Here is a 57,671-nt window from a genome sequence, read left to right as displayed (position 1 = left end):
TACAAACAGATTTAAAACGATTGAAAGAAAAAATAGATGCAGGTGCTGATTATGTGGTAACTCAAATGTTTTTTAATAACCAAAAATATTTTGAATTTGTAGATGCAGCAAGAAAAATAGGAATCACAGTACCTATTATTCCAGGAATTAAGCCAATCTCGGTTAAACGTCATTTACAATTATTACCACAAGTTTTTAAAATAGATTTACCAGAAGCATTAATAAAGTCAATAGATGGTTGTAAAAACAATAAAGAGGTAAGACAAGTTGGTGTAGAATGGTGTATACAACAATCTCAAGAATTGTTAGCAGCAGGAGTACCGCTATTACATTATTACTCTATGGGAAAAAGTGATAATGTTAAAGCGATTGCAAAAGCATTATTCTAAAATTATCTTTTATTTTGAATAAGCTTTTGCTTTATAATTACTGCAACCGGTTTATTTTCTATTTTAGATTCTAACCAAGAAAGGATGTCTAAATATAAAAAAGCTCTTTTCTCATAAGGATGATTTTCATAAATTTTTAAACGATCATATATTTTTTTAAACTCTTTTTTAATTTGATGAGGAAAAACATCACCTAGCGCTTTTATTGATGAAATGAATTCTTTTTGAACTTCCTGAAGATTTTCCATTTTTAATAAAAAGCGATAGGTGTCCTTAAATTGTCTTTCAAAATCATAATCTAAACCACATTCATAATGTGCAATTAAGCTTAAAATTCTAGCGAAACATTGTAAATCTTCAGCAACATGAATTTTTTTAGATTTAATAATTTTATTTAAATAAAAAATACATTCTTTGTTTTTATTCATACCAAAGTATAAACTAGCTATTTTATAAAACAAAACAACAATATGATGATTATCAAGCCTGTTTTTATAGGTTTCGATTTTTGTGTTTATTGTTTCTACTAAATATTCACCTTCAGAAAAACTACCTTCTAAAAAATGTAAATGTAATTTATTAGCATAATAATATTGAAAAATTAAAATTTCGGTATTACTATTTATTGGTATTAAGTTATTTTCAATTTCTTTTTCAAAAAAAGTTAGCTCTTCTTTAAATTTAGAATAGTGTTTTATAAAAAATAAACTTTCTAGTAAGTAATTTTTTCCTTTTAGATAAAAAACGGGGTGAATAGCAATGTTTTTAGAATTGTTTTTAAATAAATCTACCCATTTATTAGCATATTTATAACTTTGAAGAAAATCTTGTGTTAAAAAACTATGCCATAAATTAGCTTTATATAGCCATAACCTTTCTCTAAAACCTAAGTTGTCATATTCATAATTAGGTAATTTAGATTCAAAATAAAAATTAACTTTTTTAAGCTCGGCATCATTTCTTACATATCCAGTTTTTAATAAAGTACCGTATAACTGTAGCGATAAATTAGAAAGCTTACTAGCAATTACATTTTGCTGACTTAATTTTTTAGCCTGAATAGTTAGTTCATCAGCCCTAGTACTAATACTTCTGGTTATATACTGACTTTCAATAACTTTTTCTAATTCAACAATTTCATAGGCAATATTTTTTTCCTCATTATCAATAGCAGTATTCTTAGCTTTGTCTAATAATTTTAAACTTTGCTTATATAGTCCTTTTTGGTATAAAATAGTTGCAAAATCTAATAACTCTCTTATTTGAATTCTTATATTTTTATGAGCAGGGTTCATTCGCAAACTAATTAATATTTGCTTATACAAATGAGCTTTTAAATTAGAAAGTTGTTGTTTACTTACAATACCACTTTTTATAATTATTTTTTCATCATACTTTTTTTGTTTGTCTAAAAATTTAAAAAGAGAAAAAAATTTAGCGTCATTATTTCCATCTAAACGACCAACATAAAGATTAAATTGACGTTTTTCAGACTTAGATAAAGATTTTATTAAAACAAAAAGAGCATCGTTTTGTTGGTTGGATAGTGTAATGAGTTTCTTCATAACGTGTTTATTTTCAGTCTTTTGTGTTTTAATTTTTTAACTTTAATGTCGTAAGTAATAAGTATGTAAGTGACTTGTTGAAGAATCTAATATATACATTTGGATTAATAAAAGGTAAATAAATTAATAGAGATGCAAAACGATAAAGTCCAAATTTTTGACACCACTTTACGAGACGGAGAGCAAGTCCCTGGATGTAAATTAGATACTAAACAGAAGTTAGTTATTGCTGAAAGACTTGATTTCTTAGGAGTTGATGTTATTGAAGCGGGTTTTCCTGTTTCTAGTCCTGGAGATTTTGCATCAGTAAGTGAAATAGCTAAGATTGTAAAAAATGCTACAGTTTGTGGGTTAACAAGAGCCATTGAAAATGATATTAAAGTTGCAGCAGAAGCTTTAAAATATGCTAAATTACCTAGAATTCACACAGGAATTGGAACTAGTGACTCTCATATAAAATTTAAATTTAACTCAACAAGAGAAAAAGTAATTGAACGTGCAATTGGTGCAGTCTCTTATGCAAAATCATTTGTAGAAGATGTAGAGTTTTATGCAGAGGATGCTGGTAGAACAGATAATGCTTTTTTAGCTAAAATATGTGAGGAAGCAATTAAAGCGGGTGCAACTGTTTTAAATATTCCTGATACTACAGGATATTGTTTGCCAGAAGAATATGGTGCTAAAATGAAATATTTACGAGAAAATGTAAAAGGTATTGAAAATGTAATTTTATCTTGTCATTGCCATAATGATTTAGGAATGGCTACAGCAAATTCTATAGCAGGAGTTATGAATGGAGCACGCCAAATAGAATGTACAATTAATGGTATAGGAGAACGTGCAGGAAATACTGCTTTAGAAGAAGTAGTTATGGTTTTAAAACAACATCCGTATTTGAATTTACAGACAGATATTAATACTCAGTTATTGTATGATACAAGTATAATGGTTCGTGAAAGTATGGGAATGCCAGTACAACCAAACAAAGCAATTGTAGGAGCAAACGCATTTGCACATAGTTCAGGAATTCATCAAGATGGTGTGATTAAAAATCGGGAAACTTATGAAATAATGGATCCTGCTGATGTAGGTGTTACAGAAAGTGCTATTATATTAACAGCAAGAAGTGGTAGAGCAGCATTAGCATATAGAGCTAAAAAAATAGGATACGAATTAACTAAATTACAATTAGATTCAGCTTATAAAACTTTTTTAAATTTTGCTGATAAACAAAAAGAAGTAATTGATGATGATCTTCATTTAATTATGCAAAAAGTAAATAAAATATCTAAAATAGTAATGGCATAATGGGAAAAACATTATTTGATAAAGTATGGGATGCCCATGTAGTAGATTCAATAGAAAATGGACCACAGGTTTTATATATAGACAAACATTTAATTCATGAAGTTACAAGTCCTCAAGCTTTTAATGAATTAAAGGAGCGTAACATACCAGTTGCACGTCCAAATAAAATTGTTGCAACGGCAGATCATAATACACCAACAGAAAACCAACATTTACCAGTTAAAGACGAATTGTCTAGAAATCAGTTAGAACAATTAACGAAAAATTGTAATGAAAATAATATAACTTTATATGCCTTAGGTCATGAAAATAATGGAATTGTACATGTTATAGCTCCAGAGTTAGGAATCACACAACCAGGAATGACGATGGTTTGTGGAGATAGTCATACCTCTACACATGGTGCTTTTGGTACAATTGCTTTTGGTATTGGTACAAGTCAAGTAGCTCAAGTATTTGCAAGTCAATGTTTATTATTACAAAAACCTAAGAGTTTACGAGTTTCTGTTAATGGGAAATTAAAAAAAGGGGTATCACCTAAAGATGTTATACTTTATATTATTGCTCAATTAGGAACCAATTCAGGTACAGGTTATTTTTGTGAATATGCAGGAAATGTATTTGAAGAAATGTCTATGGAAGGTCGTATGACCGTTTGTAACATGAGTATTGAAATGGGAGCAAGAGGAGGAATGATTGCTCCAGATCAAACTACTTTTGATTATGTAAAAGGTCGAGAATTTGCACCAGAAGAAAGTGACTTTGAAAAGAAAGTAGCTTATTGGAAAACATTACCATCAGATATTGATGCTAAGTTTGATAAAGAATATAGTTTCGATGCAGAAGAGATTGAACCAATGCTTACTTATGGTACAAATCCTGGTATGGGAATAAAAATTTCAGAAACCATACCAAATGAAACAGATGCATCTTTTGAGAAGTCATTGGCATATATGAACTTTAAAAAAGGTGAAAGCCTTATTAATAAAAAAGTTAACTATGTGTTTATAGGTAGTTGTACGAATTCTAGAATTGAGGATTTTAGAGAAGTCGCTAATTATGTAAAAGGAAAACAAAAAGCACAAAATGTAAATGCCTGGCTAGTTCCTGGTTCACAGAAAGTAGCGCAACAAATTCAAAAAGAAGGTTTACAAACTATTTTTGAAGCGGCAGGCTTTGAATTACGCCAACCAGGATGTTCAGCTTGTTTAGCAATGAATGATGATAAAATTCCTGAAGGAGAATATTGTGTTTCTACTTCTAATAGAAATTTTGAAGGAAGACAGGGGCAAGGAGCAAGAACAATTTTAGCAAGTCCTTTAATGGCTGCTGCAACTGCTGTAGAAGGAAAGATTATTGATATAACGAAACACTTAAATTAAGATGGAAAAATTTGTAAAATTAATTGATACAGCTGTTCCATTAACAACTGAAAATGTAGATACAGATCAGATTATTCCTGCTCGTTTTTTAAAAGCTACAGATAAAAAAGGGTTTGGAGACAATGTATTTAGAGATTGGCGTTTTCATAAGGATGGAAGCATAAATAACGAATTCATTTTAAATAATAAAAACTATAACGGAAGCATATTAATTGCGGGTGATAATTTTGGATGTGGATCGAGTAGAGAACATGCAGCATGGGCTTTAGCAGGTTATGGCTTTAAAGTAGTTATAAGTAGTTTTTTTGCAGATATTTTTAAAGGAAATGCATTAAATAATGGTATTTTACCAGTGCAAGTTTCTAAAGAGTATTTAGAAAAATTACTTAAAAAAGTAATTGAAAAACCACAAACAGTTATAATTATCAATTTAGAAGAGCAAGTAATTAAAACAGATATTGGTACTAGTAAATTTGAAATTAATCCATATAAAAAATTATGTATGATTAATGGATATGATGATATTGATTTTCTAATAAGTAAAAAAGATAAAATAGAAGCTTTTGAAGCATCATTATAAAAAAATATAAAAATGAAATTTAATATAGCTGTAATCCCAGGAGACGGTATTGGACCAGAAGTAACGATACAAGCTCAAAAAGTTTTAGAAGCAGTAGCCAATGTATACGATCATACATTTATTTTTAAAGAAGCGTTAATGGGCGCTTGTGCTATTGATAAAACAGGTAATCCGTTACCAGATGAAACGATTACTTTGTGTAAAAAAAGTGACGCTATTTTGTTTGGAGCTATTGGAGACCCTAAATATGATAATGATCCAACGGCAAAAGTTCGTCCAGAACAAGGTTTATTAAAACTAAGAAAAGAGTTGGGCTTATTTTGTAACGAACGTCCTGTAAAAGCATATCAGCAATTGATAGATAACTCTCCATTAAAAAGAGAAATTATTGAAGGAACTGATATTACTATTTATAGAGAATTAACTGGCGGAATTTACTTTGGAATTAAAGAGCTTAGTGATGATAAACAAATAGCTTTCGATGGTTGCTCTTATTCTGTAGAAGAAATAGAACGTATAGCACACCTAGCTTTTAAAGCAGCACAAAACAGAAGGAAAAAACTAACATTAGTTGATAAAGCAAACGTTTTAGAAACTTCAAGACTATGGAGAAAAACAGTTACTGCTTTGGCTAGTAATTATCCAGATGTAGCGTTAAATTTTATATTTGTAGATAATGCAGCAATGCAGTTGATTTTAAACCCAAAACAGTTTGACGTAATTCTTACTGAAAATTTATTTGGAGATATATTATCTGATGAAGCTAGTGTTATTGGAGGATCTATAGGTTTATTAGCATCGTCATCTATTGGTAAAGAGAATGCGTTGTTTGAGCCAATTCATGGTTCTTTCCCACAAGCAAAAGGAAAAAATATTGCAAATCCGTTAGCATCTATTTTGTCGGCTGCAATGTTATTAAAGCACCTAGGTTTAAATGAAGAAGCTTTAACGATTGAGAATGCTGTTGAAAAATCATTAGAGTTAGGAATAACTACAGAAGATATTAGTTCAGATAAGAATTTTGGAACAAGTAAGGTTGGAGACTTTATTGCAGATTATATTTACAATCAAGAAGATAGTAATCTAAACTTTCAAAACATTCATGCAGGTCAGAGTACAATTATCTAGACCTTTGTAAAATAGCACATTTTAAAACACTACTATAATTTTTCATTTAGAGAAATTATAGTAGTGTTTTTTTATAATCTACTGAGTAATTAATTAGTGTATGTGTAGTTTTATTTAATGAAATTAAGTTTCTTGTGCGTTTAATTACGTGTTTAGTCTATTTTGTTGAATTATTTTCATTAAATTTTGTATTTTGGTAAATATAATTTAATTTAAAATGAAAAAACAAGGTTTATATCTACCAGAATTTGAACACGAAAATTGTGGTGCAGGTTTTATATGTAATTTGAATGGAGAAAGGACGAATCAAATTATACATGATGCACTAGAGATTTTAGTGAAATTAGAGCATAGAGGGGGAGTTAGTTCAGATGGGAAAACAGGTGATGGAGCAGGTTTGTTAATCGATATTCCTCATGCTTACTTTAAAAGAGTCTGTAGTTTTTCTCTACCAGCACAAAGAGAGTACGCTGTTGGAATGGTTTTTCTTCCCAAAAACTTAAATCAATACAATTTTTGTAAAACAACTTTTGAAAAAGAGCTAGTATCTCAAGGGCTTTCTATTTTGGGTTGGAGACAGGTTCCTGTCGATTCTTCTCAGTTAGGAGAAATAGCATTAGCATCTGAACCAAGTATAGAGCAACTTTTTATTGATAAATCAAAAAACATAAGTGAAGCTACTTTTAAAGCAAAACTATATGCAGCACGTAAAATAGCAGAACATATAATTAGAAAATCTAAAATTTCTGAAAGTGAATACTTTTACGTTGCAAGTTTATCTATAACAACCATTATCTATAAGGGTATTATAATGCCAGAAGATATTGGTCCTTATTATAAAGATTTACAAGAATTAGATTTAGTTACCCGTTTAGCATTAGTGCATCAACGTTTTTCTACCAACACAATGCCAACTTGGGAGTTAGCACAGCCTTTTAGGCATATGTGTCAAAACGGAGAGATAAATACATTACGAGGTAATGTAAGTAGAATGAGAGTTCGAGAAGAGATCATGAAAAGTGATGTTTTTGGCCCTCAAATAGATAAATTATTTCCAATAATTTTACCAGGTAAATCTGATTCAGCATCTATGGATATGGTTGTTGAATTGTTAACACATACTGAACGGTCATTGCCAGAAATTATGATGATGATGATTCCTGAGGCTTGGGAAAAACATGAAACCATGTCTGAATCTCGAAAAGCCTTTTATGAATACAATGGTTGTATTATGGAGCCTTGGGATGGGCCTGCATCTGTTCCTTTTACAGATGGAGATTATATTGGTGCTTTATTAGATAGAAATGGTTTAAGACCATCAAGATATACTGTAACTAAGAGTGGTAAATTAATTATGTCTTCAGAAATAGGAGTTGTTGATGTAACTCCAGAAGATGTAAAAAAACATGGAAGATTAGAGCCAGGAAAAATGTTTTTGGTTGATATGAATGAAGGTAGAATAATTGAGGATGAGGAGATAAAAAGTAAAATTGTTTCAGAACGACCTTATCAACAATGGTTAGATAAAACACGATTGCATTTAAAAGATGTTCCTTATACAAGTGAAACTTGCCCTATAGAATCTATTGATATAAAAACCCGTCAACGCTTATTTAATTATACTTTTGAAGATATTCAAGAGGTAATTACGCCAATGGCTCAAGTGGGTAAAGAAGCTTTAGGATCAATGGGAATTGATACTCCTTTAGCTGTTTTATCAGATAGGCCTCAATTAATATCAAATTATTTTAAACAATTATTCGCACAAGTAACAAATCCACCTTTAGATGGAATTCGTGAAAAAATTGTAACAGATATAAGTTTAAACTTAGGGAAAGATAGAAATATCTTCAGCATTACAGAAAGACAATGTAGAAAATTAGAAATTCAAAACCCTGTTATCTCTAATGATGATTTAGAAAAAATTAGAAACATTTCTGTAGAAAGTTTTAAAGCAGAAACGCTTCAAATTTTATATCCAAAAGCACAAGGTCTTAACGGGTTAGAAGATGCTCTAGATAATATTATCATTCAAATTGAAAAAGCATTAGAAAGAAAGACAAATATTATTATTCTCTCAGATAGAGGTGTAAACCAAGAATTTGCTCCAATTCCGGCGTTATTAGCCTGTTCATTTGTTAATCACCAATTAAACCGATTACGTAAACGTTCTTTTTTCGATATCATTATTGAATCGGCAGAACCACGAGAACCTCATCATTTTGCAACTTTATTTGGTTATGGAGCAAGTGCAATTAATCCGTATATGGTAAATGAAATTATTCGTTCTCAAGTAAACGAAGGTTTTATTGTAGGAATGGATGAGCAAAAAGCTGTGGATAATTTTAATACAGCAATAGGAAAAGGAATTTTAAAAGTGATGAATAAAATCGGAATCTCAACATTACATTCGTATAGAGGTTCTCAAATTTTTGAAATAGTTGGATTTAACTCTCAATTTGTAGAAAAATATTTTCCATATACCGCCTCAAGAATAGAAGGTATTGGTTTATATGAAATAGAAAAAGAAATAGACCAACGTTATAAACAAGCATATCCTAATAATCAAATAGATAAAAATTTAAGTTTAAATATTGGTGGAGATTATAGATGGAGAAGAAATGGTGAACGTCATTTATTTAATCCAACAACTGTAGCAAAATTGCAACAAGCTGTTAGGTTAAGTGATCAAGATAGTTATGATATATATGCCAAAGCAATTAATGAGCAGTCAGAAAGTTTAATGACTATTCGAGGACTGTTTCAGTTCGATAACTTAGATCCAATTCCTATAGAAGAAGTAGAGCCTTGGACAGAGATTGTGAAACGTTTTAAAACGGGAGCAATGTCGTATGGATCTATTTCTCGTGAAGCCCATGAAAATTTAGCCATTGCAATGAATAGAATTGGAGGGAAATCTAATTCAGGTGAAGGAGGTGAAGATAGAAAACGTTTTCAAAAAGATGTAAATGGTGATAGTAGAAATTCTGCAATTAAGCAAGTCGCATCAGGTAGGTTTGGGGTAACTTCTCATTATTTATCAAGTGCAAAAGAAATTCAAATAAAAATGGCGCAAGGTGCTAAGCCTGGTGAAGGAGGACAATTACCTGGTGAAAAAGTATTGCCATGGATTGCTGCCGCAAGAAACTCAACTCCTTTTGTAGGTTTAATTTCTCCACCACCACATCACGATATTTACTCAATAGAAGATTTAGCACAATTAATTTACGATTTGAAAAATGCAAATCGTGAAGCAAGAATTAATGTAAAACTAGTTTCTGAAGTTGGTGTTGGTACTATTGCTGCTGGTGTTGCAAAAGCAAAAGCAGATGTTGTTTTAATTTCTGGTTATGATGGAGGTACGGGAGCTTCTCCACTTACTTCTTTAAAACATGCAGGTTTACCGTGGGAACTTGGTTTAGCAGAAGCACAACAAACGCTTGTTTTAAATAATTTAAGAAGTAGAATAGTTGTAGAATGTGATGGTCAATTAAAAACGGGTAGAGATGTTGCAATAGCGGCACTATTAGGTGCTGAAGAATTTGGTTTTGCTACAGCTCCTTTAGTAGCTTCTGGGTGTATTATGATGCGTAAATGTCATTTAAATACTTGTCCTGTAGGTATTGCAACTCAAGATAAAGAATTACGTAAAAACTTTAAAGGAACTCCAGAACATGTAATAAACTTCTTTTATTATATCGCTGAAGAATTAAGGCAAATTATGTCGCAATTAGGTTTTAGAACGTTGGACGAAATGGTTGGGCAAACTCATAAAATAAATGCAAATAAAGCAATCAAGCATTATAAAGCAAAAGGGCTAGATTTATCGAGTATTTTACATAGACCTACTAGTTATAAGAGTATGATTATTAAAAATACAGAAGGTCAAGACCATAACTTGAAAAATGTTTTAGACTTTACGATACTAAAAGATTCTCATAGAGCTTTGTATAGAAAGGAAAAAATGAATCTTACATATCCAATAAAAAACACAAATCGTACCGTTGGAGCAATTGTTAGTAATGAAATTTCAAAAATTTATGGACATTTAGGTTTACCTGAAGATACCTTAAATATTAATTTTACTGGCTCAGCAGGACAAAGTTTTGGTGCTTTTGGAGCGTATGGATTAACATTTACAGTAGAAGGTAATACCAATGATTATTTAGGAAAAGGATTGTCAGGGGCAAAATTGATTGTAAAAAAACCTGATAAGGCAGATTTTATCGCGGAACAGAATATTATTATAGGTAACGTTTGTTTGTTCGGAGCAGTAGCAGGTCAGGCATATATTAATGGAATTGCAGGGGAGCGTTTTGCTGTTCGTAATTCTGGAGCTACGACTGTTGTAGAAGGTGTTGGAGATCATTGTTGTGAATATATGACTGGAGGTAAAGTTGTTGTTTTAGGAAAAACAGGGAGGAATTTTGCAGCAGGTATGAGTGGAGGAATAGCCTACGTTTATGATATAGAAGATAAATTTATAAATGGTCTTTGTAATACAGAAACAATAGAGTTTGAAGATATTTCAAATGAAGATGCTGTAGAACTAAAGTTAATAATAGAAAAGCATGTTTTATATACGGGAAGTAAAAAAGCAACAAGATTGTTAGCTGATTGGGATACCAGTTTAAAAAACTTCGTAAGAGTAATGCCAATTGAATATAAACGAGCTTTAAAACGTTTAGAAACAGAAGAACCAATGTTTGAAGAATTAACAATAGCATAATGTCATGGGAAAAGTAACAGGATTTAAAGAATTTGAAAGACAAGATGAAACATATACTTATGTAAAAGATCGTGTAAAAAATTATAAAGAATTTACAGTTTCTCTTTCAGAAAAAAATTTAGAAAAACAAGGTTCTCGTTGTATGGATTGTGGGATTCCTTTTTGTCATAGTAGTTGTCCGTTAGGTAATCTAATTCCAGATTTCAATCATATGATACATCAAGGAGAGTGGAAAAAAGCCTCATGGTTATTACATTCTACAAATAATTTTCCGGAATTTACGGGACGTTTATGTCCCGCTCCATGTGAAAAATCATGTGTATTAGGTATTATTGAAGATCCAATTTCTATAGAAAATATTGAAAAAAACATTGTAGAGCGTGCTTTTAAAGAAGGGTGGATTAAGCCGCAACCTCCAAAAGCAAGAACAGGGAAAATAATTGCTGTTATTGGTTCTGGACCTGCTGGTTTAGCAACTGCTCAACAATTAAATAGAACGGGTCATATAGTCACTGTTTTTGAAAGAGACGATGAGGTAGGTGGTTTATTACGTTATGGAATTCCTAATTTCAAATTAGAAAAAGGTATCATTAATCGTCGTGTAGCAATTTTAGAAGCTGAAGGAATTATATTTAAAACCAATGTAAACGTTGGTGTAAATTATGAAGTAAAAGAGTTGAAAGCTTTTGATGCTATTGTTTTATGTGGAGGTGCTACAGAAAGACGTAGTTTACCTACGCCAGGTATAAATGCCAATGGTGTTGTACAGGCAATGGATTTTTTAACACAACAAACAAAAGTATTGTTTGGTAAAGAGGTGAAAAATCAAATAATGGCTACAGATAAAGATGTAATAGTTATTGGAGGGGGAGATACAGGTTCAGATTGTATTGGAACATCAAATAGACAGGGAGCAAAATCGGTAATAAATTTTGAGATTATGCCTAAACCTCCAGGTCTTCGTTCACCAACTACTCCATGGCCATATTGGCCTTTACAATTAAAAACGTCATCTTCTCACGAAGAAGGTGTGAAAAGAAATTGGTTAATTAATACAAAAGAGTTTGTAACTGATAAAAACGGTAAACTAATAGCTTTAAAAACGGTTAATGTTAAATGGGAAACTGTTCCAGGAGAACGACCTCAACTTATTGAAATTGAAGGTACAGAAAAAACATGGCCTTGCGACTTAGCTTTACTAGCTTTAGGTTTTACAGGTCCTGAGAGTATGTTGGCTGATAAGTTGGGTATTGAAAAAGATGCACGTTCTAATTACAAAGCAGAATATGGAAAATACCAAACTAACATTCCAAATATATTTGCTGCAGGAGATATGCGCCGTGGACAATCATTAATTGTTTGGGCAATTTCTGAAGGTAGGGAAGCAGCAAGACAGGTTGATCTTTATTTAATGGGAAAATCTGAATTGCCTTCTAAAGATATTACTGGTGATTTGATAAGTATTTAGTAAATGATAACATCCTGTTTTTTGAAGAATCATTTTCTAATAAAATAAAAATCTCAAGTTGATTATTAACTTGAGATTTTATAATTCATACAGATTGTAGAGAAGTCTTATTAGTAACTCTACTTTAAAAGTAACACTTTATTTAAAGCTAATTTAGCATGTGTACTATTAGGGTACCATTTCACATTCATTTTTAAAAGTTTTATCGCATTTTCTTTCAATTTCCTTTTAATGCAATAATTAGCTATCCAATCTACTCTCGCTTCAGAAGGTTTTATGTGGGTTCCTATTTTTTCTGATAGTGTTTTAAATTGAGAGGCTAGAATTTCTGGATTCTGAGCTACTGATTTAACAGGAGCTTGGTAATTTTCGAAAATAAAGCGTAAACCTTTAAATTCAGCAGGTAAAGAAACAGTACCATGATCTTCATTTTTGAAAAAATTAAATCCCCATCGTAACTTTAAATTTGAAGCTTCTTTTAATAAAGAATGAAACTTCTCAATTTTTTCTAAATGTTTAGCTATATTTTTTTTGTACAACTTTGTATAGTCGTTTTTTGGTTGTAGTAAATTATCTGCTCTAGCTAAATAAAGAGACTTTTTGTTAAACAGCTCTTTAGTAAATTTTTCTTTAGCTTTTTTTAAAAAATAAGCATTATCCCACCATATACTTGGGTCTATTGAGATGTAAGCATCAAATAATTCAGGTTTTTCTAGTAAAGCATTTAAAACTGCGATTCCTCCAAAAGAGTGACCTATAAAAATAGAAAACTCACTAGTTCTATATTTTTTATTAATAGTTGGTTTTAACTCACTTTCTATAAAGTTTAAAAACTTACTATTATCTCCACTTGTAGGAAACTTTTTTAAACCACTATTCACTTTTGTAGGCGTATAATCTTTGGCTCTATCTTTACTTATAATTCCTACCATAATCATTTCAGGTAATGAACCATATGGCCCTTTAATTAAAAAATCATGTATACCTGTTATCGAATGAAAATGTCTACTTCCATCTAAAAAATAAACTACAGGATATTTTTGAGGAGCATAAATCGTATCATTATAGCTAGGAGGTAGATATACCCAGTAATCTTTTTCTTCATTCATTTTTTTTGAAAAAAGACGATGTTTTGTTCCTATTTCTATCTTTTCTTGCGCTATTGTAGTTTGTGAAAAGAAACAAATAGTAAGTAATATTATAAAGGCTGATAAGTGTTTCATTTATTGTGGTTTAAGAAACAAATTCTCTTAAGTTAACTTTAAGAGAGTTTGTTTTTTGTGAAAAAAGATTAAAATTTATAACTAAAAGTAATAACAGTATTCTTTGTTCTTTGTGGTTGTATATTGGCTCCCATATTTGCCCAATATTTTTCATTAGTTATATTGTTAAACTTAAGTCCTATTCTAAAGTCATTATGATCATAGAATAATGAAGAGTTTATAACTGTGTTTCCGGGAATGGTTAACTTATTTCGATCACTTAAAAAAGAATCACTTGTATGGTTAAGACCAAAACCAAAACCAAGACCTTTTAAAACAGTTCTAGGTAATTTATAGCTTGTCCAAAAATTTAAAGTAGTTTCAGGTGAAGCATAAGGAGTATTTCCTATAATTGATTCTTTTCCTTCTAGATATTCACTATCATTATAACCATATCCAGCGATTAAATTCCATCCTTTAAAAGGGTTCGCTATTAATTCTGCTTCAAATCCTTTACTAGCTCTTTTACCATCCTGAATTCTAGACCAATCACCTTTATTATTTTCCCATCTTACGGCATTGTCTATTATAATATCGTAGTAGCTTAAAGTAAAGCTCAATTTGTCATTAAACAATTCACTTTTTATACCAGCTTCAATTTGTGTTGCATATTCTGGGTTAAATTTAGTCGTTTCTTCTGCTGTAATTTCTGGAGCAACGTTTTTAAACCCATCCATATAATTAGCAAAAACAGATACTTTATCTTTTACAATTTGGTATACAGCTCCAAACTTTGGAGATAAAACAGTTTGTTTGTATTCATCTTCTTTATTATTAAACCAATCTACACGTAAACTCGCCATTATTGATAGTTTTTGAGTAACTTCGGTAACGTTTGAGGCATATACACCAAAACTAGATTGATCTCTTTGACCAATTCTAAAGGCATCATTTTGTGCTAGAAGCGCTTCATACTTTTTAGAGTTGAAATCTAGTTGAGGAGTATTTACTCCAATACTATCATATATTAATTGTGTTCTTCTGTAGGGAGTTTTTATCTGATAATTATCAATACCTACTAATAGTTTATTATTTACATTTCCAACTTTAAATTGACCTTTAATATTTTGTTGTATTTGTGTTATGTAAAATTGACTTGTAATATTCATAATCCTTCTTTTAGCTTCACTATTATTAAAGAAGTCTAAAAACAGGTAATTAGCGTTATTATCAACATTAGAAGAAGATATTATTGTTTGTGATTCCCAATTGTCAGATATTTTATAATTTGCTTCAGCAAAAATACTGTAAGAGTCAGATGTACTGCTTAAATAATCACTACCGTATGAATTATCAAAGTTGTAGTTTAAATCTTCAATATTAGTGATTTTAGAACGACTTATATTAAAGTAAGTACTAGGTGAATTATTTTTATAAAACTCTCCTTCTATTGTTAATTGAAGTCTTTCATATGGTTTATAAGTTAATGTTGGCGATACAAAAAGATTTCTTGTTAAGCCATAATCTTGAAAGCTATGTTCGTTATGTTTTGCTGCATTAACTCTAAAAAGAACTGTTTTTTCTTTGTTAAGAGGCGTGTTAATATCTGCAGAAATACGAGATAAACTATTACTACCTGTATTGTAGGTAATAGTTCCTTTAAACTTATCATGTGCTTTTTTAGTAACACGATTAACAACACCACCATATGAGTTTGTTAAATGATTTCCAAATAAAGTACCAGACGGCCCTTTTATAACCTCTAAACGTTCAAGATTCGCAGGGTCAGTACCAGTAACAAATGCTGTTGAAACACCATTTCTCATAGCAATATCAGCACTAAAACCACGCATGTTAAACCTAATTCCAGTTCCTCCAGAACCAACACCTTTCATTACATTATTAATACCTGGGGCATTTAGCAAAGCAGCTTCTACATCAACAGCTTGTATTTCTTCTAACAAGGCAGAAGTTATTACTGAATAAACCTGAGGGTTTTCTATATTTTTTAAAGGAAGTCGTGCTACATATTTTGTTTCTTTTCTATTGAATTTGTTTTTTCGTTTTGATGTAATTGTTATTTCATTTAATACTTCTTGACTTACATTTAATACTATATTATCAATAGTAATTGTTTTATTCTCAATTATTGTAACTTCTATTGACTTGTTATTTAGTCCAATAATAGAAAAATTAATTTTTTTAAGACCAACTGGTATGTTTGTTATTTCATAATTCCCGTTCTCATTTGATACTGTACCTTTATTTGAGTTTTTGATGTAAATAGCTACATTTTTTGCAGGTTGATTATCGTTTGTTAATAATCGTCCTTTTATGTTACCTGTTTGTGATACAGCTAGTGCAGACCATAAACAAGTTATAATGAAGGTTAAAATAAATTGCCTTTTATTCATTTTTATTTAGATTAAATATTAATTGTTTTTTCAGGCAAAAGTAAAATCTTATTTTTGTTCGTTGACAACGTAAAAAGTCATAAATAATACGCAAAAAGTAAGTTTTAAAAGCAATAGATTATGAAGTCGGTATTAAGAGGAGAGATGTATGGAAAAGGAAAATTGATAAAAGAATACCCTATTGATTTTAAGGTTGATAAATTTTTTGAAAAAGATCTAGAAATAAATAACATTAATGAAAAAGGAACAATAAAAACAATTAAACTAAAAGGGGTAAGAATTATATTAAGAGATATTAAAACAACCCCTTTTTCTATTGAAGTTTCTCATGATTTTCCTTTTTTTAAACTTCAGTTTGAAATTGAAGGATCGAGTTTGTACACACCTAAAAATACTAATAACAATCAGGTTTATATTTCTAATGGTAGCTATAATTTATTTTATATACCAAAAGTAGATGGAATTTTAACATATAATACAACGTATAGAAAAACAGTTGAAATTGTTTTTACAGAATGGTATCTAAAAACATTAATAGGAAATGATTTTAAAGATGATCTTATTGAATTTGGTAAAGCAATTTCAAATAAGAAAATGTTTAAAATGTGGGAAAATAGTATGCCTATATCTGTAGAAATGCAAAAACATTTAGAAGAAATAATAGATTGTAAGTATACAAAGGGTTTAAAAGAAGCTTATCTAAGAACAAAAATTAATGAGCTTTTATTAATGTTATTGGCTAAGACCAATGAAAAGGATTATAAAAATAAGACATTAAAAGTTAGTGATAGTAGACAGATTATTGAAATTGAAAATTATATTCGAACTAATATAAAAAAAGAACTAACAATAAAAGAACTGTCTTTGAAATTTGGAATAAGTGTAACTAAATTAAAAAATAATTTTAAAACAGTTTATTCTAGAACTATTTTTAAACACTTAACATTTTTGCGGATGGATAAGGCTAAAAAGATGTTAGAAAAAGGAATTCCTGTTTCTGAAGTTTCATATGATGTTGGTTATCGAAATCCGCAGCATTTTACAGTTGCATTTAAAAAAACGTATAAAGTGCTACCTAGTATTGTATTTGAGAAAAAATAAAATAGAAGTTCTCTTAATTTATTTAAGAAACTTCTTTTTAATTCTATTCTGATTTTAAACTGTAGATATTTTTAATATACGAGTGTTTCTTTGAATTTTCTGAAAATAATGCTTAAATGTTTAAGTATGAGTAGGAAAAATAAGCCCTCTTTTCCTACTCAATAAAATAGTATTTTTCTCTCAATTTGTTTTAAAACTGGATGATAGTTGCTATTTGTTCATTTTACCTAGTTTTTCAATCTTTTTTAACCACTTTTCTCTATACTTTTCTTTAGAGAGTCTTATAGGTCCTATGGTTGTAATTCGTACTTTTTTTACTCCAATAAAGTTTAAAGTTCCTTTTTTAATAGCGTTATGACTTGGGTTTCCATATATCCATTTATAATACCGTGCTGGTTGGTCTAGTGTACAAATTATTCTTGCTGTTTTCCCAATAAAACAAGCATCGCTAAATAATGAGTTATCTCTTTTGGTAAAAGCAAATCCAGGAAGTAAAACTCGATCTAAAAAACCTTTCATTATTGCAGGAACAGAACTCCACCAGATAGGATATACCCAAACTAAATGATCAGCCCATTTTAATTTAACTTGTGCTTTTAATAAATCTGGTTCTAATTCTGTACGCCTTCTATATCCAAACTCTAGGTTTGGGTTAAAGTTTAAATCTCGGATATTAATTTCTTTTATCTTAGCATTTGAAAATTTAGCCCCTTTTTTATAAGAGTCTGAAAGTGCAAAGCTGAAGCTTTCTTTATCGGGGTGCCCGTTTATAATTAATATTTTTTTCATCTGCTTTAGAAGTATTTTTTTATTTTATTTTCAAATTGAGTGTTTGTTAAGTTCTCTATTTTGAAAAATTTATAAAGAATAAAGCAAGCAGGAAGGGTTAAAAAGAAATTACAAATAATAAAGGAGGCAACACTACAAAAAATAGCTAAGATCTGTAAGCCTTGTTCGCTGATATAGTTTTGCGCTATAAAATAATAATAAGTGGTTTCAGAATAATTATAAAACTTAATTGATAGCTCATAGAGTAACCAAATTGGGTAAAACCATTTTCTAATAGATTCCCACCACTTTCCCCATACTGATTTGAGTTGTTTATTTTTTTCTTCCATTTTTTATTGTTTTCACAAAAGTCAAACTAATGGAAGAATTATCATTTGATATAAATCAAATTCGGTTTTTGGGGTTTCTAATTCTGCTTAGGGTTTCGAGTGTCATTCCTAAATAGGATGCAATATGAGTAAGTGGAATTCTATTTGTAATTTTAGGATAAATACTTAATAAGTGCTTGTATCTTTCAGCTGCTTTGTTAAATTGAATAGTATATAATCTTTCACATAAACCTAACATGGTTAGTGTTACAACTTTGCTAATAAAACGCTCAAAATCATGGTGTTTGTTAGAGAGGTTATCAACGGTGTCTTTTGAAAATTCAATAACGATAGAATCTTCAATGAATTCAATATAATGTGGGCTTGGTTCTTCACTAAAAAAGCTAACTATCGAAGCCATTATTTCGTTTTCAAAAGTAAACCAATCAGAAATATCTTTACCATCTTTTAAATAATATGCTCTTGAACAACCTTTTACAATTAAGTAGCCTTTTTTAGAAAACTGTCCTTCTCTAACAATTATTTCTCCTTTTTTAAAAGTGCAAATTTTAGAGTTAGCAATGAGTTCTTGCTTACATTTATTTGATAAAGGAGAGTAAATTTCTCCAATTTTATTTAATGTTTTTTCAATATCCATTTTTATATATCTATCTCAAGTAATTTACCAAAAGGTAGGTTGTTTATCTCTTGAAATAATTTTCGCTTTTGTGGTTTTAAAAATATTTCAACTATAGGGTAGAATATTGAAAATCGATTATAGAATTTATCAGTGTTCGAGCTCATTTTTTTCTTTGTGTGTAACAGATTATTCTTATGAATAGCGTATTTGTTTCATAAAACTAAAATAGTTAAAAAAGTAATGTTTTGTAGTGTGTAAGAAAAAAATAAACAATAGTTGGGTTTATTTTGTGGTAGATTAAGGTTTAGATAGTATTTTAGACTAAATTTATTCTTTTTTAAACACGGAATAATAAGTTTTAAAAAATCATATCTAGATAAACTACTAATAATATGAATAAAATTCTGATACCATTTATAATTCTTTCTTTTTTCTTGAGTAATCAAAAAGATAAAAACTTGAATTTTGTAGAAATTAATGAGAAAGTAAAAGAAAAGGAAGAAGTTGTTTCTTTGATTGATACAGTTTCAAACGGAAAGTTTTTGAAAATTTATTCAATTGAAAAGGGTAGGGGAAGTTTGATCGCTGAGTATGGGAATAAAAAGATAAAACATAAGGTTAGTTTACGTGGAGAAAAATATCGATTGCTTAGAGCATCTTCAAGTGTTGAATGGATTACAGAAAAAAGTTTTTCTGTAGTAGGTGGTTGTGGTTCGGGTTGTAAATATGTTATGATTTTTAACATAGATAGTAAGGAACCGTTAATTGAAGAGGCTTTGTATTATCCAAAATATGAAGGGCAAACTAGTTTTGAAACTGATAACCGGAATTTATACATTGCAGTTAATAAAAAAAATAAGGATGGCTTAAGTTTCGTTATTGTAGATACTGATAGCCAAAAAAGAGATATTATTTCTTTGCCAAAGAAATGGAATCGTGATCTTGGTACTATTTTTAGTGTTGTTGATAAAATTAAAATTAAAAACTCTAAAATTGATGTTTATCAAAATCAAGAAAACGGAGAGATAAAAAAAGTTAGCAAAAAAATAGTATTAAAATAATTGTAAGTGAGCTAATAAAGTAAAGTTCTGTAATTGGAAAGGGGGGCTTATGATGAAAAAAACATTCTGGTATTGCCTAAATAAGTAGTTTTTATCTAAAAAATAAAAGCTCAAAATACGAAGTAGTAGCATTTTGAGCCTAGAATAAAATTGTATAAACTTAATGAAGAACTTATTTGGGTTTTACCTCAGTTCTTTGTTGTCCAACGTTATTCTTGTAACAAATAATTATTTTTATCGCCTTCAGATTAAATAACTGATATGAATTACCCACTAATCAAACCTAAATATTACTTCTCTTTATTTAAAGATATTCTCAACTTCAGTAAAAATCCTACAAACGAGAAAAACAGCACAAAATCAACAAAGCAGAAAATTTATGATACTATTGGTTTACTGATTTTAAAAATGCTTTTCTTGATTCCTGTTGTTTTGTTTTTTGCAGTTGTATATGATCCAGAAAACATACAAAAAGGAAATATGTCTGAACGTTTTACTCCAATTATACTTTTGTTAGTAGGAGTAGTAATTCTACCGTTTCTTGAAGAAACTCTTTTTAGGCTTTCATTAATATTCAAACCCATTTATTTGGCTTTGACATCAAGTGTTTTTTGCTATTATATTTTGACCAAAATTGTATTTTACACCAAAATTAGCTCTGTAGATGAGAGTTTTTTTATAAGGGTTGCTGTTTCAACTTCATTAGGAATAGTTCTTTATTTTATATTCAATATCAAGTCAATAAAAAATGGATTGATTATCTTTTGGAGTAATAATTTTAGAGGTATTTATTATATCGTTTGTTTGTTTGTTTGTTTTTTGCTTGGTTACATTACTCGAAATACGAGTTAAACTGGACTAATACTCTCTTACTTCCTATTCTAACTTTACCACAATTAATGAGTGCCATAATTTATGGATATATTAGAGTATCTTTTGGATTTCGATATCCATTACTATTGCATATGTCAAATAATTTAATAGGGTTTAGCATGTCTTTTTTGCTATCTACAGATTTAATTTAACTAACTAGGACTAATTTCGTTAATGTTAGCTTCGGCTCAGTATATGAAACGTAGCGTGTAAAAAGATACTACATTTTTGGATTTAGCACATAGTCAATTTTTTATATTTTGATTTAACTTATCCGTTTTAAAGCCAAATTAAAAACTTAGTAGCCTTAATAAATGAATACAAGTGTTTGTTTTTGAGGTGATAGATTTTGTTTCATACATCGATTAAGTTAGCTATTTAATAAAAAGGTTAAATTAAAGAGATATAAATCAGAAAGAAAAACAAGCAAAATAAGGCAATGCACTTATCCGCTGTTGCTTATAATTTAAAGAAATACTTAAAATTCATTGTTAAAAAGGTAAAAAACGATGCAGGAGCATTGTGTTGTTATCTGAATGACTTAAAACTTTTTTTAAGCTTCGAAATAAGCACCTGTCTTCCTTGTTAATTAAGAAAAACACTTTCTTCTCTTAAATATAAAAACTCCTTAAAAAGGAGCTTTTATATTATTATTTATACTTTTTTAGTACTTGTGCAACGATTACCTTTGTTGGCATTAGTTTTAGTATTTGTATTTGTAAAAAAGATCATTTAACTATTATAATTAGAAATGCTTTAATATTTGGGCTGTTCCAATTCCTAATTCATGTGAATACCCATTGTTCATCAATGCTGTTTCAATTGCTCCTATTGTTGCTAGTAAATCGCTTTTGTTTACTGATCCCATGTGTCCAATTCTAAAGTAATTGTTTTTTAATTCTGGTAAAAGTCCTCCTGCTAATATTATACCTTCTTGATTTACTGTTTGTAGAAATGTAGCAGGGTCCATTTGACTTGGATATAAAGGGGCTGATAATGCGTTTGCAGAAACTTGTTCATTTTTTGATAGCATACCTAAGCCTAAAGCTTCAATTGCAGCTCGGATAGCTTTGCCTGCTCTTTGGTGTCGGTTGAAACGATTATCTAAGCCCTCCTTTACAATGAGCTGTAGACTTTTCTCTAAAGCTATTACAAGATTAACCGCGGGTGTACCAAAATAAGATGCTTTTCTATCTTCATAAGCTTTCATTACGGGTAACCAATTAGTCCAATCTCCATAGTAATTAGCAACTGGACTTGTTCGCTGTTCAAATGCTTTAATTGCATTTTGAGAAGCAACTAAAAGTGCGAGTCCTGGAGGAACACCTACTGCTTTTTGAGAGGCAGTAAGTACTACATCAATATCCCATTCTTCTTGCTTAATTTCTTCAGCTGCAACAGAACAAACACCATCAAGAACTGTCAGTACCTTGTGTTTTTTACCTAAGGTACCTATACTTTTAGCATCGTTTAACACAGCTGTTGATGTGTCAACATGTGTAAAGGTTAAAAGTTTATAGCTTTTGAATTTGAGTTGTTGTTCGATACGTTCCATAGATACAATATCGCCAAGTTCCGCTTCAAGTATATCTACTTCAGCTCCATATCTTTTTAGAATTTCAGCATAACGTAGACCAAAGTAGCCTGTAGATATTACAAGGGCTTTGTCTCCAGCTTCGATGAGGTTAGCCGCAGCCATGTCCATAGCAAGTGTTCCTGTTCCAGCTACTATGAATGCTTGACCAGATGGGCATTGAAAGACCTCTTTCATTAGTTTCAAGCTATTTGAGAAGGTGTCTATAAAATCAGGATCAACATGGCTAGGAGTTGGTATTGCCATACATTGTAGCACTTCACTTTCAAATTCTATTGGGCCAGGGATCATTAATAATTTTCTTGATTTCATGTTTGGGTTGTTAAATTATATTTTGTGCTCGTTTTTTAATTATTGCTAACGTGTTTCTTTAGTTTGTATTAAATATCTTTAGATAGAAAAAGAGGAGAACTATAACGTGTTTTAGATTTCAAGCTCCAGTACACGTACGTGTATGAGTAGTAGCGAATTTATATACACTACTTTTCAGAAAGTAATTTACATTAAAAAAAAGAATAGCGACTTGAATTAAAACTCAAATCGCTATTACTTATGCACGTTGTTAGCAACTGGGCTTTATATTTTAATGATAATTTTACGTCTTAAGTTTCAATTTATTAAATGCTATTTTAAAGTGAATAATTGCATCATCTATTTCCTGCTTATTAGTATTTTTTCCTAACGAAAATCTAAATGTTCCATTGGCATAATTATAATCGGATAATGTCGCTTTTAAAACATTAGATAGGTTTGCAGTTCCCGAATGACAGGCAGAACCTGCAGATAAGGCTACCTTGTTTCGAAGTTCATAAATTACTGCATTTGCATCAATATTTTTAAAACTCATATTTAATGTATTTGGCAACGATTTTTCTAAATCGCCATTAACAACAGCATCAAAGTTTAACGTATTGATTTTTTCTAACAAATAATCTCGCATTGCTTTCATATTTGAAGTGTTTTTATCAAATTCTTGATGTGCAATTTCGAGAGCTTTTCCTAAACCAACTATTTGTACTACATTTTCGGTACCTGGTCGCTTGTTAGATTCATGACTAGCTCCGTGCAATAATTTAGTTAGCTTAATTCCTTTTTTTATGTACAAAGCTCCAATTCCTTTTGGTGCATAAATTTTATGTCCTGCTATGGTTAATAAATCAATATTTAAATCGGTTACATTGGTTTTAATTTTCCCAACAGATTGTGAGGCATCTGTATGAAAAACAATGTTGTGTTGTTTAGCAATTTCTCCAATCTCTTTTATGGGGTTAATACTACCAACTTCATTATTGGCATGCATAATGGTAATTAATATGGTGTTTGGTGAAATTGCCTTTTTTAACGATTCAATATTAACAACTCCATCATTATCTACATCAATATATGAGATTTTAAAGCCTTGTGTTTCCAAATATTTACAGACTTCAATTACTGCAGGATGCTCCACTGTTGAAGTAATAATATGATTCCCTTTTTTTTTATTTGCCATTGCACTACCAATAATGGCATAATTATTTGATTCTGTTCCGCCACTGGTAAATATAATTTCTTCGGGAGATGCTGCTAATAAGTTAGCTACCTGTGTACGTGCCTTTTCAATAGCTTCTTTTGCTTTTATGCCCTGGGTGTGAATGCTTGAAGGGTTGCCATAATGATTTGTAAGAAATGGGAGCATAGCATCTACAACTCTTGGATCGTTTGGTGTAGAGGCATTATAATCGAGGTAAATAAAAGGTGTTTTCATGATTATGACATTCTTATTTTTATAATGATTGATGATATTACAGTTAATATTCCAATTGCGATAATGGTAATATCAACATCAAAAAATTGTGTTATAATAATAGTTAATAAGGCTCCAAAGGCATAGCCTAAATCTCTCCATAGCCTAAAAGTACCAATACTTTGTGCTCTTTGATTTGGGTTTGTAAAACTTGCAATTGCCGATAAAAATGTTGGATATACAATAGCTGTACCTGCACCTAAAAGCGACGAGAGAATGATAAATTGAAGGTAACTTGTTGCCCAAAACATAAAAATAAGTGCCAAACCTTGTATTGCCATTCCTATAAAAAGCATCATTTTTTTATTGTAATGATCGGATAGTTTTCCGGTTACTAATTGTCCTATTCCCCAAATTGCTGGATATACAGCTACAATAATTGAAATGTTTTTTAAATTAAAACCTTTGCTCGCTAGAATAATAGGTAAAACACCCCAAATCATACCGTCGTTTAGGTTATTAACAAACCCTGCTTGAGAAATAGACCCTAAATTTTGATCTTTCCAAGTTGTTTCCCAAAAGATGTTTTTAAGAGGTTTTATTGTGTTTTTCTTTGTTTCTGATGCTACGTGTTTTGCCGTATCTTTAATAAAAAAGATACTCATTAATAATCCTAATACAACAAAACCAACACCTTGATAAAAAGGGTAAGGACGTAAACCGTATTCTGAAGCAATCCATCCGGTAGTAAATGCCACTAATGCAATAGAAAAATAACCAAAAGACTCGTTGAGTCCCATAGCTAAACCTCTATGTTTCTCACCCACCAAATCAATTTTCATTACTACGGTACTCGACCAAGTTAATCCTTGATTTATTCCTAAAAGTACATTGGCGAAAATAACCCAGTTCCAATGTTGGGCATACATTAAAATAAATGGAATTGGAATGGCTATAATCCATCCAATTATCAATAAATTTTTACGCCCTACACGATTGGCTAATACACCAGTAAAATAATTGGTAATGGCTTTTACCACACCAAATACAATGATAAATGATAGTATTACCGAAGTCGAAATTACCAAAAATTCTTTTTCTGCTAATTCTGGAAGTATAGTACGCTCTAAACCTACCATACCGCCAACAAAAGCATTCACTATTAATAATAATGTAAATTGTTTCCAATTTTCTTTTAAACCTAATTGTATGTTTTTTTCGCTCATTACGATTTTATTTTTTTTTAAGACAACACTTTATTAGATTAAAATGTCTATTGGGTAAATTATTTCATATTACTTAATTCTACACCTTTAATAAACTCTATTTGGTCTATACTTCGTACTTCCAAACAGCCTCCACAATTCTTTAATTTTCAGTATTCTTTCAATGTTATAATGGCCATTGGTATTTCTTTGATTTGACAATCCACAGGTAACAGCATTAGCTAATAAAAATATTTTGATGCTTATTTTTCTCCATATTCTTATTGAAGTGCCATTGCTAGACGTAGTGCTTTGTATGCCTTTTCGGTTTTGAATGGAGTATCATTAATGATGATCATTTTTTTTGGGAGTTATGATATGGCACATCGATTGGCACCAGCTTCTAAATCAATTAAATTTGCTCCGTCTGTACGTCCTTTTAAATTTAATTTCACAATGGTTTCGTAATTTGGTGGCGTTTCGGGAATTTTTTTCAATAGATTGTTGATGAAGTCATTTTCATTAAGTTCTAATATTTTTACATTTTTTTTGATATCACCAAGAGTATTGCATATCAATTTTTCATCAAATGCAACAGGATTACTTATATGACCCGGATAGACTGTTAATGAATTTTCAAATGCCAATAGTTTTTGAAGTGATTGATACAATAAGCCTGCTTTTTGTTGTGCTAAATCTAGTGTAGCTTTTAAATCTGGTCTTCCTACCCCTCCTGTAAATAGTGTATCTCCAGAGAATAAAGATTCATTATTTACTAAATAAGAATAACTTTCGTGTGTATGCCCTGGTGTGTGAATTGCTTTTAATGTAGCTTTACCAAAGTTAAGTAACGTGCCGTCTATAATAGGCTGAAACTTATAATTTACCAAATCCTGATTTGGTAATAAAAATATTGCATTAGTGGCATCAGCTAATTGTTTTCCTCTAGAAAAATGATCAGCGTGAATATGAGTGTCGACCACATATTTTATTTTCCAGTTATTTTTTTTAGCAATACTTGTATAAACCTCTGTATCTAAAGAGGCATCAATAACGATTGCTTCGCTATTGTTTTCTAATAAATAAGATAAGCACCCTTTTCCAGTTCTACGAATTTGCATAACGGTAGTTTCTAAGCTATCTTTTGTTTTAGCTGAGTTCCAGGCGGTTGTCCATTCACGCATTCCGCCTTCTAACGAATAAGCTTCTATACCATTTTCGCGAAGTTGCTCCATAGCAATCATGCTTGTTTTACCAGCTGCACATAGGGTAACAACAGGTACATTTTGATGAAAATTCATATTAGAAAATAGCTTTTTTTCTCCTGCTTTTAACTTAGAATAGATATCCACAAATTCACTTTCAGGTATATTCCACTCTTCTCGTTCTTCTTTAGGTCTAACATCTAAAATATGAACGGGTTCTTTGTTTTCTAATAAAGTTCTGAGTTGAGCTACTTTAATAGTTTTTGCGTTTTTGAAATTCATTTTTATTTCGTGTTTAGATACTATTAATTAACAGGTAATCCTTTTTGTTTCCATTCTAAAACTTCTTCTTTAAGCCGAATAGCATTATAGCCATTTTCTTGAAGATACTGAACAGCTTCATCTGCAAAAAAGCACAAAGCCCCTCTACAGTAAACCACTATTTGTTGATTTTTTGGTAATTGCGAAAGGTTTTCTTTTAATAGTGAAATAGGAATAGATTTAGCGTTTGCGATGGCTTCCTTGGCAAACTCTTTTTCTGGACGAACATCTAAAAAATAGAGATCGTTTAGATTGTTATTGGCTATGATTTCAGCTGCATTTATAGTGGTTACTTTTGCAAATTTTTCTTGTTTAAGATTTCGTAAAGTTGCTTGTATTTCTAGGGTGTTTTGTAAACTAAAACTTTGTAACGCATTCCAAAGAGTGTATACATTACTATTGGTTAAAGAATAAATAACGTAATGACCTTTCTTTTTTATTTTAAGGAGTTTAACTTTTTTTAATACTTGTAAATGTTGTGATGCATTAGCTATTGAAACACCAATTTCATTTGCTATTTGCTCTACAGAGTAGTCATCCTGCGATATTAAATTAAGGATTCTTAGCCTATAAGGATTCGCCAAGGCTTTACCAATATTAGCGATTTCTTGGTATATACTGTTTTTGAACTCTTGTTTATTCATAATTTATTCAATTATTCAACAAATGTATTGAATAATTGAATACAAACAAGTTTTTACCCTATATTTATTTTGAAATAGAGATGTTTAGGTTGAGTATGAATTGTAATTTTGTCGTCTTATTACTAACGACAGAAGTATGAATAGTAATACCTTTTAGGTGTTATTATTTACATTTAATGTTGTGTGTTAATTTTAATTTATTTTTTCTTTAATAGCTTCTTTAGCATTTTTTTTAAGGTACCATTTTTATTAAAGTATTTCCATTCACCAACATTTTTCCCATTTACTTTTCTTCCTATTTTGCTTAAAACAGCGTTTTTATAGTAGTATTTCCATTTGCCTTTTTGTTTTCCGTTTTTATATTTTCCAATAGCCCTTAACGTACCATTTTTGTGATAATACTTCCATTTACCAGTATCTTTTCCTTTTTTATACTTTCCAATTATTCTTAATGTACCATTTTCGTGGTAGTATTTCCACTCACCATGTAGCTTTCCGTTTTCATATACTCCAGTTTTACTTATTATACCACTCTCAAAATAGTATTTCCATTCCCCTGTATCAATTTTATTTTTTGTTGTACCAGATACTTTTAACGAACCGTTATTATAATACTCTTTGTATTCTTGAGCATTAATTTTTAAAAATAAAAATGCTAGTGTTATAAATAAAAGTATTTTTTTCATGGATTTAAGATGCTTTTTGGACCCTGTAAATTTTATTGATTTGTCTAATTTCAATTAGCTAAATAACGTATTCAGTTAAGTTCGTTTTTTTGCATTTCTAAAGGTCAGGAAGTTATTAATTATATCTTAAATTTATTATGTCGGTATAATTAGTAAATTTTACTGCTGAGATTTGGTAATTCTATCTTCATATTCCTTAATTTTTAAATCAAGACGTTTATTCAAATAATCATTTTTATTAGAAAGGGTTTTTGAAATTAATTTAGCTTCATTACAATAGTTAACAATTTTTTGATGATTCCAATGACTAGGAGGAGTTTGTAAATTTGTTATTCGATCAGCTATTTTAACCAACCCAACCTCTTTTTGTAATTTATTTATTCGAGTTAAACTATCTACCATTCTATCCTGTTTTAAAGCTATCTTTTCATCTTTCGTTAAAGCTACTACAGCTTTAGCTATTTCTTCTCCAAATTCACTTTTAATATCTTTAAAGCAAGTATCAGTGTCTTCAATAGTATCGTGAAGTATGGCTGTTTGTATGGCAAAGTTTATATCGAAATTGTTATCGAAATGATAAGCCATTAGAACTTCCATAGCTACATTAGAAATATGTAATAGATAATTAGAATTTGTACCAGGAACTTTCTGTTCACTGTGTTTTTCTCCAGCATATTTCATTGCTTTTTGATACAGTTCTTGTGTCATTTTATTAACTTATTTTTTTGATAAAAAGGCTTTCGATTTGAGTATAAAATTATTTTTGTTTTCACCCTCATGGGCTCCGTGTGATACGTTTGGTAATATCCAAAGATCAGATTTAGGTAGGTTTTTCTTTACGCGAATAACTTCTTCTAAATCCATACCTTCATCATCGTCACCTATCATTATTAATACTTCTGGCTGTATACTTTGCAATTCCTTATCACTTAGCTTTATAGTATAGTTTTTAAACTGATACATCATTGCTTTAATGTGCTCATCTCCATCATGCGATGTTTTTAACCAAGGGAAGTTATTTCTGTTTTCAAAAGTAAAAGCTTTTAAATATTCTGGAAAATCATTAATAGTCCATGTTCCTACTGCACCTATAGTTATCATAGATTCTATTATAGATGGGTTAATTAAAGCAAGTTGATAAAGTACATCGCCTCCAAAACTAAACCCAATCGCTTTTATTTTTTCTAATTGCAAGTGTTTGATTAAAGAGTTTAAATCTTCGGAAACAGCCTTTATTGATAAATCTTCTTTAAACGGTTCTGACTTTCCATGACCTGTTAAATCTATTAAATAGACTTCATATTCTTTTTCATAGTCTTTAATATATGATTTCCATGATTTAGAAGATTGAGTGTAACCGTGTAATAAAAACAAAGGTTTTCCTTCTCCATAAACTTCGTAATAGAGGGTTTTTCCATTTATTAAAACAGTTTCTGATATTTTAGATGTTTGAGATAAAATGGTAGTTGACATTAAGAGAAAAGTTATTAAAGTTGTAAATTTTATCATTGATTATTTGTTGACTTTTTATTATTAATACGAGCGTATTTAATAACTTGTAAGAATAGTTAGCTAAGTTATCGAAAAAATATTTTAAAAAGATACTATATTTAATAGCACAAAAAATCCCAAAGATTAGTTTGGGATTTTTTGTTTTTAATATTTAATTTTATCTTGTTTCTCAGTCCATTTTTCAAAAGGCTCTAAGGCAATTTTTCTTCCAATTTGTTCAAACGGAATACTTCTTTTCTCATATGGTAATGGAATTTCTTTGTAAATAAATTCATCATCAAAACCTATGTCAGCAGCATCTTGTTGGTTACTACCGTAATATACTTTATCAGGTCTGGCCCAATAAATAGCACCTAAGCACATTGGGCAAGGTTCGCAAGAAGTATAAACAATACAACCGTCTAATTGAAAAGAACCTATGTTTTTACAAGCATCTCTAATAGCAGTTACCTCAGCATGTGCGGTAGGATCGTTTGTAGAAGTAACTTTGTTATTTCCACGACCTATAATTTTTCCGTCTTTTACAACAATACAACCAAACGGACCACCTTCATTATTACTCATTCCTTTTAAAGCCGCTTTTACAGCTTCACTCATATACTCTTCGTGTTTATTCATTTTTTTGTTTTTATAAAAAAGGGATTACAAAACTAGTTGATTTCTTTTGTCTAATAGGTTAATTAACTTAATTTTTTAAGATGAGTGCTTTTTTTAGATACACTTAATGTTGATATTTTTATTTTCATACCCATAATTATGAGCTTCATGACATTTTTTTTAAATGATGTTGTTAAAATCAACAAATTTGTAAAACAACTGTATAAAACTAACAAACATGAAATTATCATTTAAATTTACTTTAAAAGCAGTACTCATATTGAGTATATTGTTTTTAAGTTCTTGTAAAAAGAAAAAAGAAGAACCTGTTAAAAAAACAACTAAAGTTGCTTATAATAAAGCTGCATTAGAAAGTTTATGTGAAAGTGATTGGTTTCCGCATTCACAAACTCCAAATCCAGAAGAAGGAGTAGGAAGTCCGTTTGATACCATTAGTACTACCAATGCTATTTTTCATCAATGGTCTTGGCAAAAGTTTTTATGGTTAACAAAACCAGTATATCAAGTAGAAAAATTAGTTGTAGAATTAGACGGAAAAGATGTTCCTTTATATGTAGGGGAAACTTTACCTTTATTTTTAAACCCTGAGAAAATGCATCAAGTTAATTCAAGTATGCAACTCGTAAAACAAAAAGAAGGTGCTGCTTTAGTATTAATTGATACGGTGCAAGCAGGAAGGGCTGAAGGAATTTTAAAGACAAACCCTGCGTATGGAGAAAATAAAAAATCAGAAACAGTTTTTTATTCAATTTACGTAGATCCAATAATGAAAAATGCAGCTACGAAATTCAGAGATTCGATATTAAAAGGAACTTTACCTAAAGATAATTTATCTTCTTTTCCTGTAGGTTCTTTAGAGTTAAAGGTTTCTTGGGTTGCAAAAAGTGCTATTTCTAAAGATAAAATTAAAAATTATTATACAACTGTAGCTGCTGTAAGTAGAGACGGAAAGATATTTAAAAATACTGAAGTTGCATTATTAGGAATGCATGTGGTTGGAGTAGTAGAAAACCACCCAGAATTTATTTGGGCAACTTTTGAGCATGATGATATGGCTCCAAATTATAACAGGAAAGATAATAAGGCAGCAGCATCTACAGATAAATTATTATTTGCAGAAGGAACAACTACTGGTATCAATGGAATTGTATGGAATAAAACAACAAAAGAACCACTAGAAAAATTTAGAGTTTTCGATTTATTTGAATATGGAGTGCCAAGAGATAGTGTTGGTGGTTTTATGATAACAAGTCAAGAAGAACCAATTAACTTTAATAACATTAAAAATATAAATACTTGTGTAAAAGCTAATTTAGAAAAAGAAGTAGGGCCTTGGAAAAATTACTTTTATAATGGTTCTATTTGGATAGATACTGATGGATTTACGTCAACACAACAGGCTGAAATCTTAGTGGGGTTAAGAGGTAGTATTAATAATACCTATCCACAATCTTTTGCTAGAGGGTCTTTAAACTGTGCCAATGTTACAATGGAAACTTTTACACAAACGTTTCAGGATAGCATTCAAAAAATTGAGGTTTCTAATTTAGCAAATTGTTTTAGTTGTCATAATGCAGTAAGTTATACAAAAGAAAGTTCTCCTATATATCTAAGTCATATTTTTGATGCATATATAAAAGCAGCTGAAGGAAAAACTTCTAACGAAATAGAAACAATGAAAGCAAAACAAGAAGTAGTAGAGTTTATACAAAATAGATTGAAGTAAAACTTTTAGATTGATTTTTTTTAGAAGACCTCTTTGGCAATTTAATTGTTGAAGGGGTTTTCCCTCTTTTATAGTACTATGTTTAAAGATAAATAACAACTTATTGATCACTATCAAATTAAATATTTTTGATAGTACATGTGTTAAGAATTTCTCCTTTTCCAAAAAGGAGCATCTTTCCATCTTTTTTCAGCGCTATAAAACAAGTTTTTATGTTTTAGATAATGATTCCATACTTGCTTTATTTGATTAGAATATAGCATGTTGAAGTCTTCCATTTTAGCAACACTAAAATCTTTTATAAAATTAAAATTTGTTATTAGTTCTTTAACTTGCATTGCGTTAGCCATGGCATTAAACATTCCTTGAGAAGATAAAGGGTCGAAACTAATAGCAGCATCACCTAAAGCAATCCATTGTTTACCTACTGGTTGCTCTAAACGTGTTGAATTAGCACTAACAGTTCCATGAAAAGTAATATCCTTTTCGTTTTTTGCTAGTAATGATTGCATTACTTTATGCTGTTTAATAAGCGTTAAAAAAGAAGTTGAATTTTTAAGTATAGCTTTATCAATTAGATCAGCATCTGTTTGAAAAGAAAGAATTCTTTTATTGTCAGGTAAAACAGCACTATACCACCAGCCTAATTCATCAGCTACAATGGTACTCATGGTATTAATATTTGTATTAGGCATACTTACCCAACATGAAATTAATTTATCATATTGAACTCGTTTAATTCCAATACTTTTAGCAAAGTGAGATTGCCTACCAGTTGCATCAATTACAAAAGTTGCATGAATGGTATGCGTTATTCTGTTTTTTAAATCATCAGACTTTCCTGTTACTTTCCATAAGTTTTCTTCATAAGAGCTATTAAAAAGACGGATTCCCCACAAGCAGTTAACACCTCTTTCAAAAGCTTTTTGTCTAAGGTATACTTCAAAGTTCTTTCTATCTAAACTTCTAGAAAATCCATCAGGGTTTTTAAGGTGATCTACTATGTGAAGTTGATCACTTCCCCAATATGATTGCATACCAAGGTTATTACTAAATAGCGATTGTTTAAAATCATCAGATTCATTCTCTAAAAGATCTAATTTTTTTAAGATTCTTTGAGCAGCAGGTGCTAAAGATTCACCAATTCGATCAACAGGTGTTGTTTTTTTGTCTATTAAGGTAACATTATAGTCGTTAGCCAAAGAAATAGCAGCAATACAACCTGCAATACCTCCGCCTATAATAAGTATATCTGTTTTTTCCACAAAATGAAGTTTAAATAAATTAATAGTTTACTAATTAAAAAAACAACCTTGTAATACTACAAGGTTGTTAATTGTATTAAACAATTATAAAAATATATTATTTAGGCGTATATCTTGAAAAACGTGTCATTTTTTCAGGAATACCAACTTCTACTTTTACAAGAGTTTTTTGTTGATGTGAATCTGATTGTTTCATTGTATGTAACTTAGAAGCAATAAGGTGTATCGTATTGGTAACATTTGTTGATGTTTTAAAATCTTTTGTTAATTCATCTTCAACCAATGTTAATAGTTCTCCTTTAGCACCTTCTAATAAAAACTGTTCATTTAATAAGTTGTTATGAGAAAGTTTGTCTACAGCTGCATACAATACATTTTTAGTCGTATCATTTAAAGTATGATTGCTATTTAAAATAGTATCTAAATCAACTAAAGTAGCTTTTAATAATTCAGCCTCTTGCTCAGGAGTAGGCGTAATTCCAACCTGCATTTCTTTCGGAAAGTTAGAGTCATGTGCAACACCAGGGCGTTTTTGAACTACAGCTAACTTATCAAAATACTTAATCATGCTATTAATTTGATTTGTATAGGTAGGAGCTCCTCCATCTAAAGGAAGGTCGTCTAACCATTCTGAACGAAAATTAAATGCTTGAATACGCGTTTCTTCAGCTAAATCGGGATTGATAACTTCTTGATAACGATCTTCATTTAAAATATTATTAGGCACTCTAGCAGGCCAAAATGTAGGTAAATACGGATCATAGTCACTTGTATAGCCATCTCTACAACTAGCCGTATCAGTTTGCCAAGGAATAGCCATCCAACGAGTAATACTACCAGCAACTTGTCCTCCTAAAATAGGTCCTTTAGCTAAAGGCAGTATATCGTTATTCATCATTGCACCGTAATACATTGTGTTAACAGGCGGTGTTTTAGGAGCATGTTTTATTCGAAAAGGTGCCATATACATTCCCGAAGAACGCATTGGCCATGTCATTTCACAACCAGGGTGAAAAGCATCTGCTAAACAAAATTCCATTGCAGCTTTGGTAAGCATATCTGGTTGTTCCGCTATTGTTAGTTCATCAATTGTTGGAGGAGTAGGTATATGAGGGCAGCCAGTCATATCAACATAGTCGGCATCAAAATCACCTTTAACCCATTGATCTAAAAATTCTAATTGTAAATTAGATAAAGTAGCATGCTGACGAACAGAGCCAGTAGGAGGAATGCTAATAGCATCACCATATAACCATGGCCATAATTGCGGAGCTTCTGCCCCTGATACTTCAAATCGACGGAAATTATTAGAAAGCGTACGTCGCATTTCCATATAAGCAGAAGATGGGTTTCCTAGTTTTTTTATCCATTCGATGGTTGTGTAATTAAATTGACCTCCAAATCCAAAAGCTCCTGCAAAACCAGCATTTACCCATTGTAAATCGGTCATACGTTGAAATATTGGTAAAATATCTTTAGTGAACGAAGGTCTTTTTGGGCGTACTAACATATTCGATTTTACGGCTACATCACGCATTAAATCCCACATTGTACGTACTGATTTTTGCATTGGTGCATAATCTGGTGGCGCACAAATAACCCAAGCAGGGTCTACGGTAATTTTATTTCCGTTGTATTCAACTTCAGCAGTAACAGGGCCGTCCGAAATATCATCGTACCAACCTTCATTATTTGCAAAAGTAATGGCAATATCTCCGTTAATATTTTCAGATTTTCCATGCCCACCTAACATAACTAAACGTCCTTTTTCATCGGTATGCATTTCACCTAAATACACTTTGGTAGTTAAAAACTCTCCTTCAAAAGAATCACTTTTATTATTGGTACCCGAAATAGATTTAGCACCTCCGTCGATTAGTAATGATTCACGATCTTTTACATCGATATTTCGTAACATAGATGGAGGAACATCAGCTGCTTCAGGAATATCTAAAGCAATGTTAAATTGATACCATGAAGATTTTTGGTTCGATAAATGACTATGCCATGTAATGTTTGAATTTTCGGCAGTTAATTCTTTTACAGCTTTACCCGCTGCATTAAAACCGTAAATTCTAAACTGAGCAGCTTGCCTTTTTAAGGCACCCGTTTTATCTCTGTATGCATACGAATCGGTTTGCGGTGCTGGATTATCAACTAAAGGGCCTAAAAAGTATTCATTTTCACTATTACCAACTCTCATAACACCAATAGGAGGGTAGATACCTGCTTTTACAATACAGTCGCTATCTTCATCTGTATTTCCTTTAAATTCGGGATTTATCTTAGTTGGTTCTTGTAATTGTTGCCCATTAGCTTGATGTCTTGCTTCTGCACTCGCAGCATATACTACTTTTCTTGCTTGTGCAATAGAGCCTAATGGTTCGTGTTGTGGTAATGTTCTCCAAATATTAAAGGCTAAATTACTACCAAACTCAGCTTGCCCAATACTTGAAACATCTTGCTGAGGTAAATGTAATTTTGCAATACAGATGTACGGACTTTCTTCTGTACTCCATACAACTTGAGCGTCATCTAACGGCATAGTAGCATCGTTAGTTCTTAGCTGTATTTCAAAACGAAAAGTTGCTTCTTTTTTTACTAAACGTTGTTGTAAATCTAGTCCTAGGTAATTGGTATCGTTAAAAGGAGTTCCTTTATAAGTATCTTCAGGTACTAGGCGGTATCTTACAATTTGAGAGTCTCCTAATTTAAAAGGAAGTATTGCCCAATAACTTGCGCTTAACACACTAGCTTCTTCTTTGGTCATTGCCTGTAAAATACTTGCCAATTCAGGATGCTTATTTATGTAAGTGTCATAATCATGATTAATAACGCCAGCTTTAGTAAAGCTGCACATTTGTTGTGCATCACGAGCAAAAAAACGATCTATGTTTTGAAAAATAAAATCAGCATTGGTACCATCGCCTAATAATTTAGGCCCATCAACACCAAATAATTTTAAACCTACTCCTAAAGTTGAATGCAAGTCAGGAGATGTTGGCCCTGTATCGCTTGAAAAGCGAACGGCACATTCGTAGGTATCACCAGCGAAAATCCCAATTTTAAATTTTTCGTCAATATCTTTATTTATTTCAAAACGACCATAAGCGATACCGTGTTGTTTTCTAAATACAGCTCTCTCAGCAGGTTTTTGCCCTTTTTCAATCCTAGTTTTTTGTCCCATTTCTACAAACATCTCTTTAAGACGTTGTGTAACTAAGGTAATATCTCCATCGCAGTTCCAACACGAAGCAGGTTTTTTATTTGAAGGTTTTGTCATTGTTAGTTTGTTTTAGTTTTTATCAAATAATTATTGAATAAGACTAAAAATAATTCATAATCAGCTTCATTGTAATTTAATAACCTTAAGTGTATTTATTTTAGGTATGAGTGAGAAAAGGGGGTAGGTAAATAGTAATTGTAGAAATCGAAAATAGTTTTCCCTTAATCAATAGGATATCTTCGTTTATAAAGGTCATACGTACCAGTTAATAAGGCATATAGCGTTTGCCTATCAAGATGCTATTTGCTTAGTTGTTAGGCAACGTTATTTTTTAGTAGATTTTAATAAATATATTTTATTTTCAGTTAATTCATTTATATAAATCGTGTCTGAAACATAACCTTTGGCTTGTACTATGACAGAATTACTTCTTAATCTGTGAAAATTAGCATAACCTTTAGCATTTGAAATAATATTATCAATTATTAAAGCATTTTCTATTGGTTTGTTTAAATTATTTACGATTTTAATATTCCAAGAATTTACTATTTGTTTCTGTTGATTATAATCAGGGCTTGAATTCCATAAATAGACGAATACCAAAAGAGTTAATAGACTCAATGATGCTAAAAAAAATAGATAAATTATTATTTTAGTTAGTCTCAATATATCCATAAAATCTAGATTTAAATGATTTTACACTGATTTTTTTATTAATCAAAAATTTATAAATATTACTAGAAGAACTATGTTTTTCATTCTTGTATTTTATCAGGTTTATTAGGTAATGGTATTTTAAAGGTCAGATTAGATTCTCGTTTAATAATTTCCCCATTAAAACTCATCGATTCTAAAAAACAATTTTGGTACTTCTCTCCATTTCTACCATCAGTAAAAATTTCCATATTTCCATTTTTAAAACTATGGAGTTTATAAGTTTTATCTTTAAATTTAAGAAATATGGTATCTGAAAGTAGAATACTATCTCCTAGAACAAAATTTTTTTCGTCTATATATTTCTTTAAAAACTTTAGTTTTCCGATTTTTTTTGAGGTAATACTTAACTCTTTAAAGTTAGTTTCTGAAATTTCATTTAAAAGTAAACTAAAGCCCATTCCTCCAGAAATATATTTATTACAATAGCCTTTCTCTTTTTTATGAATTTCTTTACAACTATTAAAAAATAAAAGAGTTGCTAATAATAGTATGTTATTTAATTTTAATGTACCCATAATAATTGTGTGCAAAATCTTGCCAAGTTATACTTTTCTTAATATACTTTGTTTTACTCCCCCAACTATACACATTAAAATAATATTTATAAAAAATATTACCGTTGGTATCTAAATTTTGAATGTTTTGTATTTTAGATTCTAAAACAACCCAATGATATTCTAACTGACCGATATTCTTTAAAGTATCTTTGTCTTGAGCTATCAAATCAGAGTCTATCATTAAAATTAGTTTATACCCTTCGTTGTATAGTTTATTCAGGTTATCTATTTTATTTTGAATTTCTACATTAGAAGTACCTGTAAAAGTTCTTTTAATAGGATTATATATACCATTAGATTCAACTTTTTTGTATCCTAGCATATTTTCTAATAATCCTGTCATTAATGGTGGCCAATTAATAGCTTCAAATTGTTCGTTCCCTCCTTTGTAGCTTGGGTTGTCTGCATTTCTAACACTTACCATAGTGATATAATCTACAAAAGGCATATTAACGTATTTTCTTTTAGGGTAATCATAATACTCTGGAAAATCACTATCCTTAGGATTTTTGTTTAGTATTTCTTCAGAAGGAGTTACAGAATAGCCATTAAATACTGTTTCTCCTGTTCTAAAAAGTTCTTCTGAAAATGTTTTAAATTCGTTTGGTTGTTCTTTTGCAAAAAGATAAAATATACAAGCCATACCACATAAAGAAGTGGAGCTTTGATTGATTTTCCAAGGCATCTTAGAAACTGTTCTTTTTTTAATTTCATCATCAAAAACTTTCTTATCAAACCATCTAAAACGGTAATGGTGAAAAACGTCTAAACTAGCTTCCTTTTCTTTATTTTTAATGTAGGCATAAAATGTAATATTGTTACCACAGAAATCTAAATTATCCGTTTTAAAAGTTATAATGCCTCCCGTTTGTTTTATCTTTCCTATTGTAGCCACACCTTCTGCATTCGTATAACTATATGACCATTTTACTGTTTTGTTATCATTTGGAAGTTTATTATTTTTATATTTACTAACTTTTAAACGGTATTCTTTACCATAAATTATTCCTAGTTTTTTATTTGAGCCTCCATTTTTTGAGCCTTCATCTAAATTTTCAATTTTTATTTCTTCAACAAAATACTGTTCCTTCTTCTCAACAGCCTGCACAGGCGATTTGTAAGCTTCCTCTTCAATAGGCGTTATGTGCCAGCTTCTATGAATTTTACAACCATAATTTTGTATAGCAGGAGAAATTATCATTTCTACCCTCATTCCGCCACCGTTAGCATCAAATTTAAACTGATAATAAACAACAGGCGCATCTTTAAAATACCAGTCTTTTAAATTGTCGCCATTTGCATCATAGAAAACAATTTTTCCATCATCAATAGGGTGTCCTCGTTTATAAAGTTTGTAATTAACAGTTTTCATGCGTTTTAAAAAATGCATAATCCCTTTTTATTCTTTTTTCATAAACAATGTATCTGATTCCTCTCTTAAAAATAATGTATATAAAGGAGGAGAGTGTCTGCCTCTTAATAATTTAATAGTATTAGTTTTAAATCCTTTTTTACTAAAAATTAGTTCATCAGAAAATGTTTGTGAAAAGCGTTTTAATTTAAAGTAACCTAAACTATCTGTTACAGAGAGTACATCATTAGGTTTAGAATAACCTTCTGTTATTGTGACACCTATAAGAGGTTCATTACTGTAATAAACATAGCCTTCGAAATATTCTTTTGTTCCCTCTCTACATGAAAAAAGAAATATGATTATTATAAATAAAATTATATTTTTCATTTTAACGTTATAGAGGTCAGTAGTTATCTACATATAATTTGTTCGTGATGTACTTTACCCTTTTCAACCATTTTTCTTATTAAGTTATTGAATATTGTTTCTTTGCTTTGTGAGCGATTAATTCTGAAACAAAATTCATTAAAATATCTGTTTATGTTAAAGTCACTTACCCAAGAGTAAGTTGTTCTTATCCAAGATTTCACTTGATGAATCATTGTATGAAGAGCTTTAAAGTTCATACCTCCATTACTTTCAATTTGGGTAATATCATAGGCTTTAGCAATAGGTCTGTAGCCTCTCCATTTATCAGTTATCACTTTAGCTTCTCGACTGATATGATTCACGAAAATATATTGTAAAGAAGTAGCTGAAAAATCTTCGATTCTCATTGCATACATTCTTTTTACTTTTCCATCTTCAGTTAGCTCAACAGCAGTTATAGCCTTCTTTTTCTTTGCTTTATAACTTCTGCCCACTTTATCTTTTTCACGACCACCTAGAACAAACTCATCAACATGAACAATCCCAGTCATAGGATTATTTCCACTACTTTTCATAGCCTCTCTAATTTTAAGCATAAATAAACGTGCTGTCTTTTCTGTGACACTAAAACGAACTGAAACATAGCTTGCAGAAAGACTTTTTGTACTTGTACTCATTTCAAAAACAATGAAAAAAGCTTTTCTAACTCCAAATTTAACTTTGTGGAAAAGTGTGTTTGACGTTGCAGATTCCTGATGAGAACAAATATTGCAAGTACGTGAGAAATCCTTTCTTATTTGAGCCTTTTTATGACCACATTTAACACATTGAAAACAATTTTTCCATTTAATATCTGCCAAATATTCCTTGCAATCTTCATTAGTTTTGAACCGATCAGCAAACTCTAGAAGGTTTTGGCCTTTAAAAATATTCATAATAACATTATATTCGTTGACTTTAAAGATATGAACTTATATACTGACCTCTATAACGTTAATTTAGTTAACCACAATAGCCCTAAAACATCTTCTTGATCTGCTACGATTCTATCAAAATCGCTCCAATATGGATTATTATTATTATTATTATTATTATAGTATTTCATTAAATCAATCTCTCCTTTATAGGGATAATTTTCACCACCTTCGCTCACAGGTATAGTATTAGAATAATCAGAACTTCCTTTATGTTTATAAGAATGGTCTGTCTCTCCACCTCCTTTTTCTGCAAAGGCTTTTAAGATGGTGTGTCCTAATTCGTGTGCAGCAGTAAAAGAAAAACCTCTATTTATATTTTATTTATTTTTTCAAGTATATTGTGTCTAAATCAATTATTTTATTTTTTCTTAGATCTATAAACCTGTATTCATCTTTGTATCCTTGTTTTATAAAGAGGATTGCAAAATTACTATCCCCTTTCATCTCTTTCCTTTTTATTTTAAACTCGAATTCCCCATTGTTTTTATGATATATATCTGTTCTTATGGAATACAAAGATTTCATAGGGGCAAGAATTACTCTGGTTTGAATACTAACATCTTTCAGAGGAATTTTATCACTAGTATATATATATCCTTTTACTTTTACATCTATTGTGTTTTTACAACTAATAATAATAAAGATAAGAGCTATAATTAAAAAATTCTTCATTTTATTTCTAATTTTGTAAGCCATAATAAACCTAAAACATCTTTTTTATTAGCAGTTGCTCTATCGTAATCGGTATATTTTGGGTCATTATTATAATACTTCATTAAGTCAATTTCTCCTGTTATGGGGTAGTTCTCTCCTTTAGTATTTTCCATAAAATCTCTATTAATATATTCTTCTTCGAAAGTTTCTCTTCCTACTGGTTTGGTATCTTGTGGTAAGTAATAAGAGCTACCTTTATGTTGCCAAGAGTATACAGTGCCTCCAAAAGATTGTAGTATTTCATGACCTATTTCGTGTGCAGCGGTAAATTCAAATTCTTTTTTTTCGTTACTTTCTTTATAATATCTCCATCCTTCTAATTTATATAACCAATGTGTTTTTTCTAAATCTTTCCAACTAGCATAATTTATGTAACCTATATTATAAGAAATACGCTGAACAATACCGTTAGGAAGTATTCTTGCAAGTTCATCCATTTTATTACCATCACCTAAAGTACTTGTTCCTGGGTTTCCAGAACGAGACCAGGGATTATTTGTATTATAAATTAAAGGAATATCATTTAAGCTAATATTTGAATTTTCTGTATTTATGGCTGTTACTATTATTTCCCAATTGATGCCATTAATTATTGTTCCTTCCGTATTAGAATGTCTTCTACTCCAATAAATATTTATACCTTCTAGAGCCATTTTTTTTAAATCTTCAAATTCTTTTGTTCTACTTTTTATTATAGGTTTTCTATAGTAAGATAACGTTTCTTTAGTTATTTTATCCCAAGGACATTCTTTAATAGGAATTCTAAATTTTGGATCAGGGTCAATATCTTTCTCAATACACTTAATTCCGTTTGCGCCACCATCCGTAAGATTCACACGAAGTGTAACATCAATACGTTTTGTGTTTTTATTAATCTTAGTATCTACCCAAGTTACCTCATTATACTCAAAAGAAAACTCACTGCTTTCTGCTCTTTTTTCTATACCATTTCGTTTCCCTTTTATGCGAGCTTTTAGTTTGCCTGTGGTAAAAACAGTACTATCATAAATACCATTCTTATCAAAACCATCCCATTTAACATGATATTTTCCTTTTGGGTAATTACTTTGCGTGTTTTGGCTATTAGTAGTAGAGTTAGACGAATTACCCGAACCTTTTGCGGTTACTATAACTTCATCTAATGTTTGTTCGCCTGAATAATATGATTGAATAATTTTATTATCGTGTAAAAACTCTACTTGAAAATCGTCAATACCATTTTCGGTAATTTCTATTTCAAATTCAATATTTTGGTTTTCGGGCGATTTATTAAAAGCAGGAATTCCTAGCGGAACTAGTGTTTTCTTATCGGTTAAATGTTGTATACTTAAATAAAAGTTCTCCTTCTTCTCAGTAGCCTGCACAGGCGATTTGTAACCTTCCTCTTCAATAGGCGTTATATGCCAGCTTCTATGAATTTTATAACCATAGTTTTGTATAGCAGGAGAAATTATCATCTCTACCCTCATACCGCCACCGTTAGCATCAAATTTAAACTGATAATAAACAACAGGCGCATCTTTAAAATACCAGTCTTTTAAATTGTCGCTATTTGCATCATAGAAAACAATTTTTCCATCATCAATAGGGTATCCTCGTTTATAAAGGTCATAATTAACAGTCTTCATACGTTCTAAAAAACGAAAGTTTGCTTCGAAATCGAAAACAAATTTAAGTAAGCCGCCTTTATTATAGCGTATGGGAGCACCTTTAAATTGGTTAAAATCTTTATTGTAAACGGTTTCTACTGTTAATAGGTCTACTACATGCCCTAAAAAATGTAATTGTGATTTTGCCATAATTTTTTTCCTTGCAATTAATAAGTGTGTAAATCATATGTGTTTGGCTTGAGAGGTGTTGTTCTTTGTAAAAAGAACATTGCTTTTTTTTACAAATGTATTTCATGAAAAAGAGAAAAGGCATTAAAAAACCGTAAAAAAAGTAAGGAAGAACCTTTCTTTTTTTACGGTTAGGATTAATAATCAAAGCAATTAAAAGGAGCTCTGCCTTTCGGTTTACATATTATCTAAATATGTTTTTAAAAACAAACAGGTGTTTGTTTTAAGCTCACTTAATTTTAGTTTTTAGAAAGCCTGAGAAAAAAATGAAAGCCCTAAAAAGGGCTTGTTTTATTGCTGTTTTTATAAAACTATAGGCTTGTGCAACGGTTAGCTTTTACAACCACGAGTTGGTTAAGTAGAGAAGTCAGCAGAAGTCATGGTACCTATGGGAAACGAGTTGAGGAAACACCTTAGATGGTCTCACGAGTAGGGAAGGACTGAACGTAATTCTCTTCAAAATTCGTACAGAAGCACTAGTTGTAGCCTATACCTAAACTAGAAGATAGTGCCAATGGTGAAAAGAGCTTTGGTGTGATGATTTACGAACCGCCGTATAGAGACTCGTACGTACGGTGGTGTGAGAGGCGCATTCCGACTATTTTAGTCGGAACCGTCTACTCGATTAGCGAAAGTTTTTATGATGTTATTTGATTAATAAATTTTTTAGCTTCATTAATGTTTTTGAAATCAGGCATTCTAATTACTCTTCCATATGAGTCAAAAATTCCAAATTTACTTTCAGTTGACTGATATATAAAAAAAACTCTTTCCTTATGATTATAGGTTGTTACAGAGATATAATTTACAATTACTCCTTTTACTTTAAATGAACCTTGAGGAGGAACGGTCATCTTCTCTGTTGTTTTTTTAGATATTTTTGTTTTTTTATATTCAAGTTCTAATAACTTTAATTTTTTCCTAATACTTGAAATATCAAATTTTCTTATGTCTTTTATTTTCTTTATATATTTCTTAATTTTTTTTATCTTTTTTTGCTTTAAGTATATGTTTATTATCGAAAAAAGGAGATTGTCGTTTTCTCTTAACTTAAAAGCATTTAAATATGAATTCAAAGCTTTTTCTTCTTGATTATTTATTGAATGAATATCTCCTAAAAAAATATTACAATCTGATAAGAATTTTTTATTTGATTTATTTTTGTTTTCTTTAATACAATTAGAAAAAAGTTTTTCAGATTTTTCTAAATTCATTTCAGAAAATGACAAAATAGCAAGTACAAAATCTACCAATATTTGTGCTTGAGAATCCATTGAAAACTCGTGTAAATCAGGGTTTCTAAATGTTACTAATTTATTAACAAGAAGTGAATCTCTCCTGTTATACAAATTTCTGATTTTTATTTTACAATAAAATAACTTTTCATTAGAGTTATATTTTCCTGAAATTATAAGTCCTTTTTTTAAACATAAAGAGTCAAGTGTTTTATTGAAAGAAGAATCAGGGATTTTTGAGAAAAAGTGTTTATCAATTTTTCGGATTTTGTAGATTGAATCTGATAAATTTTCTTCTTTAATAAATTCGTAAGCTAATGATGAGAAATTTTCATTTGAATCATCAAATTTTGAAATTCCGATTGATATATAATTATTTCCAAATAAACATTTTGTGTTTTTTCGATTGATGAAACCATATAAATAAAGACATAATACTGTACTAATAATTATTACAATTGTTGTAGATAGTATAAAAAAAATATTCTTTATTTTTTTTTTCTTCTTTTGTTTTACTAATAAATATAAGATAACAAATGAAATTCCAATAACCAATAAAGTTTTAGACAGATTAGAGTTAATTATTTCAGTTAGATTGGATACTATACCAGTTAAAGAAGATAATATACCTGCATATAATATTAATTCACCAGTAAAAGTAGTTTTGTTTTCTGTCATTTTTTAATTTTGGCTAACAATTAAATAAGAGCACCTTTTACAATAAAAGGTGCTCTTATTTCTGTTTTATGGTCACTAATATATTTAATTTAAGGAACTTAATTATTGTTTTTTAATTATTAATTAGAAGATGCGTATAAATTTCTCTAGTTTTACTGCTAGAATGCTCTGAAACTCGAAAATAAAGAGAGTAATCGTTGAAAAAACGCTAAAGATATTACTAAAATTAAACTGAATTAATCGTTTTGCTACCGCGAGCATTTTGCTTGTGACAGCATGAGTAGGAAAAGAATGCAAAGATAATAGAAGTGAAATATATGTGTTGTAAAATAGTATAATAACACCAACCAGAACGCTTGCACTTGTAAGAGCTAGCGTTTGTTATTTTAAGTATTTTATAATAAGATTATAAGAAATTACGAAGCCTTAAAAACTAAACTTTTAACTTTTCAACCTCCTTAACAGAAAGCCCTGTTGATAATGCAATTGTTTTGTTATCAACGCCATTTTTTTTAAGCTCTTTGGCTATTTCAACAGTTTTGTTTTTGTTAGCAATTTTAATAGCTTCTTTAGAGGTCAGTAGTTATCTACATATAATTTGTTCGTGATGTACTTTACCCTTTTCAACCATTTTTCTTATTAAGTTATTGAATATTGTTTCTTTGCTTTGTGAGCGATTAATTCTGAAACAAAATTCATTAAAATATCTGTTTATGTTAAAGTCACTTACCCAAGAGTAAGTTGTTCTTATCCAAGATTTCACTTGATGAATCATTGTATGAAGAGCTTTAAAGTTCATACCTCCATTACTTTCAATTTGGGTAATATCATAGGCTTTAGCAATAGGTCTGTAGCCTCTCCATTTATCAGTTATCACTTTAGCTTCTCGACTGATATGATTCACGAAAATATATTGTAAAGAAGTAGCTGAAAAATCTTCGATTCTCATTGCATACATTCTTTTTACTTTTCCATCTTCAGTTAGCTCAACAGCAGTTATAGCCTTCTTTTTCTTTGCTTTATAACTTCTGCCCACTTTATCTTTTTCACGACCACCTAGAACAAACTCATCAACATGAACAATCCCAGTCATAGGATTATTTCCACTACTTTTCATAGCCTCTCTAATTTTAAGCATAAATAAACGTGCTGTCTTTTCTGTGACACTAAAACGAACTGAAACATAGCTTGCAGAAAGACTTTTTGTACTTGTACTCATTTCAAAAACAATGAAAAAAGCTTTTCTAACTCCAAATTTAACTTTGTGGAAAAGTGTGTTTGACGTTGCAGATTCCTGATGAGAACAAATATTGCAAGTACGTGAGAAATCCTTTCTTATTTGAGCCTTTTTATGACCACATTTAACACATTGAAAACAATTTTTCCATTTAATATCTGCCAAATATTCCTTGCAATCTTCATTAGTTTTGAACCGATCAGCAAACTCTAGAAGGTTTTGGCCTTTAAAAATATTCATAATAACATTATATTCGTTGACTTTAAAGATATGAACTTATATACTGACCTCTAAATAATTTAGCACAATTAGTATTTAACGATCAACCAGCTAAAAGATCGCAGTACAGCTATCGTTGGAGTTCTGGAAATAATAAATTAAGCGATTTTGTAGGCAACGTAGCACCAAATGAAACCAAAGTAATAACTACACTGCCATTTATAACAGGTACTTATATAAGTTTTGAAAATAGGGGAGTAGTGCCGTTGCAGTTTGATTTAAGTATGAACGAAACTACTTTAGAAGGTAATATGGTTGAGTTAGAAGGTGGTGCTATAAACAACCAAGCAATGGAATGGTTATTAGCCGAAGGCGTTAACGGAACAAACGTAAATGTATTGGTACATAACCCATCAGAAAACGAAACAGCAAGCTATTTAGTAAGTACCGATATAGCGTAGTTAGCACAAGCTATTTTAAACAGTAACAATAAAAAAAATCCACAACGTTTTGTTGTGGATTTTTAGGTATTTAAAATTACTGTTTCTTATTTTATATTAGTTCTGTTACTCTTTTATAGCGGTAATATTTAGTTCTATTACTTTAAGTACTCCTACTAATAAAAAGCAAGCCATAGCAACATATACATTAAAAAAAACAAATAATAAACCAAAAGTATAAATAAAGAAACATGCAATATCTAACGTTTTTTTATTTAAATAAATACCTATTTCAGATGTTTTACCATGAAGTTTAATAGCGGTTTTTCTTAAAAAAATAAACGATAAATGGCACATTAACAATACAACTCCGTATGAAATAACGGGAATAACATCAGTATGATGATTTCCGTCTCCTATCCAATCAGTTGTAAATGGGATAATAGATAACCAAAATAGTAGATTTAAATTTGCCCATAAAGTTTGTGTGTTTATTTTCTTAGTTATTTTAAATAATTGATGATGGGTAACCCAGTATACACTAACGTATAAAAAACTTACAAAATAGCTAATAAAAGTAGGCAGTATTTTTATAAGACTCTCTACAGTATAATCTTTTGGTACTTTTAATGCTAAAACCATTATCGTAATAATAATGGCAAGTACACCATCACTAAAAGCTTCTAATCGTTCGGAGGTCATTTCATTTTTCATTATGAAGAACATTAATACTTTTAAAAAACTATTTAATTTTTTCGAAGTCTAATTGAATATTTATTTTTTTTCCAGAAATAGTAGCATATATTTCATCACCCTTTTTCCAATACTTTATTTTATTAGGAGAATCGAGTTTTTTATTAGGATAATTTTTTAGATTATTCTGACAAATGAATTCCTTAGAATTAGAACTTGTCATTTTAAAGGAAGAAGGTGTTAACTCTCCTTTTAATTGAATTTTAAAATCCCAATTACCATTAGATTTTATAAGGCTAAACTTTTCTTGATATATGGTATCTGTATTTTGAGTTGTATAACTAAACCCGATATATTCAGTTTTGCTTACTTTTTTCCAATTCTCAAAGGTTTCTTTACCAACCTCTTCATTAGTTCTTTTCCATTTACCTAATAACCAATCAAAATTATCAGCTGTTTTAATTAATTTAGTAGGAGTTTCTTTTGTTATTGCTTTTTTTGTTTTCTCAGAATTACAAGAGATAACTAAAAAAACAATAAGCAGGATAAATATTTTTTTCATGTTTCTGTTTTAGGTAGCGTGTAAAATTTTAGAATTATTATAACTTCTATTCTTTAGTAATAATTTTCAATGTCTATTTAAGTATTCAAAATAGACATTGAAAATACTAAGTGTTACTAAAATTAAATAGTGCTTTTATTTATAATAATTTCGATCATCTGGTGCTTCATTTAAAGTAAATGTATGTTGGTATTCAGGATCGTATACATTTAAAATAGTATAAGTACCATCAGTTTGCCACGACTCACCATCCCAAGTACCATCAGCACTTAATGCTTTATAAATATGCTGAGATTGAATAAGAACACGTCCCCAGAAAAGCCATTTTCCATCTATATTGTGTACAAAATATACTCGTACAGGATCCATTTGAAAAATTCTTGCACTTGGTTTGTTTTTAAACTCAAAGACTTTTCCTTTAACATCCTCTAAAGTAATAGGGTGCTTTTTATGTTTTTCTAATTGAAAAATAGTTACAGGAAATCCCTGATCGGTGGTTAATTCTAGTGTATCATTAATTTCTACGAAACTTCCCATTTTTATATGTTTTTGTTATTGATTAATCTTCCTCCAAATTTGTTTATCAAACTTTCAAATCCATTTTGATAAAATTGCGTTAGCCCATCTTCAGTAGCATAAAATTTAGAAGACCATTGTACCAAACAACGTTTGTCTAGTTCAGTTTCTATAACTTGAATCTGAGCATGGTATTTTTGTGTTGTTTCTCCCCATGCACCTTTATGCCATTTGTATTTATAGCGCATATTTTCATTATCCATAAAAACTAGTTCTTCCCAGGTTGGTGTTTGCCCTGGGAAACTGAGTTTTCGACGAATATCTCTTTCTTCTCCTTGTTCTTCTTGAACTTCACAAATTGGAATATCTGGATGCCATTGATTGATATTGTAAAAACCTCCTACTAGATACCATGCCTTCGCAGCTGAGGTATTTAGTTCACATACAACAACTACGCGCCAATTTTTATATTCTTTTGTGTTCATTTTATAATGGTCTTATTTATTGTTAGTTACATTTTTGTAAAACCTTATTATGTAGGTTTTTATAAGCTTAGTTTTACAGAATATCAAATAATAGTATTCCTTCTAAGTAATTAAAATGAACGAACAGCTCTAACGCGACAACTATGGTTTTTAAGATCGGTAAATATATTACCTTCTAAAAAGTATTGAGCCCAAGCAAAGTTGAGATCTAGTTCTGTAGAACTCCAGTAGAAATCACTAGCAAAATTACCAACTTCTTTATTTGGAGATTTAGCACCACGGCCAATATTTGTAAACATTAGACTTAGTTCTTTTTTAGATGGTAAATACCAATCTGAAAAACCGTTTAATTTTAAATCATAACAAAGCTGAGCAGCGTATGGTTTAATACCTTGACTTATAATAATTTTTTCTGTATTGGCTTTTCCTGAACCAACAATACTATCAAAAGTTTTGGTATTCGTAAAAGCTCCATAATGCCATTGGCTACCTGTACTTTGATCTTGAGGAGCACAAACTAACCCATGTTTACCTGTTGCATCTAAATAGAATATAATTCCTCCTAGTTCTGAAACATTCTGACCTATATGATATTTTGATGTATCCTTACCTTGAGCAAAGAAATTAAAAGTAGCAAAAAGTAAAAAAGCGAATAAAATATGTTGTTTTTTCATTATTATAATTTTTATTAATTATTGGTTTGGTTGAGGTTGTTTTAAATAAGTCTGAAGCTAGGTCCGTAATTTTCAGATTTCCCAGGAATTGGAATTTTCATTAATGGTAAAGCATATTTTTCTAGCTTAAACATTACTTCGATAGCATTAACTAAGGCAGCTTGCCCTCTTCCATCAATTGCCCAAGCTTCTTCTAAAAACTTAACTAATTCGGTATACACTTCATCAAAACTATTTGTTAGGTGCCATACTTCTTTAGTCACATCAGCTTCTTTGTATCCTCCTTTTGGAATTCTTGCAATAGTGTAGGTTTCAGGACGTGGATTTGGATCTTTAAAGTAATATTTGTCACCCTCTTGAACAATTTTCTTTTGGTAAAAAACTTCCCAAAAACGATAGAAATGAGCTAAATTATCCATTCCTGTACTTGCAGGTGTTACATCTTCAGATCCTTCTCCTTGTTCTTTTATCATATCGATGGCTTTTGAAACGCTATTAGCATCTGCCATTACCCACCAAGATAAAGGTCCAGCTAATTGACGTTCAACATTCATCTCTGGTTGAAGTTCTTGAAACAATTCATTAATTCGATCGTATAATTCGCCAATAGTTGTGTTGTGCGAATAATCTTTATTGTGCTTTCCTTTTTGTAGAATTCCATTCTCATCAGGTATGTTTCCAATATCTACCAATTCACCTGAATCGTAATCATAAATATCTGCAACTTCTTCTGGTAATTCTATTTCCATAAAATTACGAAGAGAGCTGTCGTTTAACCCTTCTAAATATAAAAACAGTTTAGGGTGTACACCTCCAGGAAGCCCAGAAGGAAAGCTCAACCTGTTTTCGGTGTTATAAATTTTTGGTTCACCGCCAATTCCGGCAATCATATTACAAACCATTGCCATATGAAGCATTTCTTCTTGAAAGATATTACGAATAGATTTTGCTACTTCGCACTTATTATCTTTAATAGTCCATATTGCTTGCAAATAAATAGGAATAGTTGCGAACTCAAGAATAACGGCATTATTAAGCAGTTCTTTTAAAATAAACATTTTGTCATCATGCTCTTCGCATGCTGTTTTTTTAGAATGCGCTATAAGTTCTTGTACATTGTTAATTTTAGAAGCTTGCTCTTGAAATTTATTTTTAAAATTTATAGTTGATGTTCCCATTCTTTCTTTTTAGATGTTTCTGTTAATTTTGAAGGATTAGTAAGGTGGTCAACCAATCGAAAGGCTAATGCAGTAAGTGTTAATGTTGGGTTTACTGCACTTCCTGTAGGAAAAGCAGCATTTGAGCATACATATAAATTTTCGGTATCATGTACGCGCATAAACTTATCTGTAACACTATTACTTGGCGATGTTCCCATTCTTGCCGTTCCGGTAGTATGATGGCCACCTGGTTTATCTACTCTAGATGAGGTGATTTCTAAGCCCATTTTCAGTATAATTTCTTCTAATAACTGTAAACGATCTTTAGCATTTGCCATTTCTTCATCTGTACGACTAAAATGTACAGTTGTTTGTGGTAGCCCAAAACGATCTACTCCAGGCCTTGCCTCTAAGCGATTACTATGTTTTCCTTTCTCTTCAAGAAAAGCTTGAATATTAACCTCCATTTTACCATAAACAATAGCATCAATCTCTTCACGTGTTTTACCGTCAATCATAAGTTGGGCAATATCAGTATTCGGTGTAGCTCGGTTTTTAAACATAAAAATCTTACCCTTTTTTTGATGCTCTTTAGTGTTGTAGCTATGTGACATTAACGTTGGAAAATCATATTCTTGAAACCAACCGTTAGGGTTTGATTTTGCTTTACCAACTACGTTTAGCATAGAGTGAGATACTATAAAACGCCCAACTAAATCCTGGTCGTTACCAATACCATCTTTCCAGTAGTTATTTTTAGATGCTCTTAATAGTTTAGGAACATTGTAAGCGCCAGAAGCTAATATTACTGTATCTCCAGCGATCGTATGTTCTTTACCATTATGATTATCTGTAAAAGTAACAGCATCTATCTTAGATTTTGAACTTACGTTTACATGATGTACTGGTGAATTTACTAAGACTTCAAAGTTTATAAAACGAGGATCATTTTTTAAATCATCTAATACATATTGCGCATTAAATCGTCCGCCAATAGGGCAGTACTTGCAGGTACCTGTGGTCATACATTTGCGATAACGCGCAACAGGCATTTTTCCAGACTTTATTTTACTTTTTGTACCTGGGTTTATATCTCCGTCTTGATATTTAACATCCACTTGTTCCCAAGCTTTAATCATTTCGCCATCTGCGGCAGTCCATTGAAATGGAGGTACAGGATATGGTTTTGATCTTGGGACCCAATTTTCATTTTCATCTCCACAAACTGATAAATAAGATTCAGCGTCGTTGTAGTAAGGTTCTAAATCTTCGTAATTTATTGGCCAATCAGCTCCAAGGCCTGTATTGGTATATAAATTAAAGTCTTCTGGATTAAAGCGTAAAGACCAAGCTCCCCAGTGCATTGTAGAGCCTCCATAGGCTTTTACACGAACACCATCTGTTTGGTATTCTATATTTCCAGTAGAACCAGCTTCAAATTTTTGATCGTATGTATATGTATAAGGTCGTTCACCTTTTGTTATATAATCCCACCAAAAGCGTCTGTCTTTTGCTTTAACTTCTGGGCCAGCTTCTAAAATTAAAATTGATGTATCGTGTTTATGTAGTAATAAACCTCTTGCTACTGTTGCAGCGGCTACACCAGCACCTACAATTATATAGTCATATTTATTTTTCATACGTTTTCTTTTTTAGAATAAACAGGATCTTCATCAAAAGCACGAACTCTAGGTATACGGTTATAACGTGTACCTCCCAAAAAGCCATGATAATTTTTGGCTTGCTCTCCACCATTTGCGTCTCCCCAACTTTTAAAACCTCCTGCGGTAACCTGCATTCTTATAAACTCATTAACAACAAATATTTTACAATGTGCTAAACGCGTTGTAGGTGGAGCACTATTATCAATGCCACTTTCAAAAAACAATTTATTTAAGGCGTGTTTTTTGCCATATTGGGCATATAATTCATTTAAAACATATATAGCATTAACATATTCTCCAGTGTAATTTGGAGCGTTATTAGTTTTAGCTTTAAGCATTTCAAGCCATGAGCTTTTTTGGTTATTTGAATCGTAAATTGTATTCTGCCAAGCTTCTCCAATGGCTTCAAAAACTTTCCATAAAGCTTCTTTGTTATCGTGTGTTAGTTTTTGTCCTTCGGCAAATATTAGGCTTGCAGAAATTTGTTCATTAGAAACTGAACCTCCTATCATAATTTCTGGTTTTATTATTTATATAATTCACGTTCCATATAATGCTGCGTGCCTTTTTTAAAGTGAATGTTTGTCCAAGAGTTATCTATAGTTAAATAATCACTAAAGTATGCTTCATCGAGCCCGTGATTAGCCATTTGATCTCGGAATTCATAATGGTTAAATAAACGAGAGAATTCAGTAAGATAAATATCTACTACTTCTGTATTCCCTCTAATAATAACCATATTCTCATCGTTATTTTTTGTTGAAGCTTCAGAGAAGTTCGCAGATCCTGTTATTAGTGTTGGATCATCTGATAATGGATCTAAGAATAAGTATTTTGTATGTAGGTATTTTACATGATCATTTAATCCTGTAAGGTGTTCTGTTTCCCAATTTTTTAAGCCTTCTTCGTTTATCTCATTTTGGTTTAAAATAGCACCTAGTGCTATTCTATTGTTTTTAGTATTTTTAAAAGTATCAAATGTTTTACCTTCATGTTCTAATAAAATGTAACGTAAAGATTCGTTTTCTTTACTCATAATCTCAGCAAAATCTTGATTTACGCCAAAAGCAGCTGTAAACCCAATAGATTTATTAGCTTCTTTTATTTGTTGACCATACCACTCTAATACACTTAAGTCTTCTCTAGGGCTAAAAATTGGTGTAATTCCTTGAGCAACCTTACCTGAAGGAGTTGGTGTATGTTTATCATTTTCAGGACGAATTTCTTTCATTTCTGGATTTTCAGAAAGGCGTGTCCAATATTTAAAATAATCAGCAGCTATTTTTTCATCTCTAATAATATGTCCAACATTTGACTGTCCAAAAATTCCTCCTTTGGTAAAGTTGGTAGATCCCATCCAAACCTCTATTGGTTTTCCTTTATGTAGTAGTACAATGTATTTATTATGTTTAATAGAAGAGTTTGCTGACCTTGGAATCATTAATTTTTCAACTCCAGGAACTTTAGCTGTTGCTTTGTCTGTACTTTCCCATGGCCCTCTTTTTGAACGATCGTATATAATTTTTACATCTGCGCCTTTTTCTGAAGCATTAAATAGTGCTTGAATTACAGGTACATGATCAAACTCATAAGCTGCGACTCGTAATGAGTAGTCTTTATTTTTTGCTTCAGAAATAAAAGTTAACATAGCTTCTTCTAAACCTCTTGATAACCATTTGTAGGCTTCATTATTAGGTACTTTATCAGGACTTTTATTGTCAAATTTTTTAGCGTAAGCTTGCCCTACAGTACCACGATTAAAAAATACCCCGTGTGTTCCTGAATTAGGGTTTTCTGTAGAAATTTCTACAATAATTTCAGTTCCATCTTTTTTGTTTTTTGGAGTTCCATAAACTGGTGTGGCTGAATATTGATAGGTTGTGTTGGGACTTGCAGTATAATCACCCCAAAAAAAAGTTTGAATAAGGTTTAAATCGCTTTTATTTTCTTGCGCTTCAAATTCTTTAAATCCTTTTAGGTTCGTTGTTTTTCCTGTTAAAAGATCTTTACGTTTTAAAATAAAACCAAGTAATTCTTTTCTGGCTTCAGTATTTACATCTAAACAGAGTAGTACAACGTGAGTTCCTGTTATTACGTGTAATGAAACACCATCTTTTTCGTTTCTTAATCTCATAAATTCTGTTGTTAGTTAGTTAGTTAGTTAGTTAGTTAGTTAGTTAGTTAGTTTATTGTTCTTTTTGTTTGGTATTAGTGTTTTGACTATCGTTAGCAAAGGGATTATAAATGCTATTCTTTAGCGTTAATAATTAGAGAGGTATTAACAATAGTCATTATTTCTACCCTTTAATTTTTAAAAAAGACTATTGTGAGAGGAAAAAAATAATTCAAAAATATTTTTATACATATAATTTTTAGGTTAGTTAGTTCTTATTTTAGTTACTAGTAATAGGTTGTGCTTAGTAGAATGGGTATTATTTCTAGACAACGTTTTGTTATTATATGTTTATTAAAATTAGTTAATACTTGTTGTATGTGTAATTTTATTTGTTTTATGTATTTTTTTAACTAGGTTGTAAGGTGTTTTGTTGTTTTTTGTTAAATTCAAAAATACTTTTTAATAATAAAAAAAGAGACGAAAAAACCGTACTTTAAGTAAGGTAAAACCGTAATTGTTTTTTCAAATTTGAGATAAAAATAATAGGGTTTGTAAAAAAATGTTATTACAGATTATTATTTGATTATGAAGGTGATGTATATAGGTATGAGAGAAGTTTTTATTATAAAAAACTTAATTTGTAGGGCAATGACACTCGTGCTTTTTATTTGCAGAGGTTAATAGTCTGGGAAAAAGCAGTAATAAATAATTTAAATGTTGTGTAAAAAAAACCGCAATTATAAATTGCGGTTTTTTTAATATATAATAAGTTAAGATTACTTCAATCCGCCAGTCATGTTTTCAGGTTTTACCCATTCGTCATATTCAGCTTCGGTAACATAACCTAAACGAACAGCTTCTACTTTTAAAGTAGTTCCGTTTGCATGGGCTGTGTTTGCAATTTCCGCAGCTTTATAATATCCGATTTTGGTATTTAAGGCAGTAACTAACATTAACGAGTTGTTTACTAACTCAGTAATTCTACCGTGATTTGGCTCAATACCAGCAGCACAATTAACATCAAAAGATACACAAGCATCTCCAATTAATTGAGCCGATTGTAATACGTTTGCCGCCATCATTGGCTTAAATACATTTAATTCGTAATGACCTTGTGTACCACCAACGGTAACAGCAACATCGTTACCCATAACTTGTGCACAAACCATAGTAATTGCCTCTGCTTGCGTAGGATTTACTTTTCCTGGCATTATAGAAGAACCTGGTTCGTTTGCAGGAATAATTAATTCGCCAATACCAGAACGTGGCCCTGAAGCCATCATACGAATATCATTTGCTATTTTATTAATAGAAACCGCTAATTGCTTTAAAGAACCATGTGTTTCAACAAATGCATCATGTGCAGCTAAGGCTTCAAATTTATTCTCGGCAGTTATAAATGGTAAACCTGTAAATTCTGCAATGTACTTAGCAACTAAAACATCGTAACCAGCTGGAGTATTTAATCCTGTACCAACAGCAGTACCACCTAAAGCTAATTGAGATAAATGTTCTAATGAATTTTTTAATGCTTTTAAACCGAAGTTTAATTGTGCTACATAACCAGAAAATTCTTGACCTAAGGTTAGGGGAGTAGCATCCATTAAATGCGTACGACCTATTTTTACAACATCTTTAAAAGCTTCTGATTTTGCTTTTAATGTATCACGTAATTGCTCAACTCCAGGAATTGTTACTTCTACAATTTTCTTGTAAGCAGCAATATGCATTCCTGTAGGAAAGGTATCGTTAGATGATTGCGATTTGTTTACATCATCATTTGGTTGAATAGTTTTTTCACCTTCACCAATTACTTTTCCAGCAATTTCATGCGCTCTGTTAGCTATAACTTCATTACAGTTCATGTTAGATTGTGTACCAGAACCTGTTTGCCATATAACTAAAGGAAACTGATCATCGTGCTTACCTGTTAAAATTTCATCACAAACTTTTGCAATTAAATCTCTTTTTTCAGTAGCTAAAACACCTAATTCGGCATTTGTGTAGGCAGCAGCTTTTTTAAGATAAGCAAAACCGTAAACTATTTCTAAAGGCATAGAGCCTGAAGGACCTATTTTAAAGTTGTTACGAGAGCGTTCTGTTTGGGCTCCCCAATATTTATCAGCAGGAACTTCAACGTTCCCCATTGTGTCTTTTTCGATTCTGAACTTTGTCATTATAAAATGATTTAAAAGAATATATGTTAACTAAGTTTCAAAATTACAAATTCTTATAGTTTTTGTGGATGATTTTTATCAGATTTTATTGCTTGGAAAGAAAAATAGTTTTAATTTTGCAGCACAACAAATTTATTAAGTAAGAAACAAAATGTTAGATTTTTCAGAATTTTCAGGATTGGTATTATTCATGTTTATTTTTACAACAGGTTTTTGGTTGTTAATTTTCTTATTAACATTTGTTGTTCCTTATTGGATTGGTGGAACAATCTTAGAAAACATTAAATTAAAAAGAGAAGCTAAAAAGGCAGCTCAAGAATTAGAATAGTCTTTTTAAAAAATATATACTAAAAGCTCGTTCATTTATTTGAACGAGCTTTTTATTGTGTTTATAATTTTTTGAAGCTATTTCCCGCTTTTCGCACTCGCTTTTTTTGAGAAAAATAAAAAAAGAGCTAAAACAATTGCTACAATCAGGGCTAGGCTATTAATTAAGAATTCGATTTTTGGATAAACTAAATTATTATTTATAAAACACTAAGTGTTGTTATGTCAGGTTAAGCGCAGTCGAAATCTATTACAAAGACCTCACAGGTTTTTAAAACTTGTGAGGTCAGAGACTAACTA

50 protein-coding genes (1 of these 50 running past the window's edge) are annotated in these 57,671 nt (G+C 30.5%); 13 read left to right on the top strand and 37 right to left on the bottom strand.

Annotated features, from left to right (window positions below; genetic code table 11):
• Positions 1-389: the end of a methylenetetrahydrofolate reductase [NAD(P)H] gene (gene metF, locus CXF68_RS17535; protein WP_101046404.1), read on the top strand. The gene continues 568 nt to the left of window position 1, outside the view; 389 of the gene's 957 nt are visible here — the last part of the coding sequence; its start codon lies beyond the left edge, outside the window; it ends in the stop codon at positions 387-389.
• Positions 390-391: 2 nt separating this feature from the next.
• Here metF and CXF68_RS17530 read toward each other — a convergent pair whose 3' ends face one another.
• Complete coding sequence (locus CXF68_RS17530; RefSeq protein WP_101046403.1) at positions 392-1,954, bottom strand: hypothetical protein; 1,563 nt, start codon at positions 1,952-1,954, stop codon at positions 392-394.
• Positions 1,955-2,086: 132 nt separating this feature from the next.
• On the opposite strand from CXF68_RS17530, the gene CXF68_RS17525 reads away from it, so the two are divergent.
• From CXF68_RS17525 to CXF68_RS17500, 6 genes are all read left to right on the top strand, one after another.
• Positions 2,087-3,262 (top strand): 2-isopropylmalate synthase, encoded by a 1,176-nt coding sequence (locus CXF68_RS17525; protein WP_101046402.1) that lies wholly within the window; start codon positions 2,087-2,089, stop codon positions 3,260-3,262.
• Complete coding sequence (gene leuC, locus CXF68_RS17520; protein ID WP_101046401.1) at positions 3,262-4,644, top strand: 3-isopropylmalate dehydratase large subunit; 1,383 nt, start codon at positions 3,262-3,264, stop codon at positions 4,642-4,644. Before CXF68_RS17525 ends, leuC begins: the two co-directional genes overlap by 1 nt.
• A 1-nt stretch (position 4,645) precedes the next feature.
• The gene (gene leuD, locus CXF68_RS17515) at positions 4,646-5,224 is read left to right on the top strand and encodes a 3-isopropylmalate dehydratase small subunit (protein WP_101046400.1); all 579 of its coding nucleotides are present in this window, start codon (positions 4,646-4,648) and stop codon (positions 5,222-5,224) included.
• Positions 5,225-5,236: 12 nt separating this feature from the next.
• Positions 5,237-6,352 (top strand): 3-isopropylmalate dehydrogenase, encoded by a 1,116-nt coding sequence (gene leuB, locus CXF68_RS17510; protein WP_101046399.1) that lies wholly within the window; start codon positions 5,237-5,239, stop codon positions 6,350-6,352.
• 217 nt (positions 6,353-6,569) lie between these two features.
• A complete protein-coding gene (gene gltB / locus CXF68_RS17505) occupies positions 6,570-11,081 on the top strand; it encodes a glutamate synthase large subunit (RefSeq protein WP_101046398.1) in 4,512 nt (1,503 codons plus the stop codon).
• A 4-nt stretch (positions 11,082-11,085) separates the two neighbouring features.
• Positions 11,086-12,549 (top strand): glutamate synthase subunit beta, encoded by a 1,464-nt coding sequence (locus CXF68_RS17500; protein WP_101046397.1) that lies wholly within the window; start codon positions 11,086-11,088, stop codon positions 12,547-12,549.
• Between the two features lie 119 nt (positions 12,550-12,668).
• Here CXF68_RS17500 and CXF68_RS17495 read toward each other — a convergent pair whose 3' ends face one another.
• Together CXF68_RS17495 and CXF68_RS17490 are read right to left on the bottom strand one after the other, a co-directional pair.
• Positions 12,669-13,772 carry an alpha/beta hydrolase gene (locus tag CXF68_RS17495; protein ID WP_101046396.1) on the bottom strand — a complete coding sequence of 368 codons (1,104 nt, stop codon included), beginning with the start codon at positions 13,770-13,772 and terminating at the stop codon, positions 12,669-12,671.
• Between the two features lie 68 nt (positions 13,773-13,840).
• Positions 13,841-16,165, bottom strand: coding sequence for a TonB-dependent siderophore receptor (locus CXF68_RS17490; protein ID WP_101046395.1), 2,325 nt, complete (start codon positions 16,163-16,165; stop codon positions 13,841-13,843).
• 120 nt (positions 16,166-16,285) lie between these two features.
• On the opposite strand from CXF68_RS17490, the gene CXF68_RS17485 reads away from it, so the two are divergent.
• Positions 16,286-17,266: an AraC family transcriptional regulator gene (locus tag CXF68_RS17485; protein ID WP_101046394.1), complete on the top strand. Its 981-nt coding sequence runs from the start codon at positions 16,286-16,288 to the stop codon at positions 17,264-17,266.
• Between the two features lie 210 nt (positions 17,267-17,476).
• Here CXF68_RS17485 and CXF68_RS17480 read toward each other — a convergent pair whose 3' ends face one another.
• The 3 genes from CXF68_RS17480 to CXF68_RS17470 are packed head-to-tail and all read right to left on the bottom strand — an operon-like array spanning position 17,477 to position 19,021.
• Positions 17,477-18,055, bottom strand: a complete 579-nt coding sequence (locus CXF68_RS17480) for an NAD(P)H-dependent oxidoreductase (protein WP_101046393.1) — start codon at positions 18,053-18,055, stop codon at positions 17,477-17,479.
• 5 nt (positions 18,056-18,060) lie between these two features.
• A complete protein-coding gene (locus CXF68_RS17475; protein ID WP_101046392.1) occupies positions 18,061-18,384 on the bottom strand; it encodes a hypothetical protein in 324 nt (107 codons plus the stop codon).
• Between the two features lie 55 nt (positions 18,385-18,439).
• Positions 18,440-19,021, bottom strand: a complete 582-nt coding sequence (locus CXF68_RS17470) for a Crp/Fnr family transcriptional regulator (protein ID WP_101046391.1) — start codon at positions 19,019-19,021, stop codon at positions 18,440-18,442.
• A 374-nt stretch (positions 19,022-19,395) separates the two neighbouring features.
• On the opposite strand from CXF68_RS17470, the gene CXF68_RS17465 reads away from it, so the two are divergent.
• Both CXF68_RS17465 and CXF68_RS17460 read left to right on the top strand, forming a co-directional pair.
• Positions 19,396-20,064 (top strand): hypothetical protein, encoded by a 669-nt coding sequence (locus CXF68_RS17465; RefSeq protein ID WP_157821992.1) that lies wholly within the window; start codon positions 19,396-19,398, stop codon positions 20,062-20,064.
• 261 nt (positions 20,065-20,325) lie between these two features.
• Positions 20,326-20,916, top strand: a complete 591-nt coding sequence (locus CXF68_RS17460) for a hypothetical protein (protein WP_232771680.1) — start codon at positions 20,326-20,328, stop codon at positions 20,914-20,916.
• A gap of 766 nt (positions 20,917-21,682) precedes the next feature.
• On the opposite strand, the gene CXF68_RS17455 is transcribed toward CXF68_RS17460, so the two are convergent.
• The 9 genes from CXF68_RS17455 to CXF68_RS17415 all read right to left on the bottom strand — a co-directional run bounded on the left by CXF68_RS17455 (position 21,683) and on the right by CXF68_RS17415 (position 30,445).
• Positions 21,683-22,843 (bottom strand): alanine--glyoxylate aminotransferase family protein, encoded by a 1,161-nt coding sequence (locus CXF68_RS17455; RefSeq protein WP_101046389.1) that lies wholly within the window; start codon positions 22,841-22,843, stop codon positions 21,683-21,685.
• Positions 22,844-23,126: 283 nt separating this feature from the next.
• Positions 23,127-24,275 (bottom strand): cysteine desulfurase family protein, encoded by a 1,149-nt coding sequence (locus CXF68_RS17450; RefSeq protein ID WP_101046388.1) that lies wholly within the window; start codon positions 24,273-24,275, stop codon positions 23,127-23,129.
• A gap of 2 nt (positions 24,276-24,277) precedes the next feature.
• Positions 24,278-25,480, bottom strand: coding sequence for an MFS transporter (locus CXF68_RS17445; protein WP_101046387.1), 1,203 nt, complete (start codon positions 25,478-25,480; stop codon positions 24,278-24,280).
• Positions 25,481-25,830: 350 nt separating this feature from the next.
• A complete protein-coding gene (locus CXF68_RS17440; RefSeq protein ID WP_101046386.1) occupies positions 25,831-26,946 on the bottom strand; it encodes an MBL fold metallo-hydrolase in 1,116 nt (371 codons plus the stop codon).
• Positions 26,947-26,969: 23 nt separating this feature from the next.
• Complete coding sequence (locus CXF68_RS17435) at positions 26,970-27,629, bottom strand: ArsR family transcriptional regulator (protein ID WP_101046385.1); 660 nt, start codon at positions 27,627-27,629, stop codon at positions 26,970-26,972.
• Between the two features lie 197 nt (positions 27,630-27,826).
• Positions 27,827-28,315, bottom strand: coding sequence for a toxin-antitoxin system YwqK family antitoxin (locus CXF68_RS17430; RefSeq protein ID WP_101046384.1), 489 nt, complete (start codon positions 28,313-28,315; stop codon positions 27,827-27,829).
• A 159-nt stretch (positions 28,316-28,474) separates the two neighbouring features.
• Positions 28,475-29,023 (bottom strand): HD domain-containing protein, encoded by a 549-nt coding sequence (locus CXF68_RS17425; protein WP_101046383.1) that lies wholly within the window; start codon positions 29,021-29,023, stop codon positions 28,475-28,477.
• Positions 29,024-29,032: 9 nt separating this feature from the next.
• Positions 29,033-29,788, bottom strand: coding sequence for an alpha/beta fold hydrolase (locus CXF68_RS17420; RefSeq protein WP_157821991.1), 756 nt, complete (start codon positions 29,786-29,788; stop codon positions 29,033-29,035).
• A 183-nt stretch (positions 29,789-29,971) separates the two neighbouring features.
• Positions 29,972-30,445 (bottom strand): nucleoside deaminase, encoded by a 474-nt coding sequence (locus CXF68_RS17415; protein WP_101046381.1) that lies wholly within the window; start codon positions 30,443-30,445, stop codon positions 29,972-29,974.
• 217 nt (positions 30,446-30,662) lie between these two features.
• Here CXF68_RS17415 and CXF68_RS17410 point away from each other — a divergent pair, with 217 nt between their 5' ends.
• On the top strand, positions 30,663-32,171 hold the full coding sequence (locus CXF68_RS17410; protein ID WP_101046380.1) for a hypothetical protein: 1,509 nt from the start codon (positions 30,663-30,665) through the stop codon (positions 32,169-32,171).
• Positions 32,172-32,314: 143 nt separating this feature from the next.
• On the opposite strand, the gene CXF68_RS17405 is transcribed toward CXF68_RS17410, so the two are convergent.
• The 12 genes from CXF68_RS17405 to CXF68_RS17355 form a co-directional block, all read right to left on the bottom strand.
• Positions 32,315-33,436: a tryptophan 7-halogenase gene (locus CXF68_RS17405; RefSeq protein WP_101046379.1), complete on the bottom strand. Its 1,122-nt coding sequence runs from the start codon at positions 33,434-33,436 to the stop codon at positions 32,315-32,317.
• 97 nt (positions 33,437-33,533) lie between these two features.
• Positions 33,534-36,719, bottom strand: a complete 3,186-nt coding sequence (locus tag CXF68_RS17400) for a LodA/GoxA family CTQ-dependent oxidase (protein ID WP_157821990.1) — start codon at positions 36,717-36,719, stop codon at positions 33,534-33,536.
• Between the two features lie 267 nt (positions 36,720-36,986).
• On the bottom strand, positions 36,987-37,337 hold the full coding sequence (locus CXF68_RS17395; protein WP_157821989.1) for a hypothetical protein: 351 nt from the start codon (positions 37,335-37,337) through the stop codon (positions 36,987-36,989).
• A gap of 80 nt (positions 37,338-37,417) precedes the next feature.
• Positions 37,418-37,894 (bottom strand): hypothetical protein, encoded by a 477-nt coding sequence (locus tag CXF68_RS17390; protein WP_101046377.1) that lies wholly within the window; start codon positions 37,892-37,894, stop codon positions 37,418-37,420.
• On the bottom strand, positions 37,872-39,308 hold the full coding sequence (locus tag CXF68_RS17385; protein WP_157821988.1) for a hypothetical protein: 1,437 nt from the start codon (positions 39,306-39,308) through the stop codon (positions 37,872-37,874). Before CXF68_RS17385 ends, CXF68_RS17390 begins: the two co-directional genes overlap by 23 nt.
• 27 nt (positions 39,309-39,335) lie before the next feature.
• Entirely contained in the window at positions 39,336-39,677 is a 342-nt protein-coding gene (locus CXF68_RS17380) for a hypothetical protein (protein ID WP_101046375.1), read from the bottom strand.
• Positions 39,678-39,700: 23 nt separating this feature from the next.
• Positions 39,701-40,594 (bottom strand): IS1595 family transposase, encoded by an 894-nt coding sequence (locus tag CXF68_RS17375; RefSeq protein ID WP_101042912.1) that lies wholly within the window; start codon positions 40,592-40,594, stop codon positions 39,701-39,703.
• 50 nt (positions 40,595-40,644) lie between these two features.
• Complete coding sequence (locus CXF68_RS20910) at positions 40,645-40,812, bottom strand: hypothetical protein (protein WP_198553848.1); 168 nt, start codon at positions 40,810-40,812, stop codon at positions 40,645-40,647.
• 145 nt (positions 40,813-40,957) lie between these two features.
• On the bottom strand, positions 40,958-41,308 hold the full coding sequence (locus CXF68_RS17370) for a hypothetical protein (RefSeq protein ID WP_157821987.1): 351 nt from the start codon (positions 41,306-41,308) through the stop codon (positions 40,958-40,960).
• Entirely contained in the window at positions 41,305-43,149 is a 1,845-nt protein-coding gene (gene tssD, locus CXF68_RS17365; protein WP_101046373.1) for a type VI secretion system tube protein TssD, read from the bottom strand. The genes CXF68_RS17370 and tssD overlap by 4 nt, the downstream gene beginning before the upstream one ends.
• A gap of 677 nt (positions 43,150-43,826) precedes the next feature.
• Positions 43,827-45,101, bottom strand: coding sequence for a hypothetical protein (locus CXF68_RS17360; RefSeq protein WP_101046372.1), 1,275 nt, complete (start codon positions 45,099-45,101; stop codon positions 43,827-43,829).
• 583 nt (positions 45,102-45,684) lie between these two features.
• Positions 45,685-46,578 carry an IS1595 family transposase gene (locus tag CXF68_RS17355; RefSeq protein WP_101042912.1) on the bottom strand — a complete coding sequence of 298 codons (894 nt, stop codon included), beginning with the start codon at positions 46,576-46,578 and terminating at the stop codon, positions 45,685-45,687.
• Between the two features lie 263 nt (positions 46,579-46,841).
• On the opposite strand from CXF68_RS17355, the gene CXF68_RS20700 reads away from it, so the two are divergent.
• The gene (locus CXF68_RS20700) at positions 46,842-47,018 is read left to right on the top strand and encodes a hypothetical protein (protein WP_157821986.1); all 177 of its coding nucleotides are present in this window, start codon (positions 46,842-46,844) and stop codon (positions 47,016-47,018) included.
• Positions 47,019-47,123: 105 nt separating this feature from the next.
• On the opposite strand, the gene CXF68_RS17350 is transcribed toward CXF68_RS20700, so the two are convergent.
• The 10 genes from CXF68_RS17350 to fumC all read right to left on the bottom strand — a co-directional run bounded on the left by CXF68_RS17350 (position 47,124) and on the right by fumC (position 57,044).
• Positions 47,124-47,711 carry a TMEM175 family protein gene (locus tag CXF68_RS17350; RefSeq protein ID WP_157821985.1) on the bottom strand — a complete coding sequence of 196 codons (588 nt, stop codon included), beginning with the start codon at positions 47,709-47,711 and terminating at the stop codon, positions 47,124-47,126.
• Between the two features lie 28 nt (positions 47,712-47,739).
• Positions 47,740-48,252, bottom strand: a complete 513-nt coding sequence (locus CXF68_RS17345) for a hypothetical protein (RefSeq protein ID WP_101046370.1) — start codon at positions 48,250-48,252, stop codon at positions 47,740-47,742.
• A 135-nt stretch (positions 48,253-48,387) separates the two neighbouring features.
• Positions 48,388-48,789: a hypothetical protein gene (locus CXF68_RS17340; protein WP_101046369.1), complete on the bottom strand. Its 402-nt coding sequence runs from the start codon at positions 48,787-48,789 to the stop codon at positions 48,388-48,390.
• A gap of 2 nt (positions 48,790-48,791) precedes the next feature.
• Entirely contained in the window at positions 48,792-49,253 is a 462-nt protein-coding gene (locus CXF68_RS17335; protein WP_101046368.1) for an SRPBCC family protein, read from the bottom strand.
• 110 nt (positions 49,254-49,363) lie between these two features.
• Positions 49,364-49,927: a DUF1566 domain-containing protein gene (locus tag CXF68_RS17330; protein WP_101046367.1), complete on the bottom strand. Its 564-nt coding sequence runs from the start codon at positions 49,925-49,927 to the stop codon at positions 49,364-49,366.
• A gap of 41 nt (positions 49,928-49,968) precedes the next feature.
• A complete protein-coding gene (locus CXF68_RS17325; protein WP_101046366.1) occupies positions 49,969-51,105 on the bottom strand; it encodes a ferritin-like protein in 1,137 nt (378 codons plus the stop codon).
• Complete coding sequence (locus CXF68_RS17320; protein WP_101046365.1) at positions 51,087-52,727, bottom strand: GMC oxidoreductase; 1,641 nt, start codon at positions 52,725-52,727, stop codon at positions 51,087-51,089. Before CXF68_RS17320 ends, CXF68_RS17325 begins: the two co-directional genes overlap by 19 nt.
• Complete coding sequence (locus CXF68_RS17315) at positions 52,724-53,263, bottom strand: hypothetical protein (protein WP_101046364.1); 540 nt, start codon at positions 53,261-53,263, stop codon at positions 52,724-52,726. Before CXF68_RS17315 ends, CXF68_RS17320 begins: the two co-directional genes overlap by 4 nt.
• A 14-nt stretch (positions 53,264-53,277) precedes the next feature.
• Positions 53,278-54,885, bottom strand: a complete 1,608-nt coding sequence (locus CXF68_RS17310) for a phospholipase D-like domain-containing protein (protein WP_101046363.1) — start codon at positions 54,883-54,885, stop codon at positions 53,278-53,280.
• A 758-nt stretch (positions 54,886-55,643) separates the two neighbouring features.
• Positions 55,644-57,044 (bottom strand): class II fumarate hydratase, encoded by a 1,401-nt coding sequence (fumC, locus tag CXF68_RS17305; RefSeq protein ID WP_101046362.1) that lies wholly within the window; start codon positions 57,042-57,044, stop codon positions 55,644-55,646.
• 151 nt (positions 57,045-57,195) lie between these two features.
• Between fumC and CXF68_RS20905 the strand changes: the two genes are divergently transcribed.
• Complete coding sequence (locus CXF68_RS20905; RefSeq protein WP_028888803.1) at positions 57,196-57,372, top strand: hypothetical protein; 177 nt, start codon at positions 57,196-57,198, stop codon at positions 57,370-57,372.
• Positions 57,373-57,671 lie beyond the last annotated feature (299 nt).

The sequence above is a fragment of the Tenacibaculum sp. Bg11-29 genome (genome assembly GCF_002836595.1).
In the GTDB taxonomy this organism is placed as follows: Bacteria; Bacteroidota; Bacteroidia; order Flavobacteriales; family Flavobacteriaceae; genus Polaribacter.
This window is presented reverse-complemented; position numbering and strand designations above follow the sequence as displayed.

Excerpts from the sequence above, each read along its gene's own strand:
- CXF68_RS17465 (WP_157821992.1), top strand. The coding sequence starts at position 19,396 with ATGAATAAAATTCTGATACCATTTATAATTCTTTCTTTTTTCTTGAGT.
- CXF68_RS17320 (WP_101046365.1), bottom strand. The coding sequence starts at position 52,727 with ATGAAAAATAAATATGACTATATAATTGTAGGTGCTGGTGTAGCCGCT.
- CXF68_RS17350 (WP_157821985.1), bottom strand. The coding sequence starts at position 47,711 with ATGAAAAATGAAATGACCTCCGAACGATTAGAAGCTTTTAGTGATGGT.
- CXF68_RS17455 (WP_101046389.1), bottom strand. The coding sequence starts at position 22,843 with ATGAAATCAAGAAAATTATTAATGATCCCTGGCCCAATAGAATTTGAA.
- fumC (WP_101046362.1), bottom strand. The coding sequence starts at position 57,044 with ATGACAAAGTTCAGAATCGAAAAAGACACAATGGGGAACGTTGAAGTT.
- CXF68_RS17330 (WP_101046367.1), bottom strand. The coding sequence starts at position 49,927 with ATGAAAAAACAACATATTTTATTCGCTTTTTTACTTTTTGCTACTTTT.
- CXF68_RS17410 (WP_101046380.1), top strand. The coding sequence starts at position 30,663 with ATGAAATTATCATTTAAATTTACTTTAAAAGCAGTACTCATATTGAGT.
- CXF68_RS17525 (WP_101046402.1), top strand. The coding sequence starts at position 2,087 with ATGCAAAACGATAAAGTCCAAATTTTTGACACCACTTTACGAGACGGA.
- CXF68_RS17375 (WP_101042912.1), bottom strand. The coding sequence starts at position 40,594 with ATGAATATTTTTAAAGGCCAAAACCTTCTAGAGTTTGCTGATCGGTTC.
- CXF68_RS17450 (WP_101046388.1), bottom strand. The coding sequence starts at position 24,275 with ATGAAAACACCTTTTATTTACCTCGATTATAATGCCTCTACACCAAAC.
- gltB (WP_101046398.1), top strand. The coding sequence starts at position 6,570 with ATGAAAAAACAAGGTTTATATCTACCAGAATTTGAACACGAAAATTGT.
- CXF68_RS17475 (WP_101046392.1), bottom strand. The coding sequence starts at position 18,384 with ATGGAAGAAAAAAATAAACAACTCAAATCAGTATGGGGAAAGTGGTGG.
- CXF68_RS17395 (WP_157821989.1), bottom strand. The coding sequence starts at position 37,337 with ATGGATATATTGAGACTAACTAAAATAATAATTTATCTATTTTTTTTA.
- CXF68_RS17380 (WP_101046375.1), bottom strand. The coding sequence starts at position 39,677 with ATGAAAAATATAATTTTATTTATAATAATCATATTTCTTTTTTCATGT.
- CXF68_RS17415 (WP_101046381.1), bottom strand. The coding sequence starts at position 30,445 with ATGAATAAACACGAAGAGTATATGAGTGAAGCTGTAAAAGCGGCTTTA.
- CXF68_RS17530 (WP_101046403.1), bottom strand. The coding sequence starts at position 1,954 with ATGAAGAAACTCATTACACTATCCAACCAACAAAACGATGCTCTTTTT.
- leuC (WP_101046401.1), top strand. The coding sequence starts at position 3,262 with ATGGGAAAAACATTATTTGATAAAGTATGGGATGCCCATGTAGTAGAT.
- tssD (WP_101046373.1), bottom strand. The coding sequence starts at position 43,149 with ATGGCAAAATCACAATTACATTTTTTAGGGCATGTAGTAGACCTATTA.
- CXF68_RS17385 (WP_157821988.1), bottom strand. The coding sequence starts at position 39,308 with ATGAAAACTGTTAATTACAAACTTTATAAACGAGGACACCCTATTGAT.
- CXF68_RS20700 (WP_157821986.1), top strand. The coding sequence starts at position 46,842 with ATGAACGAAACTACTTTAGAAGGTAATATGGTTGAGTTAGAAGGTGGT.
- CXF68_RS17355 (WP_101042912.1), bottom strand. The coding sequence starts at position 46,578 with ATGAATATTTTTAAAGGCCAAAACCTTCTAGAGTTTGCTGATCGGTTC.
- CXF68_RS17445 (WP_101046387.1), bottom strand. The coding sequence starts at position 25,480 with ATGAGCGAAAAAAACATACAATTAGGTTTAAAAGAAAATTGGAAACAA.
- CXF68_RS17340 (WP_101046369.1), bottom strand. The coding sequence starts at position 48,789 with ATGGGAAGTTTCGTAGAAATTAATGATACACTAGAATTAACCACCGAT.
- CXF68_RS17490 (WP_101046395.1), bottom strand. The coding sequence starts at position 16,165 with ATGAATAAAAGGCAATTTATTTTAACCTTCATTATAACTTGTTTATGG.
- CXF68_RS17370 (WP_157821987.1), bottom strand. The coding sequence starts at position 41,308 with ATGAAGAATTTTTTAATTATAGCTCTTATCTTTATTATTATTAGTTGT.
- CXF68_RS20905 (WP_028888803.1), top strand. The coding sequence starts at position 57,196 with ATGTTAGATTTTTCAGAATTTTCAGGATTGGTATTATTCATGTTTATT.
- CXF68_RS17435 (WP_101046385.1), bottom strand. The coding sequence starts at position 27,629 with ATGAATAAACAAGAGTTCAAAAACAGTATATACCAAGAAATCGCTAAT.
- CXF68_RS17500 (WP_101046397.1), top strand. The coding sequence starts at position 11,086 with ATGGGAAAAGTAACAGGATTTAAAGAATTTGAAAGACAAGATGAAACA.
- CXF68_RS17310 (WP_101046363.1), bottom strand. The coding sequence starts at position 54,885 with ATGAGATTAAGAAACGAAAAAGATGGTGTTTCATTACACGTAATAACA.
- leuB (WP_101046399.1), top strand. The coding sequence starts at position 5,237 with ATGAAATTTAATATAGCTGTAATCCCAGGAGACGGTATTGGACCAGAA.
- CXF68_RS17430 (WP_101046384.1), bottom strand. The coding sequence starts at position 28,315 with ATGAAAAAAATACTTTTATTTATAACACTAGCATTTTTATTTTTAAAA.
- CXF68_RS17460 (WP_232771680.1), top strand. The coding sequence starts at position 20,326 with ATGAATTACCCACTAATCAAACCTAAATATTACTTCTCTTTATTTAAA.
- CXF68_RS17440 (WP_101046386.1), bottom strand. The coding sequence starts at position 26,946 with ATGAATTTCAAAAACGCAAAAACTATTAAAGTAGCTCAACTCAGAACT.
- CXF68_RS17400 (WP_157821990.1), bottom strand. The coding sequence starts at position 36,719 with ATGACAAAACCTTCAAATAAAAAACCTGCTTCGTGTTGGAACTGCGAT.
- CXF68_RS17480 (WP_101046393.1), bottom strand. The coding sequence starts at position 18,055 with ATGAAAAAAATATTAATTATAAACGGGCACCCCGATAAAGAAAGCTTC.
- CXF68_RS17495 (WP_101046396.1), bottom strand. The coding sequence starts at position 13,772 with ATGAAACACTTATCAGCCTTTATAATATTACTTACTATTTGTTTCTTT.
- CXF68_RS17360 (WP_101046372.1), bottom strand. The coding sequence starts at position 45,101 with ATGACAGAAAACAAAACTACTTTTACTGGTGAATTAATATTATATGCA.
- CXF68_RS17325 (WP_101046366.1), bottom strand. The coding sequence starts at position 51,105 with ATGGGAACATCAACTATAAATTTTAAAAATAAATTTCAAGAGCAAGCT.
- CXF68_RS17420 (WP_157821991.1), bottom strand. The coding sequence starts at position 29,788 with ATGTCAACTACCATTTTATCTCAAACATCTAAAATATCAGAAACTGTT.
- CXF68_RS17345 (WP_101046370.1), bottom strand. The coding sequence starts at position 48,252 with ATGAAAAAAATATTTATCCTGCTTATTGTTTTTTTAGTTATCTCTTGT.
- CXF68_RS17485 (WP_101046394.1), top strand. The coding sequence starts at position 16,286 with ATGAAGTCGGTATTAAGAGGAGAGATGTATGGAAAAGGAAAATTGATA.
- CXF68_RS17315 (WP_101046364.1), bottom strand. The coding sequence starts at position 53,263 with ATGATAGGAGGTTCAGTTTCTAATGAACAAATTTCTGCAAGCCTAATA.
- CXF68_RS17335 (WP_101046368.1), bottom strand. The coding sequence starts at position 49,253 with ATGAACACAAAAGAATATAAAAATTGGCGCGTAGTTGTTGTATGTGAA.
- leuD (WP_101046400.1), top strand. The coding sequence starts at position 4,646 with ATGGAAAAATTTGTAAAATTAATTGATACAGCTGTTCCATTAACAACT.
- CXF68_RS17470 (WP_101046391.1), bottom strand. The coding sequence starts at position 19,021 with ATGGATATTGAAAAAACATTAAATAAAATTGGAGAAATTTACTCTCCT.
- CXF68_RS17425 (WP_101046383.1), bottom strand. The coding sequence starts at position 29,023 with ATGACACAAGAACTGTATCAAAAAGCAATGAAATATGCTGGAGAAAAA.
- CXF68_RS17390 (WP_101046377.1), bottom strand. The coding sequence starts at position 37,894 with ATGGGTACATTAAAATTAAATAACATACTATTATTAGCAACTCTTTTA.